A 56,462-nucleotide genomic window follows, 5' to 3' on the forward strand; every position below is an offset into this window, starting at 1 on the left:
AAGTCATGCCGGCCCCGGAGGCCGGAAGCTCCGTTGCGGAGCCAACGAAAACGGTAATAGGGGGAGGGGGCCCCGGCCCCCGCCCGTACGCTGGAGCCGTGACGGACGAAGCTGCCGGCGGTACGACTGCCCGGAACGAGGACCCGCTGACCACCCCTGCTTCTGGGGGCGAGCCGGGCGCGCCGTTGGGCGGGGACGCCGGGGGCGGTACGGCGCAAGGGGGAACGCCGGCTGAGGGTGAGCGGCCCGAGGCTCGGCTCGAGCGGGCGGTGCGGGCGGCCGAACAGGCGCTGATCGAGTTCGAGATCGCGGTGGAGACCTTCCGGGTCGAGGTGGAGAACTTCTCCCGGCTGCACCATCAGAAGCTCGGCCCGATGTATGCCCGGCTCGATGAGCTGGACGCGCAGATCGCCGAGGCCAGGGCCGTACAGAGCGGTGATCCCGAGGACCTCCGCAAGGCGCGGGAGGCGCGGGCGGCGGTCATGCCCATGCCGGGGGTCGACGAACTGTTCCACGACTGGATGGACTCCGACGGCATCTCCCCCGAGGCCGCCTCGATGCTCACCGGCCAGCCGGTGCGGCCGCCCAAGCGGGTCCGGCCGAGCGAGGAGGTGCGCAGGCTGTATCGCGAGCTGGCCCGCAAGGCGCACCCGGATCTGGCTCAGGACGAGGCCGAGCGGGAGCGGCGGGACGAGTTCATCGCCCGGGTCAATGCCGCGTACGGGCGTGGTGACGAGGCGCTGCTGCGGGAGCTGGCCGAGGAGTGGGCGGCAGGTCCGGTGCCGGCCGAGGTGCGGCCCAGCGAGAGCGAGGAGCTGTACGCGCGTCTTGAGTGGCTGAGCCGGCGCAAGGAGTTGCTCGCGCTGCTGGCCCGGGAGCTGGAGGACAGCGCGATCGGTTCGATGCTGCGGATGGCGCCGGACGATCCGGACCGGCTCCTCGAGGAGATCGCCGAGCAGCTGCTGGCCGAGGTGGCCGGTCGTGAGGCTGAGCTCGCGAAGCTGGTGCAGTAGCGTTCGGGGGACCTGCCGGGTTCGTACGAGAGAAGGCATGACCCATGAATTTCGCCCAGCTGCCCTCCGTGGACGTCGCCGAGGTGCCGGCCGACGCCCTGGTGCTCGATGTCCGGGAGGACGACGAATGGGCGGCGGGGCATGCCGAGGGCGCGCTGCATGTGCCGATGAGTGACTTCGTGGCCCGCTTCGGCGAGGTGACCGAGGCGGTCGCGGACGGGCGCCGGGCGTATGTGATGTGCCGGGTCGGTGGCCGGTCGGCGCAGGTCACGCAGTATCTCGTGCAGCAGGGGATCGACGCGGTGAACGTCGACGGCGGCATGCAGGTGTGGGAGGCCTCCGGCCGCAAGGTCGTCGACAACCAGGGCGCGCCGGGCACGGTCATCTAGCCCGCTGGCCCGCCGACCTCTGGGGCGCGCCCCGGGACGCGGTTGCTTTACGCGCTCTGGCTGAGCGGGTGCGCGGCGAGGAGGTCGCCGAGGGCTTCCTCGTGGGCGGCGGCCGGGCCGAGCGCGAGTTCCAGTTGCTTGGCCCAGGCGTGGTAGCGGTGCAGGGCGTAGTCGGTGTCGGCGCCGAAGCCGCCGTGCAGGTGCTGGGCGGTCTGGACGACGCGGCGTACGCCTTCGGAGGCCCAGATCTTGGCGACCGAGACGTCTCCGGCGACGGGCAGTGCGCCCTGTGCGCCGGTGCTGATGCGCCAGGCCGCCTGCCACAGGGTCGCTTCCATGGCGCGCAGGTCGATGTAGCGGTCGGCGGCCTGGACGGCGACGGCCTGGAACGTGGCGACCGGGTGCCCGAACTGCTCGCGTTTTCCGGTGTATTGGCTGGTCATGGTGAGGACGGCTTCGCCGAGCCCCAGGGCAAGCGCGCAGGTTCCGGTGGCGAGCAGGTTGCGCAGCCATTCCCAGGCGCCGGCCGCGTCGATGACCGTGGATGTGTCGGCGCGTACGGCTTCGAGGTGGAGCTCGCCGAAGCGTTCGCCGGTGGTGGAGATCTGCTCGGCGAGGGTGACGCCTGTGTGAGCGCGGGGGACCAGGGCCAGTACGGTGCGGCCGTCGGCGGTGTGGGCGGGTACGGCGATGCGGTCGCAGGTCTGGGCCCAGGGCACGCCGGTCTGGGTGCCGTCGAATACCCAGATGTCGCCGTCTTGGCGTGCGGTGACGGCGAGTTCGGCGCCGTCGTGGCCGGTGCGGCCGTTGGCGGCGACGGTCAGGACGAGTTCCCCCCGTCCGATCGTAGGCAGCAGTTCCCGCCTCAACTCGGCCCGGCCGTAGCGCTGTACGGCCATGGCGACCGCGCTCGTCTCCAGGAGCGGCAGCCGGGCGAGGACCTTGGCCGATTCGCGCAGGACCAGGCACAGGGCGATCGGGTCGAGGCCCGCGCCGCCGTATTCGGCGTCCAGGACCAGGCCCAGCAGGTCCGAGGCGGCGAGTTTCGCCCACAGCGGGCGGTCGAAGTCGTCGGCGACGGCGCCCGCCGTGAGGGCGGGGCTCGGTACCGCGTCGGGTGCGACGCCGGAGAAGACCGCCTTGGCCGCCTCGACGGCTGCCTGCTGCTCCTCGGTGAAGGTGAAGTCCACGGCCTTGTCCTCCCGCACGCACCGGCTCTGTCCGGACCGGGGCGTCGCGAGCTGAACCGCGCGCTGCCCGACCGGATCTGACGGATCGTCAAGATAGAACAGGTTCTACGGGATGGGAATGGGCGCGCGGCCGACAGGAGCGGAAGGAGCGTGCACGGACCGCCGGACCGCCCCTGGCTCGGCGCGGGGTTCCTTCAAAGTCCCCCAGGGAAGCCCACGGGAAGGCCATCCAGGGAGAGCCGCGCAAGGCAGAGTCGCCCAGGGGAAGCCACCCGGGCCCGGCCCGCCTTCGCCCCCACATCCCCGGCGGCCTCACCACCTCACCGGTCGAAGTCCAGCTCCACCTCTCCCGTCGCGGGATGCGACTGGCAGGCCAGGACGTAGCCCGCCTCCGTCTCCTCCGGTTCCAGCGCGAAGTTGCGCTCCATCCGTACCTCGCCCTTGACCAGGAACGCCCGGCACGTCCCGCACACCCCGCCCTTGCAGGCGTACGGGGCGTCCGCGCGGGCGCGCAGCACCGTCTCCAGGAGGGTTTCGCCCTCCTGGACCGGCCAGTTGCCCGAGCGGCCGTCCAGGGTCGCGGTGAGCGTGGCGTGCGCCGGTGCGGCGACGGTGGACAGGGGCGCCGGTGCCGCGTCGACGTGGAAGATCTCCTGGTGGATGCGGTTGCGGTCGACGCCGAGCCCGCGCAGGGCCCGCTCGGCGCCCTCGACCAGGCCGAAGGGGCCGCACAGGAACCAGCCGTCGATGTCCGCCACCGGGAGCAGCGCGGGCAGCAGCCCGGCCAGCCGCTCACGGTCGAGCCGGCCCGAGGGCAGGCCGGACTGCTGTTCCTCCCGGGACAGCACGGTGACCAGCTGGAACCGCTCGGGGTAGCGGTCCTTCAGGTCGGCCGTCTCCTCGAGGAACATCGCGGAGGCTGCGCTGCGGTCGCTGCGGATCAGGCAGAACCGCGCCTCGGGCTCGCGGGCGAGCAGGGTCGCCGCGATCGACAGGACCGGCGTGATGCCGCTGCCGCCGACGATCGCCGCGAAGTGCCCGGGACGCGGGTCCAGGACGAAGCGGCCCATCGGCTCCATGACGTCGACGGTGTCGCCGACGGCCAGTTCCTTGAAGGCGTACGTCGAGAAGCTGCCGCCCTCCACCAGGCGGATGCCGACCCGCAGGACGGGCTCGCCCGGCGCCTCGACGGCGGGCGCGCAGATCGAGTACGTACGGCGGATCTCCTCGCCCCCCACGCTGCGGCGCAGGGCGAGATGCTGGCCGGGGAGGTGCCGGTAGGCCTCGCGGAGCTCGGGCGGCACGGCGAAGGTGACGGCCACCGAGTCGTCCGTGAGCTGCTCGACCTCGCTGACCCGGAGCGGATGGAACATCTACAACTCCTTGAAGTGGTCGAACGGTTCGCGGCACGAGACGCAGCGGCGCAGCGCCTTGCACGCGGTGGAGGAGAACCGGCTGAGCAGTTCGGTGTCGGTGGACCCGCAGTGCGGGCAGCGGACCGACAGGGTGAGCGCGACCGGGCCCTCGGCGGTGTGCGGGCGCGGCGGAGCTATGCCGAACTCGGCGAGTTTGCGGCGGCCTTCCGCGCTGATGTCCTCGGTCGACCAGGCGGGGGACAGTACCCGTACGACCGAGACGTGCGGTATCCCGTGGTCGTGGAGCACGCGCTCGATGTCCGAGGACATGGCTTCCACGGCGGGGCAGCCGGTGTAGGTGGGGGTGAGCTCGACGCGTACCCGGCCCGGGGCTTCGACGTGCACATCGCGCAGCACGCCGAGCTCTTCGAGGGTGAGGACGGGCAGCTCGGGGTCGGGGACGGAGCCGGCGAGGCGGCGGAGCTCGGTCTCCAGGGGCGTGGGTGCGGTGTCGGTCACCATGACGCCCCCGGGTGGCTGCGGTGCAGGTGCTGCATTTCGGCGAGCATCCGCCCGAAGGATTCGGTGTGCAGGCCCTGCCGGCCCGCACCCGCCGCCCAGGCGCCGGTGCGGGGGCCTTCGGGGACGGTCAGGGTGGCCCGGTCCAGGACCGAGGTCACCGACGTCGTCCACCGTGCTTCGAGGTCGGTCCAGTTGAGCTCGAGGCCCGGGACCGGCTGGAACATCTCGCCGGTGAAGCGCCACAGCGCCTCGCAGGCTCGCTGCATCCGGCCGTGGCTCTCCTCGGTGCCGTCGCCGAGCCGCAGGGTCCACTGCTCGGCGTGGTCACGGTGGTATTCGACCTCCTTGACCGCCTTCGCCGCGAGTGCCGTGAACTCGCCTCCTCCTGCTGCCAGTTCGCCGTACAGCAGGTGCTGGTACGTCGAGAAGTACAGCTGGCGGGCGATGGTGTGGGCGAAGTCGCCATTGGGCTGTTCGACGAGCTGGAGGTTGCGGAAGGCCCGTTCCTCGCGGAGGTAGGCGAGCTCGTCCTCGTCGCCCACCTGCGAGAGCAGCACCCGGGCCTGGCCGAGCAGGTCGAGGGCGATGTTCGCCAGGGCGACCTCCTCTTCGAGGACCGGGGCGTGGCCCGCCCACTCCCCCAGCCGGTGCGACAGCACCAGGGCGTCGTCGCCGAGGGCGAGGGCGGCTTCGGCCGAGACGGTGGCGGTCACAGGTGCTTCACTCCTTCCGGGATCTCGTAGAACGTCGGGTGTCGGTAGGGCTTGTCGGCGGCCGGGTCGAAGAAGGAGTCCTTCTCGTCGGGCGAGGACGCGCTGATCGCCGCGGACGGCACGACCCAGATCGAGATGCCCTCCGACCTGCGGGTGTACAGGTCCCGGGCGTTGCGCAGCGCCATCTCGGCGTCCGGCGCGTGCAGGCTTCCCGCGTGGGTGTGGGAGAGTCCGCGGCGCGAGCGCACGAACACCTCCCAGAGCGGCCAGTCGTGCGTGCTCATGCCGTTGCCTCTCCGTTCGGGTGCTGCGCGGCGGCGGCCGTCGCCTGCTGGGCGGGCTGCGTCTGCTGTGTCGCCTGGTGTGTCGTCTGCTGCTTCGTGGCGTAGGCGGCGGCCGCGTCCCGTACCCAGGCGCCCTCTTCGTGAGCCCGGCGGCGCTGGGTGATCCGCTGCTCGTTGCAGGGGCCGTTGCCCTTGAGGACCTCCCAGAACTCCGTCCAGTCGATCTCGCCGAAGTCGTGGTGGCCGCGCTCCTCGTTCCAGCGCAGCTCGGGGTCGGGCAGGGTGAGGCCGAGGCCTTCGGCCTGGCCGACCGCTATGTCCACGAAGCGCTGGCGCAGCTCGTCGTTGGAGTGCCGCTTGATCTTCCAGGTCATCGACTGTGCGGAGTGCGCCGACTCGTCGTCGGGCGGGCCGAACATCATCAGCGAGGGCCACCACCAGCGGTTCACCGCGTCCTGCGCCATCGCGTGCTGCTCGGGCGTCCCCTTGGACAGGGTCAGCAGCAGCTCGTACCCCTGGCGCTGGTGGAAGGACTCCTCCTTGCAGATGCGGACCATCGCCCGCGCGTACGGGCCGTAGGAGCAGCGGCACAGGGGGACCTGGTTGGTGATCGCCGCGCCGTCCACCAGCCAGCCGATCGCGCCGACGTCGGCCCAGGTCAGGGTCGGGTAGTTGAAGATCGACGAGTACTTCTGGCGGCCCGAGTGCAGTTTGTCGAGGAGCTCGTCGCGGCCGGTGCCGAGCGTTTCGGCCGCGCTGTAGAGGTAGAGGCCGTGGCCCGCTTCGTCCTGGACCTTGGCCATCAGGATGGCCTTGCGGCGCAGGGACGGGGCGCGGGTGATCCAGTTCGCCTCCGGCTGCATGCCGATGATCTCGGAATGGGCGTGCTGGGCCATCTGGCGGACCAGCGAGGAGCGGTAAGCCTCGGGCATCCAGTCGCGTGGCTCGATCCGCTCGTCCGCGGCGACGGCCGCGTCGAACACCGCCAGGGACGAGGCGTCCGTCCCTGCGGCTGCCGTGGCTGTCGCGGTCACTCCGGTCATTCCGGCCCCCTGCCGAGCTGCTGTGCGGCTGTCCACCAACCGACCGATCGTTCGGTTCAATGACTTCAATGGTGAGTCGACGGCCCGTAGGGTGTCAACCCTGTGGATAACTCAGCGGGTGCCGATCGGGGCGGGATGGATTCGTACAAGGACGGGACCGGAGCCGGGGGCAAGGCCGACGGAGCGGGATCTGAGCAGGTCAGAGCTGCTTCGGCGGGGGCTGGCGACCTTGCCGCGAGCGCTCCGGAGGCTTCGGCCGGACGGGGTACGGCCCCGGAAATCGGCACTGCTTCCGGCCCGGGGGATGACGCCATTTTCGATTCTTCGGCGGCCCCGGACCGAAATTCCGCCACGCGGGCGGCAGCGGGTCCGGCCCGGGATTCCGCCCCGCACCTTCCCGTTGTCGCCCCGGACCCCCTTTCCGTCCCGGACCCCGTTTCCGGCCCCGCAGACGGCTCCGGTCCCACAGCCGGCGCTGGTCCCGCCCAGGGATCCGAGCCCGCCGACGGACCGGACTTGGCCGACTCCGGCCGCGCCGACGGACCCGGCCCCATGGGCCACGGCGGCGCAAACGCGGCCTCCCGCGGGATCGCCGGCCTGCCCTTCCGGTTCCAGGTCGTGGCCGCCCTCGCGCTCGCGGTGATCGGCGTGATCGCCTGCGTGCAGATCGGGATGGTCTTCCTGCATGTCGCACCGTCCAACACGGTCAGCAAGGAGTACGGGAAGGCCGTCGACGACTGGATCTACCCCGAGTTCGAGCAGAACTGGAAGCTCTTCGCGCCCAATCCGCTGCAGCAGAACATCAATGTCCAGGCGCGCGCCGAGATCAAGATGCCCGGCGGCACGGTCAGGACGACCGACTGGATCGACTTCTCGGCCCAGGACGGCGCCGCGATCCAGCACAACCCGCTGCCCAGCCACACCGAGCAGAACGAACTGCGCCGCGGCTGGGACTTCTTCGTCGGTTCGCACACCGACGACAACAAGCCGAACGGCCTGCGCGGTGAGCTCTCCGAGCAGTACCTGCGCCGCATCGTGATGCTCCGGCTCGGCGCGCACCGCGACGGCGGCACGGTCGACCGGATCCAGGTCAGGTCCATGACCACATCCGTCAAGGGCCCCTCGTGGAGCGACGAGAAGACCGACACCCGGCCGTCCTACCGGGAGGTGCCGTGGTGGACGGTGACCCCGGCCGACCTGCCCGGGGGCGCCGGTGACGCACGTACGGAGGCGAAGCGGTGAGCACGTACGACCATGACGGCCCGACCGGCCGCCCGGCGGAGAGCCCCGCCGCCCGCACGGCGAACGGCCGGCACCCCGTGGCAGCGGCCGACGCCCTGCCCGATGCCTCCAAGGCCTCCGACAGGACCCCCCAAGCCCCCCGCGCGGCCGAGGCCGCAGCCGAGACCCGGGCCGCGCGCGCCGTGCGCCTCGTCTCGGCCGCTGCTCTCGGCCCGTACCAGAGCGCCGTCGTCCGGATCGGGTTCTCCGCGACCTGGCTGTTCTTCCTGCTGCGCGAACTGCCCAACCGCCGCGAGCTGTACGGCCCCGACGGCCCCTGGAGCTGGGACCTCGGCAACCGTCTGGTGTCCGGGAACCACGCGTTCACCGCGCTGCTCTGGACCGACAGCACGGTCTGGTTCGAGATCGTGTACGCGCTGGCCATCGTGTCCAGTGCGCTCCTGATGCTGGGCTGGCGCACGCGCACCATGTCTGTCGTCTTCATGATCGGTGTGCTCTCCCTGCAGAATCGCTCCGTCTTCATGGGGGACGGTGGTGACAACGTCATCCACCTGATGGCGATCTATCTGGTCTTCACGCGGTGCGCGCAGGTCTGGTCCCTCGACGCCCGGCGCGCCGCGCGCGGGGTGCGCCAGGACCGGGTCGGCCCGGTGCTGTGGGCGGTGTGCGGCCTCGGGCTGCTCGTCGGCACCTGGCGTACGTCCGGGTCCGGCGTCTTCGGCGGCGGCGAGTGGTGGCTGTGGGTCGTGTTCTGGGGCATGTGGGCCGTGCAGGGCCTGTGGTGGGTGGTGGGCAGGTTCGCCGACGGCGACTCGCGTGCGCTGCTCGATGTCCTGGGCAACCTGGTCCACAACGCGGCCATGGTCGTGATCATGGCGGAGGTCTGCCTGGTCTACGCGACCGCCGGCTGGTACAAGATCCAGGGAAGCCGCTGGCAGGACGGGACCGCGCTGTTCTACCCGCTGAAGCTCGACTACTTCTCGCCGTGGCCCGAACTCTCCTCCCTGCTTGGCACGAGCGGGGTGATCGTGATGCTGCTCACTTATGGAACGGTCATGGTCCAAGTGGCGTTCCCGTTCACGCTGTTCAATCGGCGGGTCAAGAACGTGCTGCTCGTGGCGATGATGCTGGAGCACGCCGGGATCGCGGTCCTGCTCGGACTGCCGTTCTTCTCGCTGGCGATGATCGCCGCGGACGCCGTGTTCCTGCCGACGTCGTTCCTGCGCAGAGTGGGCGCGTACGCGGGCCGGCTGCGGCCGGGCGCGCGCCTTCCCGAGCAGCGCCGGGAGCGGGCGGAGCAGGCCGAGCGGCCACGTACGCTCGTGGGGTGAGCAGCACCGAACAGCCGGCCCCGGCCGAGGACGCCCCGGCCGGCGACCCCATCCAGGGCGACCCCATCCAGTACGACGAAGGCTTCGGCCCGGCCGAGGTCGGGGTGGGCCCGCACCCGCGGCCCTGGCCCGAGGGCGAGCGCTACGACCCGGAGCTGCTCGCGCACGGCGACCGGCGCAATGTCGTCGACGCCTACCGGTACTGGACGCGCGAGGCGATCGTCGCCGACCTCGACACCCGGCGGCACGACTTCCATGTGGCGGTCGAGAACTGGGGCCACGACTTCAACATCGGCTCCGTGGTGCGGACCGCGAACGCGTTCCTGGCCAAGGAGATCCACATCGTCGGGCGGCGCCGCTGGAACCGGCGCGGGGCCATGGTCACCGACCGCTACCAGCACGTCCGCCACCACCCGGACACCGAGTCGCTGACCGCGTGGGCCCTCGCGGAGGGCGTGCCGATCATCGGCATCGACAACCTGCCCGGCGCGGTGCCCCTTGAGCGGACCGAGCTGCCGCGCCGGTGTGTGCTGCTCTTCGGCCAGGAAGGCCCGGGGCTCACCGAAGAGGCCCGTAAGCACGCCCATATGGTGTGCTCCATCGCGCAGTTCGGCTCCACACGCTCGATCAACGCGGGGGCCGCGGCGGCCATCGCGATGCACTCCTGGGTGCAGAGGCACGCCGTCATTCCCGACTGACGCGCCCCGCTCCCGTAAGGCCTGTCAGGCCTGCCTGCGGACCTCCACCACGCGGAACCGGTTGGCCACGAACGCCCCGTCGCACAGGGCCGCGTTGGCCGCCGGGTTGCCGCCCGAGCCGTGGAAGTCGGAGAAGGCGGCCGTCTGGTTGACGTACACGCCGCCCGTCAGGTTCAGCGACAGCTGGGCCGGCTCGTCCAGGCAGACGTCCTCCACCGCGCGCTCCACCTCCGGGGAGGTGGTGTACGCGCCGACCGTCATCGCGCCCTTGTCGCGGACCGTGCGGCGCAGCAGCTCGACCGCGTCCGCCGTGGAGTCGACGGCGACGGCGAAGGAGACCGGGCCGAAGCACTCCGAGAGGTAGACGGCCTCCGCGTCCGGCTTCGCGCCGTCCAGCTTGACGATCACCGGGGTGCGGACCACCGCGTCCGGGAACTCGGGGTTGGCCACCTCCCGCGAAGGCAGGGCGACTTCACCGAGCCCGGGGGCCGCGTCCAGGCGGGTCTTCACGTCCGGGTTGACCAGGGCGCCGAGCAGCGCGTTGGCCCGGGCGTCGTCGCCGAGCAGGCCGCCGACCGCGCCTGCGAGGTCGCCGACGACCTCGTCGTACGACTTCTTGCCCACGTCCGTGGTGATGCCGTCGCGGGGGATCAGCAGGTTCTGCGGGGTGGTGCACATCTGGCCGCTGTACAGGGACAGCGAGAAGGACAGGTTGGCGAGCATGCCCTTGTAGTTGTCGGTGGAGTCGATGACCACCGTGTTGACGCCGGCCTTCTCCGTGTAGACCTGCGCCTGGCGGGCGTTGGCCTCCAGCCAGTCGCCGAAGGCGGAGGAGCCCGTGTAGTCGATGATCTTGATCTCGGGGCGGACCGCGAGGGTCTTGGCGATGCCCTCGCCGGGCCGCTCGGCCGCGAGCGCCACCAGGTTGGGGTCGAAGCCCGCCTCGGCGAGCACCTCGCGCGCCACCTTCACCGTCATCGCCAGCGGCAGGACCGCGCGCGGGTGCGGCTTGACCAGGACCGGGTTTCCGGTGGCGAGGGAGGCGAACATGCCCGGGTAGCCGTTCCACGTGGGGAACGTGTTGCAGCCGATCAGCAGGGCGATGCCGCGCCCGGCCGGGGTGAACGTCTTGGCGAGCTCCAGGGGCTCGCGCTTGCCCTGCGGCTTGGACCAGGCGGCGCTGCCCGACGGGGTGCGCGTCTGCTCCTGGTAGGCGTACGCGACGGCCTCCAGGCCGCGGTCCTGGGCGTGCGGCCCGCCCGCCTGGAACGCCATCATGAAGGCCTGGCCGCTGGTGTGCATGACCGCGTGCGCGAACTCGTGGGTGCGCGCGCCGATCCGGGCCAGGATCTCGATGCAGACCAGGGCCCGCGTCTCGGGGCCCGCGGCCCGCCAGTCGGCCATGCCGGCGCGCATCGCGGGGAGCAGCACGTCGAGGTCCGGGTGCGGGTACTGGACGCCCAACTCGATTCCGTAGGGCGAGACTTCGGCGCCCGTCCAGTCGTCGGTGCCCGGCTGGTCGAGGTCGAAGCGACGGTTCAGGAGCGCGTCGAAGGCGGCCTTGCCGTCCTCCGCGCCGGTCTCTCCGTAGGCCTTGGGGTGCTCCGGATGCGGCGACCAGTACGCACGCGTGCGGATCGCCTCCAGGGCCCCGTCCAGGGTGGGCCTGTGCTTCTCGGTCAGCTGCATGGCGAGCAACTCCTCGTCGAGTCTTCGAGCTGGGCAGGGAGAGCCGGACACCGCTAGAGTAACCGAACGATCGGTCGGGACAAGAGGGTCCGCGGAAACCTGTGGACAACTACCGGCCACGCCCGCCGCGGCCCCGCTCGTGCGGCCCGGAAGGGGGCCTGCCGGGCCCGTGGGCAAGCCGTAGGGGAGGATCGTGTTCATGACCGAAACCGCCAGCGCCTCAGCGATCGCGCCGAGCCGTACCGTCGCCGTCGTCGGCACCGGAACCATGGGGCAGGGCATCGCCCAGGTGGCCCTCGTCGCCGGACACCCCGTACGGCTCTACGACGCCGTGCCGGGCCGCGCGCGGGAGGCCGCCGACGCTCTGGCCGGACGACTGGACCGGCTGGTCGAGAAGGGCCGCCTGGACGCCGAAGGGCGCGATGCGGCTCTGGCCCGCCTGTACCCGGCCGAGGAGCTCGCCGAGCTCGCGGACTCCGCGCTCGTCGTCGAGGCCGTCCTGGAACAACTCCCCCTCAAACAGGAGTTGTTCGGCGCCCTGGAACGCGTGGTCGACGAGGACTGCCTGCTCGCCACCAACACCTCATCGCTGTCGGTGACCGCGATCGCGGGGGCGCTGCGCCGCCCCGGCCGCTTCGTCGGCCTGCACTTCTTCAACCCGGCGCCGCTGCTCCCGCTGGTGGAGGTGGTCAGCGGTTTCGCCACCGACGAGGCGGCCGCGACCAGGGCGTACGAGACGGCGAAGGCCTGGGGCAAGACGCCGGTGCGCTGCACCGACACCCCCGGCTTCATCGTCAACCGCATCGCCCGCCCCTTCTACGCCGAAGCCTTCGCGGTGTACGAGGAGCGCGGCGCCGACCCGGCCACCATCGACGCGGTGCTGCGCGAGTGCGGCGGGTTCCGGATGGGCCCGTTCGAGCTGACCGACCTCATCGGGCAGGACGTCAACGAGGCGGTGACGCGCTCGGTCTGGGAGTCCTTCTTCCGGAGTCCCAGGTTCACGCCGTCCCTGGCCCAGCGCCGCCTGGTCGAGTCCGGCCTGCACGGCCGCAAGAGCGGACGCGGCTGGTACGCCTACGAGACGCCCGGTGCGCCCTCCAAGGAGGTCGTGCGTCCCGAGCCGCACACCGCGCCGCCCGCCAAGGCCCCGGCGGCCGTCACCGTGGTCGGCGACCTGGGCCCGGCCCGCGAACTCGTGGCGATGATGACGGAGGCCGGCATCGACGTGACGACCGTCAACGAGGGCGGTCCCTACATCGAGCTTCCGGGGGATGGACAGCTCGTTCCGGCCGACGGCAAGACGTCCGTCGAGTTCGCGGACGTCGTCTACTTCGATCTCGCCCTCGACTATCGGGGCGCCACCCGCATCGCGCTCTCCGCGAGCCAGGACACCTCCGAGCGCGCTGTCACCGAGGCCGTCGGCCTGTTCCAGAAGCTCGGCAAGGAGGTCAGCGTCATCGGCGACGTGCCGGGCATGATCGTCGCCCGGACCGTCGCGATGCTCGTCGACTTCGCCGCCGACGCCGTCGCCAAGGGCGTCGCCTCGCCCGAGGACATCGACACCGCGATGCGGCTCGGCGTCAACTACCCGCTGGGGCCCGTCGAATGGAACCGGCGCCTGGGCCAGGACTGGGCGTACGACCTGCTCTCGGCGCTGCACGAGCGCTGCCCCACCGGCCGCTACGCACCCTCGCTCGCGCTCTACCGGCAGGCGTACGCGGGCGACGAGGAGACCGGCTCATGACGACCCCCAAGCGCGACACCTACACGCCCGAGACGCTCCTCACGGTCGCCGTGCGGGTCTTCAACGAGCGCGGCTACGACGGCACGTCGATGGAGCACCTGTCCAAGGCGGCCGGGATCTCCAAGTCGTCGATCTACCACCATGTCGCCGGCAAGGAGGAGCTCCTGCACCGGGCGGTGAGCCGCGCCATAGACGGCCTCTTCGGCGTCCTGGACGAGCCGGGCGCCCAGCGCGGCCGTTCGATTGAGCGGGTCGAGTACGTCACTCGACGTACCGTCGAAGTCCTCATGGCCGAACTTCCCTACGTCACCCTGCTGTTGCGCGTCCGCGGCAACACCAAGACGGAACGCTGGGCGATGGAGCGCCGCAGGGAGTTCGACCAGCGGGTCTCCGATCTCCTGAAGGCGGCCGTCGCGGACGGCGATCTCCGCGCCGACCTGGACATTCGCCTGGCGACCCGGCTGCTCTTCGGCATGGTCAACTCGCTGGTCGAGTGGTACCGGCCGCAGCGCGAGGGCGAGGCGGACGGCGACCAGGTGGCCGACACCGTGGTCAGGATGGCCTTCGAGGGGTTGCGGACCGGCCATTGAGCCGCGGGGCCGTTGACTGAGGCACCGAAGCGGATCAGCATCCACGGTCATGGCTGCCCTGCGAACTCCTGCGCCCTTTGTGTCCGTCTGTGCCACGGTGCTGCTCGTGGGCCTGACGCTGGCCGGGTGCAGCGGTGAGGGCGGCAGAAACGATTCGGCGGCCAAGTCGCCGGACGCGAGAGCCGCGGTCAAGAAGGCCGAGACCCAGCCCGCCGCACCGGCGCCGCCCGTCGAGGGCGACGAATTCGGCTGTCTGACACCCGAGCAGGCCAAGGCGGGCTCGATCGTCTTCAAGAGCGCGGCGGGATCGCCCACTGGCGGCTTTCTGACCGGAAGTGGCAATACCGGGATCGTTCTCGCCCACCAGTCGGACGGGAATGTCTGCCAGTGGAAGGACAAGGCCGTCGAGCTCGGCAAGGCGGGCTTCCGCGTGCTCGCGGTCAACAACACGACCGGTGACGCGGCCGACGAGATCGAGGGAGCGGCCACCGTGCTGCGCACCGAGGGAGCCTGGAAGCTGCTCCTGATGGGCGCGTCCAAGGGCGGCACCGCGAGCCTGGAGGCGGCCGCCCACATGCCGCTGAAGCCGGACGCGGTGGTCGCGCTGTCGGCCCCCACGGCGTACGGCCCGATGGACGCGCTGGCCGCCGCCAAGAACATCACCGTGCCGGTGCTCTACATGGCCGGCGACCAGGACGGCACGTTCGCCACGGCCGCGCGGGAGCTGAGCGCGGCGAGCACCAAGGCCCCGGAGGACCGGCTGGTCCCCGTCAAGGGATCGGCCTCCCACGGAGTGGCCCTGCTCGCCGCCCCCGGCAACTGGGAGACCGTCCTCGCCTTCCTGAAGAAGTACTGCACCTGAGCGGTAAGTACGGCGCGCGGGCCGGGCCCCTACGCGGGGTCCAGGTCCGTCTCCTCGAACACCAGCAGGGTGCGCGTCGACAGGACCTCCGGGATGGACTGGATCCGGGTCAGGACCAGCTCGCGCAGCGCCCTGTTGTCGGGCGTGTGCACCAGGAGCAGGACGTCGAAATCCCCGCTCACCAGGGCGATGTGGGCGGCTCCGGGCAGTTCCTTGAGCTGTGCGCGGACCGTGCGCCACGAGTTCTGCACGATCTTGAGCGTGATGTACGCGGCCGCGCCCTGGCCCGCCCTCTCGTGGTCCACGCGCGCGGTGAAGCCCTGGATCACGTTGTCCTCGACGAGCCGGTTGATCCGCGCGTAGGCGTTGGCGCGCGAGACGTGCACCCGCTCGGCCACGGAGCGTATCGAGGCCCGGCCGTCCGTCTGCAGGATCCGCAGGATGGCGTGATCGATCTCGTCCAGCGGGCGCGGCGGCACCGGCCGGATCTCGCCGGTGGCCATTTGTTCAGCTGCCATGTCCCCCCGCCTTCCTGTTGTGGACGACCTGTTCCCATCCCAGGCTGTGGAGAACCGTTTGTCCACAGGCTGAAGGTGGCTGTAGCCAAAATGCGTCCACGACCGAACAATCGGTAGGTGAGGGGCGTCACACTCACGCCCCTCCCACGGATGTCCGCTCCCCACAAGGAGGTGCATTGGCATGACGGTCCAAGAGCTCCCCGGTGCCGCCGCATACCGGCCGACCCCTCCGCCCGCCTGGCGGCCGCGCACCGACCCCGCGCCGCTCCTCCCGGACCCCGAGCCCCACCGGGTCCTGGGGACCGGCGCCGAGCTCGACCGCGCGCTGATGCTGAAGCTGTACGCGGAGCTGGTGCGCGGCCGCCGCTTCAACGCGCAGGCCACCGCCCTCACCAAGCAGGGCCGCCTCGCCGTGTACCCGTCCTCGACCGGCCAGGAGGCTTGCGAGGTCGCTGCCGCCCTCGCCCTAGAGGAGCGCGACTGGCTGTTCCCGAGCTACCGCGACACCCTTGCAGCCGTCGCCCGGGGCCTCGACCCGGTACAGGCCCTGACGCTGCTCCGCGGCGACTGGCACACCGGCTACGACCCGCGCGAGCACCGCATCGCGCCGCTGTGCACCCCCCTCGCCACCCAGCTCCCGCACGCCGTGGGCCTCGCCCACGCGGCCCGTCTCAAGGGCGACGACGTGGTGGCGCTCGCCCTGGTCGGCGACGGCGGAACCAGCGAGGGCGACTTCCACGAGGCGCTGAACTTCGCGGCCGTCTGGCAGGCCCCGGTGGTCTTCCTGGTCCAGAACAACGGCTTCGCGATCTCCGTGCCGCTCGCCAAGCAGACCGCAGCGCCTTCCCTCGCCCACAAAGCCGTCGGGTACGGAATGCCGGGCCGCCTGGTCGACGGCAACGACGCGCCCGCCGTGCACCAGGTGCTGTCCGAGGCCGTCGCCCGGGCCAGGCGCGGCGGCGGCCCCACCCTGATCGAGGCCGTCACGTATCGCATGGAGGCGCACACCAACGCCGACGACGCGACGCGCTACCGGGGCTCCGCCGAGGTCGACGCCTGGCGCGACCATGACCCGATCCGGATCCTGGAGGGCGAGCTGACCGCCCGCGGCATCCTCGACGAGGACGGCATACGCGCCGCCGCCGAGGCCGCCGAGACCATGGCCGCGGCGCTGCGCGACCAGATGAACGCCGACCCGGTCCTGGACCCCATGGACCTGTTCGCCGAGGTCTACGCCGAGAAGAACGGCCAACTGCGCGAGCAGGCGGCCCAGTTGCGCGCCGAGCTGGAAGCCGAGGCCCGCTGATGGCCACCGCCACCGACAAGAAGCCCGCCACCATGGCGCAGGCCTTGCAGCGCGCGATGCGCGACGCCATGGCCGAGGACCCCACCGTGCACGTCCTCGGTGAGGACGTCGGCACCCTGGGCGGCGTGTTCCGGGTCACCGACGGGCTCGCCAAGGAGTTCGGCGAGGACCGCTGCACCGACACCCCGCTCGCCGAGGCCGGCATCCTCGGCACGGCCGTCGGCATGGCGATGTACGGCCTTCGTCCGGTTGTCGAGATGCAGTTCGACGCCTTCGCCTACCCGGCGTTCGAGCAGCTCATCAGCCATGTCGCCAAGATGCGCAACCGCACCCGCGGCGCCATGGCGATGCCCATCGTGGTGCGCGTGCCCTACGGCGGCGGCATCGGCGGCGTCGAGCACCACAGCGATTCCAGCGAGGCCTACTACATGGCGACGCCCGGCCTCCAGGTCGTCACCCCGGCCACCGTGGAGGACGCGTACGGCCTGCTCAGGGCCGCCATCGCCTCCGACGACCCGGTCGTCTTCCTGGAGCCCAAGCGGCTGTACTGGTCGAAGTCCGACTGGTCGCCCGAGGCCCCCGCAGCCGTGGAGCCCATCGGCAAGGCCGTCGTGCGGCGCTCCGGGCGCAGTGCCACGCTCATCACCTACGGGCCGTCCGTGCCGGTGTGCATGGAGGCGGCCGAGGCGGCCCGCGAGGAGGGCTGGGACCTCGAAGTCGTCGACCTGCGCTCGCTGGTGCCGTTCGACGACGAGACGGTGTGCGCGTCGGTGCGCCGCACCGGGCGGGCCGTGGTCGTCCACGAGTCGGCCGGATTCGGCGGCCCCGGCGGCGAGATGGCGGCGCGCATCACCGAGCGCTGCTTCCACCACCTGGAGGCGCCCGTGCTGCGGGTCGCCGGCTTCGACATCCCCTACCCGCCGCCGATGCTGGAGAAGCACCATCTGCCGGGTGTGGACCGGGTCCTTGACGCGGTGGCGCGGCTGCAGTGGGAGGCGGAGCACTGATGCCGAAGGTCCTTGAGTTCAAGCTGCCCGACCTCGGCGAGGGGCTCACCGAGGCGGAGATCGTGCGCTGGCTCGTCGCGGTCGGCGACGTGGTGGCCGTGGACCAGCCGGTGGTCGAGGTGGAGACCGCCAAGGCGATGGTCGAGGTGCCCTGCCCCTACGGCGGCGTGGTCACCGCCCGCTTCGGTGACGAGGGCACCGAATTGCCGGTCGGCGCACCCCTGTTGACTGTCGCCGTCGGCCCCGTGGACGAGGAGGACGCCGTCGAGGAGGTGGAGTCCTCCGAGTACTCGGGCAACGTCCTGGTCGGCTACGGGACGGCCGCGGCCACCAGCCGCCGCCGCTCCCGTGTGCGGCCCATGACCCCGGCCGCCGTCCCGGCCGCGCCCCCCGCCCCGGCCAAGGCGGCCGGACCCGTGCCGGTCATCTCCCCGCTGGTGCGCAGGCTGGCCCGTGAACACGGCCTCGATCTACGGGAGTTGCGTGGTAGCGGGCCCGAGGGCCTGATCCTGCGCGCCGACGTGGAGTCGGCCATGCGGACACCGGCGCCGGTTCCCGCACCCGTCGTGCCCGCGACCCCGGCTCCCGCCCGTGCCGGTGAGCGCATCGCCCTGAAGGGCATCCGGGGCGCGGTCGCCGACAAGCTCAGCCGCAGCCGTACCGAAATCCCCGACGCCACCTGCTGGGTGGACGCCGACGCCACCGAGCTGATGGCGGCCCGCGCCGCCATGAACGCCGCGGGCGGCCCCAAGGTGTCCGTCCTCGCGCTGCTCGCCCGCATCTGCACGGCGGCCCTCGCCCGCTTCCCCGAGCTCAACTCGACGGTCGACATGGCGGCCCGCGAGATCGTGCGGCTGCCCGAGGTGCACCTGGGCTTCGCGGCCCAGACCGAGCGCGGCCTGGTCGTCCCGGTCGTCCGCGACGCCCACACCCGCAACGTCGACTCGCTCGGCGCCGAGCTCGCCCGGCTCACCGAGGCGGCCCGCACGGGCACGCTGACCCCGGCCCAGCTGACCGGCGGCACCTTCACCCTCAACAACTACGGGGTGTTCGGCGTCGACGGTTCCACGCCGATCATCAACCACCCCGAGGCGGCGATGCTGGGAGTCGGCCGCATCATCCCCAAGCCGTGGGTGCACGAGGGCGAGCTCGCGGTGCGCCAGGTGGTCCAGCTGTCCCTCACCTTCGACCACCGGGTGTGCGACGGCGGCACCGCGGGCGGCTTCCTGCGCTACGTCGCGGACTGCGTGGAGCACCCGGCGGTTCTGCTGCGCACGCTGTGACGAACGGCCCCGCGAGCTCGGGACGTTCGCGGGGGTGGCGGTGATCGTCCGGCGGCCCATACTCGGGGGATGACCGCGTATGACGCCGCAGCACCCGCGTATGGCGCCGCAGGATCCGCACCGTACGACGCCGTGGTACTCGCCGGAGGCGCCGCCAAGCGGCTGGGCGGCGCCGACAAACCCGGGCTCAGCGTGGGCGGCCGGCCCCTGCTCGACCGGGTGCTCACCGCCTGCGCGGGCGCCGCGACCACCGTGGTGGTGGGCGGGCGGCGGCCCACCGCACGGCCCGTGGAGTGGACGCGGGAGGAACCGGCCGGCGGCGGACCGCTGGCCGCTCTGGACGCCGGGCTGCGCCGTACCTCGGCCGAGAGCGTGCTCGTGCTCTCGGCCGATCTGCCGTTCCTGGCCGCGCCGACCGTCGACGCCCTCCTCGGCGAGCTGCGGCGCACCGGCCGCGAAGGCGCGCTCTGCACCGACGCCGACGGCCGCGACCAGCCGCTGGTCGCCGCCTACCGTGCCGAACCACTGCGCCGCGAGCTCGCCCTGCTCGCCACCGAGCACGGCTCGCTCGCCGGGCTCCCACTGCGGCTGCTGACCCGCGAACTCGACCTCGCCCGCATCACCGCGGACCCGCTCGCATCCTTCGACTGCGACACCTGGGAGGACCTCGCCGCCGCCCGGGCCCGGATCAGGGACCATGGGGGCGTGCTGGACGAATGGATCACCGCAGTCAAGGACGAACTCGGCATCGAGCTGGACGTCGACACCGGCGTCCTCCTGGACCTCGCCAGGGACGCTGCCCACGGCGTCGCCCGGCCCGCCGCCCCGCTCACCACCTTCCTGGTCGGCTACGCCGCCGCGAAGGCGGGCGGCGAGGGCAAGGACGTGGCGGAGGCGGCCCGTAAGGCTGCCGCGCTCGCCAACCGCTGGGCGGCCGAGGCCGAGGCAGCCGACGGCCCGAAGAACGACGCCGGATGACCGCCTCCAGCCCGGCGGCGGACGACGGATCCGACGAGGCCCTCGCCCTGCTGCGCGACGCCCTGCCGGCGCCGGGCCCGGCCGGGGAGAGCCGGCCGCAGGGCCCGGACCGAGCCGAGCCCGCCGCCCGTCCGGCCCCGCGCCACCGGGTGTCCGCCTGGGCCGATGCCCGCAACGTGGCCGCCCGGGCAGGCCGGGCCGCACCGGCCCGCTCCCACCGGGTGCCGCTGGAGCAGGCCCTGGGGGAGATCCTCACCGAGCGACTCACCGCGCTCACCGACCTGCCGTCCTTCGACACCTCCGCCATGGACGGCTGGGCCGTGGCCGGGCCCGGCCCCTGGGAGGTGCAGGATGGCGGCGTCCTCGCCGGACACGCAGCCCCCGGCCCCCTCGCCGACGGCGAAGCCGTACGCATCGCCACCGGGGCCCGCATCCCCGCCGGAGCCACCGCGGTGATCCGCAGCGAGCACGCCCGCACCGACGAGGCCCGCACCCAGCTCCAGGCCGACCGCGTGGTGCTGCACGGCCAGGACATCCGCCCGCGCGGCCAGGAGTGCCGCTCGGGCGACGTACTGCTGCCCGCGACCGCACTGGTCACCCCGGCCGTGCTCGGCCTCGCCGCGGCCGCCGGATACGACGAACTCGCCACCGTTCCCCGGCCCCGCGTCGAGATCCTGGTGCTCGGCGACGAACTGCTCACCCGGGGACTCCCCCACGACGGGCTGATCCGGGACGCGCTCGGCCCGATGCTCGGGTTCTGGCTGCGCGCGCTCGGCGCCGAGGTCATCGGGACCCGGCGGCTCAAGGACGACGCGGGGGCGCTGCTCGCCGCCGTCACCGGATCCTCGGCCGACCTCGTGATCACGACGGGCGGCACGGCGGCCGGACCCGTCGACCACGTCCACCCGGTGCTGCACAAGGCCGGCGCCGAGCTCCTGGTCGACGGGGTCGCCGTTCGGCCCGGCCACCCCATGCTGCTTGCGCAGATCGGCGCCGGAAAGCACCTGGTCGGCCTGCCCGGCAATCCGCTCGCCGCGGTGTCCGGGCTGCTCACCCTGGCCGAGCCGCTGCTGCGTGAACTCGCCGGCCGGGCACGGGCGGTGACGTACACCGCGCCGCTGCGCAACGAGGTGCAGGGGCATCCGCACGACACCCGGCTCGTGCCGGTGGTGCACCGCGCGGAGTGGGTCGTGCCGCTGCACTACAACGGGCCGGCGATGCTGCGCGGGATCGCCGCCGCCGACGGCCTCGCGGTGGTGCCGCCCGGCGGGGCGCGGGCGGGCCAGGAGGTCGAGATCCTCGATCTGCCGTGGGCTCAAGCAGGCTCGGGGGAAGGGTGTTTCACGTGAAACAGCGTGCTCGCATCCTCAACTCCTGCCTGCATGAAGGGTGTTTCACGTGAAACTGCCCGGCCATGACGCCATGGCACGCCAGGCGGGCGAGAATCTGATCACCCGGCGGGTGAAGCTGCCCCGCCAGGTCGTCGACCGGCCGTTGCGCCAGGTCGCCAAGCGACTCCTCATGGCGCTCGCCGTGCTGATACTGACGACCCTCATCGTCTGGATCGACCGCGACGGCTATCACGACAACGCCAACGGCAAGGTCGATTTCCTCGACGCCGTCTACTACGCCACCGTCACGCTCTCCACGACGGGCTACGGCGACATCGTCCCCTACAGCGACAGCGCCCGGCTCACCAACATCTTGCTGGTCACACCGCTGCGCGTGCTGTTCCTGATCATCCTCGTCGGAACCACTCTCGAAGTCCTCACCGAACGGACCCGCGAAGAGTGGCGGCTCAACCGCTGGAAGGCTCAATTGCGAGAGCACACCGTCATCGTGGGCTTCGGGACGAAGGGCCGGTCGGCGATCCAGACCCTGTGCGCGACGGGCCTGAAGAAGGACCAGGTCGTGATCGTCGACCCGAGCGCGAAGGTGATCGAGACCGCCAACGCGGAGGGCTTCGTCGGCGTCATCGGCGACGCCACCCGCAGCGATGTGCTGCTGCGCGCCGAACTGCAAAAGGCCCGCCAGGTCGTCATCGCCACCCAGCGCGACGACACCGCGGTCCTGGTGACGCTGACGGCCCGCCAGCTCAACCGGGGCGCGAAGATCGTCGCCGCGGTGCGGGAGGAGGAGAACGCGCCGCTGCTGCGCCAGTCCGGCGCGGACGCCGTCATCACCAGCGCCAGCGCGGCCGGCCGGCTGCTCGGCCTCTCCGTGCTCAGCCCGAGCGCGGGCACGGTGATGGAGGACCTGATCCAGCAGGGCAGCGGGCTCGACATGGTGGAGCGGCCCGTGAAGAAGAGCGAGGTGGGCCGCGGGGTGCGGGAGACCGAGGACCTGGTGGTGAGCGTGCTGCGCGGCCATCGGCTGCTCGCGTACGACGACGCCAAGGCGAGCCCGCTCCAGCTCACCGACCGGCTCATCACGATCGTACGAGCCGGTGGCACGCCGGTCGGGGGTCAGCCGGAGTAGCGTCGCCCGCATGTATGCGATCACGATTCCTGAGCCGGGCGGTCCCGAGGCGCTGGTCTGGGCCGAGGTACCCGATCCCGTACCGGGCGAGGGCGAGGTCCTCGTCGAGGTGGCCGCGGCCGCCGTCAACCGTGCCGATGTGCTCCAGCGCCAGGGCTTCTACAACCCGCCGCCCGGGGCGTCCCCGTACCCGGGCCTGGAGTGTTCCGGGCGGATCGCCGCGCTGGGGCCCGGGGTGTCCGGGTGGAGTGTCGGCGACGAGGTGTGCGCGCTGCTGAGCGGCGGCGGCTACGCCGAGAAGGTGGCCGTGCCGAGCGGCCAGCTGCTTCCCGTGCCCGACGGCGTGGACCTGGCACGGGCAGCCGCCCTGCCCGAGGTCGTCTGCACCGTGTGGTCCAACGTGTTCATGGTGTCCCACCTGCGGCCCGGCGAGACGCTTCTGGTGCACGGCGGGGCGAGCGGCATCGGCACGATGGCGATCCAGCTCGGCAAGGCGATCGGCGCCAGGGTCGCGGTCACGGCCGGCGGCCCCGACAAGCTGGCGCGCTGCTCCGAGCTGGGCGCGGACATCCTCGTCGACTACCGCGAACAGGACTTCGTGGACGAGGTGTTGAAGGCCACGGACGGCGTCGGCGCCGACGTCATCCTCGACATCATGGGCGCCAAGTACCTGGAGCGGAACGTGCGGGCGCTCGCCGTCAACGGGCGGCTCGCGGTGATCGGCCTCCAGGGCGGCGCCAAGGGCGAGCTGAACCTGGGCGCGCTGCTCACCAAGCGGGCCGCGGTCACCGCGACGTCGCTGCGGGGGCGGCCCGCCGCCGAGAAGGCGGCGATCGTGGCGGCCGTGCGCGAGCACGTGTGGCCGCTGATCGCCGACGGCCGGGTGCGGCCCGTGGTGGACCGGACGCTGCCGCTGTCGGATGCTGCCGAGGGTCACCGGGTGCTCGAAGCCTCCACCCATGTGGGCAAGGTGCTGCTGACGGCCTGACGGCCGGGTGAACGCGGAGAGGGGGCGCCGGGAAGGCGCCCCCTCTCACTGCTCCGTGCGACGGGCCGGTGAGCCCGGCGGGGGCTGGTTACAGGTACGGGCCCGAGCGGGCGCCCGTGCGCGGGCCGTCGTCGTCCTCGTCGTCGTGCGAGACACCGGGCGGCAGAGCGCGGCGCATCTGCTCCAGCTGGGCGCGGGCCGCCATCTGCTGGGCGAACAGGGCCGTCTGGATCCCGTGGAAGAGACCTTCGAGCCAGCCGACCAACTGGGCCTGCGCGATGCGGAGTTCGGCCTCCGAGGGGATCGCCTCGTCGGTGAACGGCAGGGAGAGCCGCTCCAGTTCCTCGACCAGCTCCGGCGCCAGGCCGTCTTCCAGTTCCTTCACGGACGAGGCGTGGATGTCCTTGAGGCGTACTCGGCTCGCCTCGTCGAGAGGAGCCGCGCGGACTTCCTCAAGGAGCTGCTTGATCATGCTGCCGATACGCATGACCTTTGCCGGCTGTTCGACCATCTCCGTCACCGGGACCTCGCGGGACTCGTCGTCTCCACCGCCGATCGCCATACCGTCCTGGCCTACGACCAGGATGTGGGGGCTGTCCGGCGACTTATCGTTCCTCGGCATCTCCATGCCGCCCATTCTCTCGCACACGTGCCTCACATCACGTTGTGCCCCCGGGAAGAGGTGATCCACCGCCCGCCGGGCGACGATTCCCGCCGGACGAGCGTGGTTTCACGTGAAACAGCCGACCGCTTTCCCGGTGCCCCTTTCCCGGCGCCTCTTTCATGGCCGCCGGAGCCGCAGTGCCAGGAATCCGAGTCCCAGGCCGGTCAGCGCCAGGCCCGCCCCCAGCGAGAGGACGTGGACGCGCAGGTCGTCATCGGTGGACACGGCCTGCGGCGCCTGATGGTGCCGGGCCGGCGGCAGGACACCGCCGGTCGTGGGGGTGGGCGTGAGCGAGGGGGGCGCCGCAGGCTCCGAGGGCGGAACCTGCTTCGGGGACTGCGGTGCCACCCCGACCTGGGCCGGTGCCACCTCGTCGGGGTCCGCCGTGTCGGGTGCGTACGGCAGGAAGTGGTCCGCCGGATCCACCCGGCCCGGCCGGGTACGGCCCTCGCCCGCCCGGCTGCCCGCCAGGTGCTGGTCCTCGGAGACGGCCTGGGAGGCGGTGGTACGGGGTGAGGCCCGCGAGGGTTCGCCGTGGGGCGAGGCCTGCGCCGTGCCGGAGGGAGTCGCGGTCGGGGGCAGGCCGGGTGACGGGGTGGCGGCGGCGAGGGCGTACGGCAGGGGCGTCAGGAGCAGCGCCCCCGTCAGCGATGCGGCCGCGGCGAGCGACCGGATCCCTGGAGCCATGACAGGGCCCCTTCCCGAAGGGACGTGCAGGATCGCCTGGGGTGACCGAATCAGCGTCACACGGGGCGAGTTGTGCGGCATCCCGGGAGCTGCCCGCCTGCGCCGAATGGGACGGGCGGCGCCGGCCGCCGCACCCCCGGGGTACGCGCGAAGGCCCGGCACCAGGGGTGCCGGGCCTTGTCCGAACGAACGGCGCGCGGTTACTGCGCGGGCGCGTTGCCCGACGAGATCTGGAGCGTGATCTGCGCGTTCTTCTTGTCCACGTCCACGCCGGCGGCGGGGAACTGGCTGATCACCACGTCCTGGCCCCACTGGCCGTTGTCGACGGTCTCGGTGTTGACCTTCCAGCCCGCGGCCTGGATGCAGGACTTCACCGACAGGATGTCCTTGTAGGTGAAGTCCGGCGCCTGGACCTTGCCCGGGTCCACCGTGGAGGTCTGCGGCGAGGTGCACTTCTCGGTGTCCATCGTGCGGTCGCGCTCGGGGCCCTTGTGGCCCGCGGCCGACGAGCTGCTGGCCTTGGCAGCGCCGCCGGTGCCGCCCGAGTCGCCCTTGTTCATGGCGATCGCGGTGACCAGGCCGCCGACCGCGAGCAGGGCCACGGCGATCGCGCCCACGATCACCGGGGTGTTCCGCTTCGATGCGCCGGAGGCGGCCGGGGAGGCCTGCGGGGAGATCGTGTACGGCGGCGGCGTCTGGGCCGCCATCGGGGCGGGCTGCTGCGCCTGCTGCGGGTACCCGTACGAGGGCTGGGGCTGCGGGGCCGGGGTCGGGGGACCGTAGGGGCCCGGCTGGTACGGCGTCTGCACGTTGCCCTGGAGGCCGGGCGCGGCCTGCGAGTCGAGCGGCGGGAAGACCGTCGCGCCGACACCCGCGCCGCTGACGGGCGGGGCGCCGCCGGTGATGACCGGGGCCGCGCCCATCTGGCCCGCGTTGGCGATCCGCAGGATCTCGTCGTGCATGGCCTGGGCGCTCGGGAAGCGCTCGTTCGGGTTCTTCTTCAGTGCGCGGGCCACCAGCGCGTCCACGGCCGGGGTGATCGACCGGTTCACCGAGGAGGGCGCGACCGGCTCCTCCTGGACGTGCGCGTACGCGATCGCCAGCGGCGAGTCCGCGTCGAAGGGGATGCGCCCGGTCAGCAGCTGGAAGAGCATGATGCCGACCGAGTACAGGTCGGAGCGGGCGTCCACGCCGCGGCCGAGGGCCTGCTCGGGCGACAGGTACTGGGGGGTGCCGACGACCATGCCGGTCTGCGTCATGGAGGTGACGCCGGACTGCATGGCGCGGGCGATGCCGAAGTCCATGACCTTGACGACGCCGCGCTTGGTCATCATGACGTTGCCCGGCTTGATGTCCCGGTGGACCAGGCCCATCTCGTGGCTGACCTCCAGGGCGGCCAGGACGTCGGCGGTCACCTTGAGGGCCTTGTCGGCGGGCATCGCACCGTACTGCTGGATGTCGCGGTGCAGCGTCGAGCCGAGCGGCTCGCCCTCCACGTACTCCATGACGATGTACGGCATCAGCGCACCACCGAGTTCGTCCTCGCCGGTGTCGAAGACGGAGACGATGTTGGTGTGCTGGAGCTTGGCGACGGCCTGGGCCTCGCGGCGGAACCGCTCGCGGAAGGACTGTTCCCGGCCGAGCTCGGTGTGCAGCGTCTTGATGGCGACCTGGCGGTCCAGAGCGGAGTCGTACGCGAGGTACACGGAGGCCATGCCGCCCTCGCCGAGGAGGTCGCGCAGCTGGTAGCGCCCGCCCGCGATGGATCCGCCCGCATAGCGGCCGTGTGCGCCGTCCTGGCTCATGACTGTGCATCCCCCTTGGCGCGGTGGCCCGTGCTGATCCTCGTTTTTTCAGGCCAAGTCTGCCCGAGGGGACATCCACGTCAAGCCGGGTGCCCGTTCCGTGACCGTACGCACTGGAAGAGTCTCGCAAGCGTTACAGGACCGGCATCGAAAACGTACGGGATTTGCATGGGTACACACGGAACCGATTGGATGGCCGGTCCATCCCGGACCGGTGCCCCGTGTTGACGCTGTAGCGTGCACTACTGCACAACCAGCGGAAGAGCACGACGGAAGACCGTAAGGAAGACCGCGGACGCGGCCAGATACGACGGCGAGGACTGATGGCACCCGAACCCGACGGAAACGGCGCCGGGATGGCCGATGCGCCGGACCATGAGTCGTGGGTCGGCGGACTCGTCGGCGACGGCCGTTACCGCCTCACTCACCGGCTGGGACGCGGCGGCATGGCGGAGGTGTTCGCCGCCGAGGACGTGCGCCTGGGCCGTACCGTCGCCGTGAAGCTGCTCCGCGCCGATCTCGCCGAGGACCCGGTGTCCAAGGCGCGCTTCACGCGTGAGGCACAGTCGGTGGCCGGACTCAACCACCACGCGGTGGTGGCGGTGTACGACTCCGGTGAGGACTTCGTGGGCGGCCAGACCGTCCCGTACATCGTGATGGAGCTCGTCGAGGGCCGCACCATCCGCGACCTCCTGGTGGACGCGGACGCCCCGCCGCCGGAGCAGGCGCTGATCATCGTCTCGGGCGTGCTCGAAGCGCTCGCGTACTCGCACCAGCACGGCATCGTGCACCGTGACATCAAGCCCGCCAACGTGATCATCACGGACACGGGCGCGGTCAAGGTGATGGACTTCGGCATCGCGCGGGCGCTGCACGGCGCCCAGTCGACGATGACCCAGACCGGCATGGTCATGGGCACCCCGCAGTACCTCTCGCCCGAGCAGGCGCTCGGCAAGGCCGTCGACCACCGCTCCGACCTGTATGCGACCGGCTGCCTGCTGTACGAACTCCTCGCGCTGCGGCCCCCGTTCATCGGTGAGACGCCTTTGAGCGTGGTCTACCAGCACGTCCAGGACATGCCGGTGCCGCCGTCGCAGGTGACCCATGTCGCGCCGCCGGAACTCGACGGCCTCGTCATGCGTTCTCTCGCCAAGGACCCGGACGACCGTTTCCAGTCCGCCGAGGAGATGCGCGGCCTGGTCCAGTACGGCCTGCAGATGCTCCAGGCACAGGGCGGCCACACCGGCACCTGGAACACCGGCCCGGTCGAGCTGATGCACGAGGGCGCCCACACCCCGGCGATGGGCACCACCGGCGCCACCACCGCCATGGGCCACCCCATGCACGGCGAGACCTCGCAGTTCGGCGGGCCGATCCTGCCGCCGATGAACCCGGACGACGGCGGTTACGACGGCTACGGACACGGCGGCCACAAGCAGGGCGGCGGCCGCGGCGGCAAGATGGTGCTGTTCGTGGTGCTCGCGATCGTCGCGATCGCGGTGGGTGTCGCCTTCGCGCTGAAGGCCGCGAACAGCTCGGGCGGTGGCGGTGGCGGCGGGGGCACCACCTCGCAGACGCCGAAGAACTCGCCGTCGGTCTCCCAGTCGGACACCCCGTCGACGCAGGACACCCCGGGCACCAGCCAGGGCCAGTCGTACAGCAGCAGCTCGAACGGCAACGGGGAGTCGCCCTCCACGCACCGCTCGCGCTCCTCCTCGCCGACGCCGAGCAAGTCGCGCTCCTCGCACTCGCCGGGCACGGACCAGGGCACGACGTCGGGCACGAGCGAGGGCACGGACACGCAGGGTACGACGTCCGGAAACTCGGGCACCACCGCCGGGAACTCTGGTACTTCCAGCGGCAACACGGGGACGTCGTCCGGGAACACGGGCACCACCGACGGCACCAGCTCCGGGAACACGGGCACCTCCAGCGGCAACACGGGGACGTCGTCCGGGAACACGGGCACCACCCATGGCACCACCGCCGGGAACACGGGCACCTCCAGCGGCCCCGGTGGCACCAAGCCGACTCCCTGACCGGAGCCGGGGCTCAGCCCGCGAAGGCCTCGCACACCGCCTCGTACTCGCGGGTCCACCAGACCGCCAGGGCCGACGCCGCAGGAAACTGCGGGTCGGCCCTTCGGTCGTGCAGCTGGTAGCGCCAGCGCAGGATCCAGAAGTCGTTGAGCCGCTCCCACCACACCCGGTGCACCGCGGCCGCGAGCTCCTCGGCATCGGCCCCGGCGGCCCGCCGATAGGCCCGCGCGTACGCCCGCACCTTCGCCAGCTCCAGCTCGCCCGAGGGGCGTACGAAGAAGATCGCGGCGGCCCGGACCGCCTCCTCGGCGCGCGGCTGGACGCCGAGCCGGTCCCAGTCGACGATCGCGGCGGGCTCGGCCGAGCGGCCCTCGCCGCGGTACAGCAGGTTCAGCGGATGGAAGTCGCCGTGCACCCAGGTGCCGGTGACGGGAGCGGCCGGGCGGCGGTGGGCGTGCTGGCCGAGCAGCACCCGCCGCTCCAGGAGCCGGTGTTCGGCGAGTTCGTCGAAGGCGTCCCGGGGCCGGTGCCCGCGGGCCCGCGCCACCAGGTCGTCGATCAGCGCGAAGGTGTCCGCGGGGTCGGCGCTGAGGTGCTCGGCCTGCGGCACGTCGGGCTCCATGACCTGGGCCAGGCACGTGTGCACGAGCCCGAGCAGCGCCCCGAGCCGGCGGGATTCCACGGCGCACAGCTGGGCGCCGTCGCGGTGGCGGCCGTGCACCCAGGGGTGCAGGGCGTAGCAGTGGCCGCCGATCACCGCGACGGTGTCGCCATCGGCGTCCGGTACGGGCGGGGCGACGGGCACGCCGAGTGCCTGGAGGCGTTCGGTGGCCCGGTGCTGGCGGGCGATGGCCTCGTGGTCGCCGTCCAGGTGGTGCTTGAGGAAGTAGTCGCCGCGGGTGGTGGCGAGCCGGTAGCCGCGGTTCAGCAGGCCCTGGGCGACCCGTTCGCAGGAGAGCGGCTCACCGGCGGACTCGTAGCGGCGCAGGAGGTCGCCCACGGGTGGAGTTGCAGATGAGCGCGGCACTCTTCAGATGTTAGATCACGCCACGTACTTGAGTTGTCGCTCTTTGGAGTAGTCCAGCGAATGGACGGTCACGAACTGAGGTTCGATTCGCATGTACACGGGATCGAAGGGCTCCCCGTCGACCGCTCGGGGGTCGTCGCCGAACAGCGCCAGCTCCCCTGCGGTCGGCTCGAAGGCCTCGGCGGTGCCGGTGAACTGCACCGACCACACGTCGACTTCGCCCGAGCCGAGGTTGTCCGCGCCGTACGCGACCACGCTGCCCAGGCATGCGTGGTGGTAGCCGAGCCCGGCGTGCAGGCGCAGCAGGACGCGGCCGTCGATCACGATGTGGCGGGCCGGGGCCACGAACGGCAGGGCTCGCATGCTGGTCGCGACGCGGCCGTACGGAACGCGGCCGAGCAGCTCGATGGCGCGGGCTTCCTCGCAGGACATGCCCCCACCTTTGCGGCCCGCGGCGGCCCGTGAAAGAGCCCGGGGCCCCGCGCATCCGGGCCCTAGGTCCCGAATGACCGGCCCGGGCCCCGTCGGTGAGAGGTGCTCAGTGGTTCTTCTCGGCCTGGATCCGGGCCACGTACGCGGCGGCCTGGGAGCGGCGCTCCATGCCGAGCTTGGACAGCAGCGAGGAGACGTAGTTCTTGATCGTCTTCTCCGCGAGGTGCAGGCGCTCGCCGATCACACGGTTGGTGAGGCCCTCGCCGATCAGGTCGAGGATCTTGCGTTCCTGCTCGGTGAGGTTGGCCAGGCGGTCGTCGCCCTTGCTCTTGCCGCCGTCGCGCAGCCGCTCCAGGACGCGGGCGGTGGCCACGGGGTCGAGCAGCGACTTGCCGGCCGCCACGTCGCGTACGGCCGTCAGGAGTTCGCTTCCGCGGATCGCCTTGAGGACGTATCCGGAGGCTCCGGCCATGATCGCGTCGAAGAGGGCCTCGTCGTCCGCGAACGAGGTGAGCATCAGGCATTTGATGTCCTCGTTCTGCGAACGGATCTCGCGGCAGACCTCGACTCCGCTGCCGTCCGGGAGGCGGACGTCAAGGACGGCGACGTCGGGGCGGGTGGCGGGAATCCGGACCAGGGCGTCGGCGGCGGTGCCGGCCTCGCCGACCACTTCGATGTCGTCCTCGACGGAAAGCATTTCGTGGACGCCGCGACGGACCACCTCGTGGTCATCGAGCAGGAATACGGTGATTTTGCCTGTTTCGCGCACGGAATCAGTCTCACACATTCATCCGAAGGACGCCGGAGAGTGCCATAAGTGACCCCTTCCCGAACACGCGTGACCGGGATAACGTGCCGTTGTTCCGGCGGCCTGCAAGGCTGTGACCAGCGACTGTTCCCCACTTTCTCGATTTACTTGGAAATCCAAGCAAAAACGCAGGTCAAGTGGGGTTTCGCAGTAATGCGCAGCACTGGGTAACGTGCCTTTGACAGGGCGCTCGCCGGGGCACCTGTCACGCCTGATCCCCGGCCGAGCGCGCACACCCCCGTGCACTTGAGACGGACAGGCGAGCCTCCCCCAAGCTCTGGACGAGCCGGGGGGACCCCCAGGCTCACCGGCGAACCCGGGAGCCGGACAGACGGAGGAGCACGCACGTGACCGTGGAGAGCACTGCCGCGCGCAAACCGCGACGCAGCAGCAAGCGCACCGCCGGCGCCGGCGCAAGGAAGACGGCCGCCGAGCCCGAGCTCGTACAGCTGCTGACGCCCGAGGGCGAGCGGGTCGAGCACCCTGACTATGACGTCGACCTGAGCCCCGAAGAGCTGCGCGGCCTCTACCGCGACATGGTGCTGACCCGGCGCTTCGACGCCGAGGCCACGTCCCTGCAGCGCCAGGGCGAGTTGGGCCTGTGGGCCTCGCTGCTGGGCCAGGAGGCCGCCCAGATCGGCTCCGGGCGTGCGCTGCGGGACGACGACTACGTCTTCCCGACGTACCGCGAGCACGGCGTCGCCTGGTGTCGCGGCGTCGACCCGACGAACCTGCTCGGCATGTTCCGTGGCGTCAACCACGGTGGCTGGGACCCCAACACCAACAATTTCCACCTGTACACGATCGTCATCGGCTCGCAGACGCTGCACGCGACCGGTTACGCGATGGGCATCACCAAGGACGGCGCGGACAGCGCCGTGGTCGCCTACTTCGGCGACGGTGCCTCCAGCCAGGGCGATGTCGCGGAGGCCTTCACCTTCTCCGCCGTCTACAACGCCCCGGTCGTGTTCTTCTGCCAGAACAACCAGTGGGCGATCTCCGAGCCCACCGAGAAGCAGATGCGCGTGCCGCTCTACCAGCGCGCCCAGGGCTTCGGCTTCCCCGGTGTCCGGGTCGACGGCAACGACGTGCTGGCCTGCCTGGCCGTGACCAAGTCCGCCCTGGAGCGGGCCCGCCGGGGTGAGGGCCCCACCCTGGTCGAGGCGTTCACCTACCGGATGGGCGCGCACACCACCTCCGACGACCCGACGAAGTACCGGGCCGACGAGGAGCGCGAGGCGTGGGAGGCCAAGGACCCGATCCTGCGCCTTCGCACCTACCTGGAGAACGCGGGCCACGCGGACGCCGCGTTCTTCGAGGAGCTGGAGAGCGAGTCGGAGACGCTGGGCAAGCGGGTGCGCGAGGCGGTCCGTGCCATGCCCGACCCCGAGCCCATGGCGATCTTCGAGAACATCTACGCCGACGGCCACGCGCTGGTCGACGAGGAGCGGGCCCAGTTCGCCGCCTACCAGGCCTCGTTCGCGGACGGAGAGGGCAACTAGCCATGACCGTACAGAAGTTGCCGATCGCCAAGGCGATCAACGAGTCGCTGCGCAAGGCGATGGAGACCGACCCCAAGGTCCTGGTCATGGGCGAGGACGTCGGCAAGCTCGGCGGTGTCTTCCGGGTCACCGACGGCCTGTTCAAGGACTTCGGCGAGGACCGGGTGATCGACACCCCGCTCGCCGAGTCCGGCATCGTCGGCACCGCGATCGGCCTGGCCCTGCGCGGTTACCGGCCCGTCGTGGAGATCCAGTTCGACGGCTTCGTCTTCCCGGCGTACGACCAGATCGTCACCCAGCTCGCGAAGATGCACGCCCGCGCGCTCGGCAAGATCAAGCTGCCGGTCGTCGTCCGCATTCCCTACGGCGGCGGCATCGGCGCGGTCGAGCACCACAGCGAGTCGCCCGAGGCGCTGTTCGCGCACGTGGCGGGCCTGAAGGTGGTCAGCCCCTCGAACGCGTCGGACGCGTACTGGATGATGCAGCAGGCCATCCAGTCCGACGACCCGGTGATCTTCTTCGAGCCCAAGCGCCGCTACTGGGACAAGGGCGAGGTCGACACGGAGGCCATCCCGGCCCCGCTGCACAAGGCCCGTACGGTACGCGCCGGTTCGGACCTCACGCTGGTCGCCTACGGCCCGATGGTGAAGGTCTGCCTCGAAGCGGCCGCCGCCGCTCAGGAAGAGGGCAAGTCGATCGAGGTCGTGGACCTGCGCTCGATGTCCCCGATCGACTTCGACGCCGTCCAGGCCTCGGTCGAGCGGACCGGCCGCCTGGTCGTCGTCCACGAGGCGCCGGTCTTCTACGGCGCCGGAGCGGAGATCGCCGCGCGGATCACCGAGCGGTGCTTCTACCACCTGGAGGCCCCGGTGCTCCGGGTCGGCGGCTACCACGCCCCGTACCCGCCGGCGCGCCTGGAGGAGGATTACCTGCCGGGTCTCGACCGGGTGCTCGACGCCGTCGACCGCTCGCTGGCGTACTGAGGTGACGACAATGACTGAGAACGCTGCCCGCTACCGCGAGTTCAAGATGCCGGACGTCGGCGAGGGGCTCACCGAGGCGGAGATCCTCAAGTGGTACGTCAAGCCCGGTGACACCGTCACCGACGGCCAGGTGGTGTGTGAGGTCGAGACCGCGAAGGCGGCCGTCGAACTCCCCATCCCCTACGACGGTGTGGTGCAGAAGCTGCACTTCGAAGAGGGCGTGACGGTGGACGTCGGCACGGCCATCATCACCGTCGACGTGGCCCCCGACAGCGGGTACGCCCCGTTCGCCGAGGCCGCGGAAGCGGCCGAGGCCGCCTCGGCCGCCCCTGCCGAGCCCGCGGAGGACGAGGCGCCCAAGGGCCGCCAGCCCGTGCTGGTCGGCTACGGCGTCTCCGAGGCCTCGACCAAGCGCCGCCCGCGCAAGGGGGTTTCGGTCCCCGAGCAGGCCCCGGCCGACGCCCTGCGTGCCGTGCAGACCGAGCTGAACGGCCAGGCTCCGGCCCCGGCCCGCCCGCTCGCCAAGCCTCCGGTCCGCAAGCTCGCCAAGGACCTCGGCATCGACCTCGCGACCGTCGTGCCGACCGGCCCCGACGGCATCGTCACCCGCGAGGACGTGCACGCGGCTGCCGCGCCGGTGGCCGAGCCCGCGCCCGTTTCACGTGAAACAACTCCCGCCCCGGCAGCGGCTGTTCAGGCCTCCGACGCTCGCGAGACGCGGATTCCCGTCAAGGGCGTACGCAAGGCGACCGCTCAGGCCATGGTCGGCTCGGCGTTCACCGCGCCGCACGTCACGGAGTTCGTGACGGTCGACGTGACGCGGACGATGAAGCTGGTCGAGGAGCTGAAGTCCGACAAGGACATGGCGGGCCTCAGGGTCAACCCGCTGCTCCTGATCGCCAAGGCGCTCCTGGTCGCGATCAAGCGCAACCCGGACGTCAACGCCTCCTGGGACGAGGTGAACCAGGAGATCGTGCTCAAGCACTACGTGAACCTGGGCATCGCGGCGGCGACCCCGCGCGGTCTGATCGTCCCGAACATCAAGGACGCCCACACCAAGACCCTGCCGCAACTGGCCGAGTCGCTGGGCGAGTTGGTGTCGACGGCCCGCGAGGGCAAGACGTCTCCGGCGGCGATGTCGGGCGGCACGGTGACCATCACCAACGTCGGCGTGTTCGGCGTGGACACCGGCACCCCGATTCTCAACCCGGGCGAGTCCGCGATCCTCGCGGTCGGTGCGATCAAGCTCCAGCCGTGGGTCCACAAGGGCAAGGTCAAGCCCCGCCAGGTCACCACGCTGGCGCTCTCCTTCGACCACCGCCTGGTCGACGGCGAGCTCGGCTCCAAGGTCCTCGCCGATGTGGCGGCGGTCCTGGAACAGCCGAAGCGGCTCATCACCTGGGGCTGATGCGCCCCGCTCGGCCCCCGGCGCGCATCCGTACGCCGGGGGCCGAGGCATGTCCGGGTGGACACGGCTGCGGGCAGGGCGGAAGGTGAGGGGAAGGGCGGCCCCGGCCGTCCGCACCGCGCCCCGGCCACTCTGCCGTGACCGGGCGCCACGTGGTGACCTGGGCAGACGGGGCTGAGGGGAGTCATTCATGCGGATGCACACCCGCGCCGCGCTCGCCGCCGCGATCGCCGCGGCGGCCCTCACCGGAGCACTGCTCGCCTCCACGGCCGCCGCCCCGGAGGACCGGGCCCCGGCCGTCTTCGCCACCGCTGCGGGCAGGGCCCCGGTCTCCAAGGCCTGCATCGCCTCCCTGGAGGCCGACATCGGCGCCGGCACCACCGCGCTCATGACCCTGAGCACGAGCGGCCCGACGGTCACCTTCAAGAACGGCCCCGGCCATCCGGTCCCGAGCCTCGGCAAGCTCGACCGCAAGCACCCCAAGCTGCCCGCCTCGGCCGGCATCTACGCCGAGATCCTCAAGCCGTACGGCACCGCCCCGCAGCTCAGGACCAAGGTCGAGGGCGGCCCCCGGGCTCAGTACCAGGTGCAGGACTTCCCCAAGCTGCCCAAGGGCTGCAAGGTGACCGGCACCAAGTAGGCGCCCAAGTGGCGCACATCGCCACCCGTGCGCGACCCCGTAGGAAGTCCCGTCCCGCGATCCGGACGCAACTTTCTGATGCACTCCTGTTGTATCTATCCTGTGCGCATGTCTCCCGCCCCGGCCCCCGCCACCAAGCAGCCCCCCGCCGCCGACCGTGTGTACATGCACGTCAAGCAGGCGGTACTCGACCGCCGCTACGAGGGCGGCACGCTGCTCACCGAGGGCGAGCTGGCCGAGGCGGTCGGGGTTTCGCGGACGCCCGTGCGCGAAGCGCTGCTCAAGCTCGAAGTCGAAGGGCTGCTCAAGCTCTACCCGAAGAAGGGCGCGCTCGTGCTCGCCGTCTCCGCGCAGGAGACCGCCGATGTGGTCGAAACCCGGCTGCTCGTGGAGGAGTTCGCGGTGCGCAGAGCCGTACCCGCGCCGGAGCACCTGATCGTGCGGCTCCAGGAACTCCTGGCCGAGCAGAAGGCGCACGCCGCCGCCGGGGACCTGGCGGCCGTCGCCGTCAGCGACCGCTGCTTCCACGCCGAGATCGTGCGCAACGCCGGGAACGAGATCCTGGCCCGGCTCTACGACCAGATGCGGGACCGCCAGCTGCGCATGGGGGTGGCCGTCATGCACGCCCAGCCCGACCGCATCGCCAAGAACATCGCCGAGCACCAGGAGATGCTCGACGCCATCAGGGACGGCGACGGCGAGCGGGCCGCGCACTGTGTGCGCCAGCACCTCAGCTGGGTCAAGGTCCTGGTCAGGGGGGACGATCGATGAGTTCGGCCACACTGCCCGCACCACAGCCGCTGGGCGGGCGCCGGGCCGCGTTCGTGTGGGGCATAGGCGTCGGCGTCTACTTCGTCGCCGTCATCTTCCGCACCTCGCTCGGCGTCGCCGGCCTGGACGCCGCCGACCGCTTCCACGTCAACGCCTCGGCCCTTTCCACCTTCTCCATACTCCAGCTGCTTGTGTACGCGGGGATGCAGATACCCGTCGGCCTCATGGTCGACCGGCTCGGCACCAAGAAGGTCCTGGTCCTCGGGACCGTCCTGTTCACCGTCGGCCAGCTCGGCTTCGCCCTGTCGCCCTCGTACGCCACCGCGCTGGGCTCCCGCGCGCTGCTCGGCTGCGGCGACGCGATGACCTTCATCAGTGTGCTGCGGCTCGGCTCGCGCTGGTTCCCCGCCAAGCACGGGCCCATGATCGGGCAGGTCGCCGCGCTGTTCGGAATGGCCGGCAACCTGGTGTCCACCCTCGTCATCGCCCGCGCGCTGCACGGCGTCGGCTGGACGGGGACCTTCGTCGGCAGCTCGCTCGCCGGAGTCGCCGTCCTCGTCCTGCTGCTGCTCTTCCTGCGCGACCACCCCGAAGGCCACGAGCCGCCGCCCGCGCACCACGCCGGAGCCGCGTTCGTGCGCCGCCAGATCGCCGAGTCGTGGCGCGAGCCCGGCACCCGGCTCGGGATGTGGGTGCACTTCACGACGCAGTTCCCCGCGATGGTGTTCCTGCTGCTGTGGGGGATGCCCTTCCTCGTCGAGGCGCAGGGCCTCGACCGGGGCACGGCGGGCGGACTGCTGACCCTTGTGGTGCTCTCCAATATGGTCGTCGGCCTCGTGTATGGGCAGCTCATCGCCCGCCACCACGCTGCCCGGCTGCCGCTGGCGCTCGGCACCATAGGGGCGACCGCCCTCATGTGGGCCGCCACCATTGCCTATCCTGCGCCGCACGCGCCGATGTGGCTGCTCGTCACCCTGTGCCTCGTGCTCGGTGCGTGCGGACCGGCCTCGATGATCGGCTTCGACTTCTCGCGCCCCGCGAACCCGCCGGAGCGCCAGGGCACCGCGTCCGGCATCACCAACATGGGCGGTTTCATCGCCTCCATGACGACGCTGCTCGCGGTGGGCGTGCTGCTCGACACGACCGGTGACAACTACCGGATCGCGTTCTCGTCGGTGTTCTTCCTGGAGGCGCTGGGCCTGGTCCAGATCCTGCGTCTTCGCGCGCGGGCGCAGCGCCGCGAACGGGAACACCTGGTGGCGAGCAGGGTGGAGGCGGTGCACGTCCCGGTGTAGCCGGAACCCTGGTTCCCGGCGTGGCCGGGCCCTCCTCGGGCTTCCCGGCGAAGCCGGAACCCCCAGCGTTACGGGGTGACCGCGAACTCCCGCAGGATCGCGTCCGCCAGCGCCTGGTCGCCCTCCGTCTTCACCCGGTCGGCGACGGCGTGCGGACGGACGCGGCCGCAGGCGAGCCGCAGGAACGTCTCCCAGTCCATGGCCAGGGTGACCAGCGGGCCCAGCGAGGGCGCGCCGTCGATCGTGCCGTGCCCGTCCGCGTCGACCCGTACCGTGCGCAGGAATTCCACCGGCCCGTGGATGTCGAAGACGACCGCCGAGTTGGGCGGTGCGCCGGCGTCCTTCGCGACGACCCGGGGCAGCGTGTGCAGCAGGATGTCGCGGGCCACGTACGCGCCCGGGGAGTCCAGGTTCCCCGGCTTGTTGAGGGCCCAGCGCAGGTCCTGCTCGTGCACCCACACATCGAACGCGCGCATCCGCAGCGCGAGTTCCAGGGTCTGCTCGGCGCCGAGCGGGGCGCGCACCTTGGTGTCGGGATCCCGGTTCTCGTTGCGCAGCTGGCGCGCCCGGCGAATGATCGTGTACTCCAGCTCGGAGGTCATCTCCGGCGCCGTATGGTGCCGGCGCACATCGACCTGCATCTCCATATAGCGAGCGAGGTCGGTCTGTACGTGGAAGATGTCGCGCGGCAGGGTGTGGATCGGCCTCGGATCGCCCAGCTGCTCGCACTCCATGCCGATGATGTGCGACACGATGTCCCGTACCGACCAGTTGGGGCACGGCGTCGCACGGTTCCACTCGCCCTCGACGAGCGGCTGCACCAGCTCCGATATCGCCTCGATGGAGTGGGTCCAGGCATCGGCGTAGGTCTGAAGGCTGGGATGGACGGTCACGGGACCCCTCGGCGGTTCTTTTGTAGCGGGCTGGACTGCGGGACTGTGTGGGAGGCTTGGTCGCTTGGGGGGTCCGGGGGTCTCCCCCGGAAGGTCACAGTACGCTGCCGGGCAGCACCCCGGCAGTGCTTTCGTATGACGATCGTAGGCTGTTTCCCCCAGTGCTGACGGCTCGACAGCCAGGACGGTGGTACCGTGCGCGCCTCGCTCATTCAGATCGATGTAGACCCGTATGAATCCGTCAATTCCCGCCGCGAGCGGGTGGGTTCGCTGATCCGGGAGCTGCGGAGCAGCGACCTGGTCGTGCTCCCCGAGCTGTGGACGGTCGGGGCGTTCGCGTACGAACTCTTCGCGGACGAGGCGGAGACGCTGCGCGGCACCACGGCCCGGGCGATGTCCGAGGCGGCCCGGGACGCCGGGATCTGGCTGCACGCCGGGTCGATTCCGGAGCGGGGCGAGGACGGCGCGCTCTACAACACCTCCCTCGTCTTCTCGCCCGACGGCGAACTCGCGCACAGCTACCGGAAGATCCACCGCTTCGGCTTCGACAAGGGCGAGGCCGTGCTGATGGGGGCGGGCTCGGATCTGGTCACCGTTCCCCTGCCGGACCTCACGCTGGGCCTCGCCACCTGCTATGACCTCCGCTTCCCCGAACTGTTCCGGGGCCTCGTCGACGCCGGCGCCCACGCCTTCGTCGTCCCGGCCGGCTGGCCCGAGCGCCGCCGCGCCCACTGGACCCTTCTCGCCCGGGCCCGGGCGGTCGAGGACCAGGCGTACGTGCTGGCCTGCGGCACTGCGGGGACCCATGCGGGGGTGCCCCAGGCGGGGCACAGCATCGTGGTGGACCCCTGGGGCGAGGTCCTCGCCGAGGCCGGCTCCGGTGAGGAGACCCTGACCGTGGATCTCGACCCGGCGAAGGTCTTCGACACCCGCGAGGCGTTTCCGGCCCTGAAGGACAGGGTGCTGGGTCTGGACACGCCCAAGCGCTAGCGGAGAGCGGGCGGGGTCAGTCCTCGTGGCCTCGCTCCTTCTCGTCCATGCGGATCACGCAGATCACCACCGCGAGCAGCAGCGCCGCGTCCGCGTCCTCCCGTACCACGTTCACCGCGTACGTCTCGCGGATGTGGAACCACTTGCGCGAGACGTGGGCCAGCAGCTCCCCGTCGTACTCGACGGTGAACTCGCGGTCCAGGATCTTGCCCGTCACGTCGAGCTCCGTGCCCTCGATCAGGCTGACCCGGTAGTGGTTGCGGAGCAGGGAGAGGCGCTTGCGGCGGACCTTCGCGAGGATCTGGTCGTCCCGCTCGATGGTCATCGCGTCCCGCAGGCTGAACATCTTCTCCCGCAGCGTGATCAGCACCCGCCCTGACGGGTCCTTCAGCTCCAGGGTGTCGCGCAGCCGCAGCGCCTTGCCGTCGGCGAGGAACGCGTGCCGGCCGTCCTCGGTCTCGATCCAGTAGTCGTCGCCGATGGCGAAGATCTTGTCCCGCACGAGGTATTTCATGGCTACACCCCTGCCCGTGCCGGGGCCCCGCCGAACGGCGACACAGGGTGTTCATACCGGGATGGCAAGCTTGAACCATGAACGATGCCGCCCCGGCGCCCACCCCCGCGCCCGCCCCCCGCCGTGCCCGCGTCCGTGCCCCCGAGCTGATCGGCAGGGGTGGCTGGCTGAATACGGGCGGGAAGGAACTCACGCTCTCCGGCCTCCGCGGCCGCATCGTGATTCTCGATTTCTGGACCTTCTGCTGCATCAACTGCCTCCACGTCCTCGACGAGCTCCGCGAGCTGGAGGAGAAGCACCGGGACACCGTCGTGATCGTCGGGGTGCACTCGCCGAAGTTCGTGCACGAGGCCGAGCACCAGGCCGTTGTCGATGCGGTCGAGCGGTACGGGGTGGAGCACCCCGTGCTCGACGATCCCGAGCTGGCGACCTGGAAGCAGTACGCCGTGCGGGCCTGGCCCACGCTCGTGGTGATCGATCCCGAGGGGTACATCGTCGCCCAGCACGCCGGCGAGGGCCATGCTCATGCCATTGAGCGGCTCGTCGAGGAGCTGGAGGCCGAGCACGGGGCGAAGGGGACGCTGCGGCGCGGTGACGGGCCGTACGTGCCGCCGGAGCCCGTCGCCACCGACCTGCGCTTCCCCGGCAAGGCGATCGTGCTGCCCAGCGGGAACTTCCTGGTGTCCGACACCACCCGCCACCAGCTCGTCGAGCTCGGCCCGGACGGGGAGAGCGTCGTGCGGCGGATCGGCGGAGACGGGCAGTTCAAGGAGCCCCAGGGGCTCGCGCTGCTCCCGGACGGGAGGGTCGTCGTCGCCGACACCGTGCATCACGCGCTGCGGGCCTTCGACCCCGTCAGCGGCGAGATCGAGCTGCTTGCCGGGACCGGACGGCAGTGGTGGCAGGGGCAGCCGACCTCCGGGCCCGCGCTCGGCATCGATCTGTCCTCGCCGTGGGACGTCGCCTGGTGGCGGGGCAAGGTCTGGATCGCCATGGCCGGTGTGCACCAGCTGTGGACGTACGACCCGCAGACCGCGACCGTCGAGGTCGCGGCGGGCACTACCAACGAGGGGCTCGTCGACGGGCCCGGCGCCGAGGCCTGGTTCGCGCAGCCGTCCGGGCTCGCGGCCACCGAGGACCGGCTCTGGGTCGCCGACTCGGAGACCTCCGCGTTGCGCTACGTCGATGCCGAGGGCGCGGTTCATACCGCCGTGGGGACCGGGCTCTTCGACTTCGGGCACCGGGACGGGGACGCCGCGCAGGCGCTGCTCCAGCACCCGCTCGGCGTCACCGCGCTGCCGGACGGCTCGGTCGCCGTCGCGGACACGTACAACCACGCGCTGCGCCGCTACGACCCGGCCAGTGGTGAAGTGACCACGCTGGCAACGGACGTGAGGGAGCCGAGCGATGCGGTCCTCGCCGGGGACGACATCGTCGTCGTCGAGTCGGCGCGGCACCGGCTGACCCGGCTGCGGCTGCCCGAGGAGGCCGTACGGGTCGAGGCGGTGGCGCACCGCACCCAGCGTTCGGCGACCGAAGTGGCCCCGGGCAAACTCCAGTTGGACGTCGTGTTCCAGGCGCCCGCCGGGCAGAAGCTGGACACCCGGTACGGTCCCTCGACCCGGCTGCTCGTCTCCTCGACCCCGCCCGAGCTGCTGCTCGCGGGCGAGGGCACCGGCACCGACCTCGCGCGCGAGCTCGGCCTGAACCCGGAGGTCGCCGAGGGCGTGCTGCACGTGTCGGCGATGGCGGCCTCGTGCGACGACACTGCGTCAAATAGCGGCTCCGCCGCGGGCGCGAACGAGTACCCGGCCTGTCACATGCACCAGCAGGACTGGGGCGTCCCCGTACGCCTCGTCGAGGGCGGCGCGAGCAGGCTGCCGCTGGTGCTCGCCGGGATGGACGAGGCAGGGGCCCAGTAGCCGAAGGCGGTACCGGCCGAAGCCCGGCTGTGGCCGAGCCCGGCCCTACCCGAAGCCCGGCTTGAACGGGCCGGTGCGCGGGGCCGGGCCGCACAGGGGCAGTGCGGCCGGGCGGCCGTGGCTGTCCAGGACCGGCAGGGTGTTCACCGTGTCGGAGCCGGGCAGCGTCACGCGCACCGTCGAGCCCCGGGCCGGGCAGCCGCCGAGCGGGGTGTAGTGCACCCTGGCGACCCCGTTCGCCCCGGGGTGCAGGGCGAAGGGCTTCGCGAACGGCTTGGCCGGGGTCGAGACGAGAGGTGCGGCCCGGCCGCTGTCGTCCAGGACGGCCAGCGTCGGGGCGCCGTACAGGACGCAGGTGTGGCCGGAGGTGTTGCGGACCAGCAGGACCGCGTCGCTCCCGCCCCGCACGTCCGCGCCGGGCCGGGAGCCGCCACCGCCGCGGCTGTCGCCCCCGATGCGGAAGGTGAGGGACAGCGCGCTGGGCGAGCAGAAGACGCGGGCGTCCTCACCGCCGTCCTCGAACGGGCCCGTGCGGCTGTCCGTGCCGGGGACGGACGGCGGCGGGCCGCCCGGGGGCGGGACGGCCGGGGTCGCGGAACCGGCGCCGGGCTGCGGGCTCTGCGCGGCCGTGCCGCGGCCGGTCGCGGGGAGGGACGGGCCGGGCGGCTGCTCCTGCGGGGTGCCGGACCGGGGCGCGCCGGAACCGTTCGACACCGTTGTCGTACCGGTGCCGGGAGCGGCGGCCGGCACGCGGTCCGTGCAGGCCGTCAGCGCGCCGAGCAGCACGGTGAGGCCGACTATGACAGCCCCCCTGCCCCGGGCCCTGCGCATCGCGTCCCCCACTCCGAATCCAGCAACCAGGCAAGCCATTCAGAACATGTGCCGCGCCAGCCTCGCGGGCGTCTCCATCGTTTGGCCAACGCGCCCGTGAAGGCAAGACGTTCGGCACGAGGCGGCGCGTCGTTGTGAGGCGTGCGCATCGAAACGATATGAGGTGGCGCGTCATTATGACGCGAGCCGGTCAAGGCTGTGCGCGCGGCAGGGCCTCCGGGCCGGCCGGGGCGGCCAGGTTCGCCAGGCAAGCGCGGGCCGCCGCCGCGCCCTCCTCGTAGCCGTGGTCGTCGGCCTCGCGGGCCGCGATCGTGAGCTCGCGGCTTGCTTCTTCCGTACGGCCGAGGCCGGCCAGGGCCTCGCCGTAGCTGGTGCGCAGGAGCACCCGGCGCGGGATCGCCTCCGGAGAGGGCCCGAGTTCGAGGCCGCGCTGGGCGTGCTCCGCGGCGAGGCCGTAGGCGCGGGCGGTGAGGAAGTGCCGGGCCAGGTGCTGGTGGGCGAGCATCTCGGTGGACCGGTCGCGGGCCCGGCCCGCCAGGGTCAGAGCGTGCCCGAGCAGGTCGCCGGCGCGATCGACCTCGCCGTACTGGGTGAGGATGAGGGCCAGGTTCATGCGGGCGATGGCCTCGCTGGTGACGTCGCCCGCCTGGCGGGCCAGGTCGGGGGCCTTCTCCAGCTGGGCGAGGGCCTCGTCGTAACGGCCCTCTTCGTGCAGGACCCAGCCGAGCAGGGCGCGGGTGCGGGACTGCGCGTCGAGCTCCTGCTCCCACTCGGCTGATTCCAGGGCCTGTTCGAGGAGCGGGACCCAGCCGTCGCGGACCCGCCACAGGATGAGCGGCCACTGGAGGAGGACGAGCCGCCAGGCGCGGTCGTGCATCCCGGCGGCGACGGCGGCTGCGACTGCTCCGCGCAGGGTGGCCCGTTCGGCCTCGTACCAGGCGAGTGCGGCCTGGCGGTCCTCGAATTCGCGCACCGCGGCGGGGCGCCGGGCCCCGGGCGGCGGGGTGAAGCAGGGCTGGCTGCCGGGCTCGGCGGTGGCGGTGGCCACGAGGCCGGTGTGCAGATAGTGGTCCAGGAGGCGGGCGAGGCCGTCGGGGTCGGCCTCGGGGGCGAGCGCGCGGGCGTAGAGGCGTACAAGGTCGTGGAGGGTGTACGAGTCCGGCCGGGTGCGCGGGTCGGGGCCGTGCGGGCCCGATTCGACCACGAGGTGGGCGGCGGCGAGCCGGTCCAGGGCGGCGGCGGCCTGGTCGGGGGTGCATCCCGCGAGGGCTGCGGCGGTGTAGCGGTCGAGTTCGGAGCCGGTGTGCAGGCCGAGCGCGCGGAACATCCGGCGGGCCTGCTCGGGGAGTTGCTGCACGGTCAGGCGCAGGGCGGCGGCGACCCCGGTGTCCTCGACGCGAAGGAGGCCGAGGCGGCGCTGTTCGTCGGCGAGTTCGCGGGCCAGGGCGGCCAGCGTCCACTGGGGGCGGGCGGCGAGGCGGGCGGCGGTGACGCGCAGGGCGAGCGGGAGGCCGTCGCAGAGCGCGGCCAGGTGGGCGGCCGCTTCGGGTTCGGCGGCGACCCGGTCCTCGCCGAGCACGGCGGCGAGCAGAGCGGTGCAGTCGGGGGCGGGCAGTTCGTCGAGGCGGACGGGGCGCGCCGCGTCGGAGGCGACGAGGCCCCCCAGCCGGTCACGGCTGGTGACCAGGGTGACGCAGTGGTCGCCGCCCGGCAGCAGCGGGCGGACCTGCTCGGAGTCGCGGGCGTTGTCGAGTACGACCAGCATCCGGCGGTCGGCGGTCAGCGAGCGGTACAGCGCCCCCATGCCGGACTCGGTCTCGGGTATGCGGTGCACGGGCACGCCGAGCGCGAGCAGGAACTCCCGCAGGACGACGGTGACTTGGCGGGCAGGGGTGTCGCTGTAGCCGCACAGGTCGGCGAAGAGGCGGCCGTCGGGGAAGTCGCCCTGGCGCTCGTGCGCCCAGTGCACGGCGAGCGCGGTCTTGCCGACGCCGGCGCCGCCGGTGACCAGGGCGATGGCGCCGTACTCCCCGGCGGCGGCCAGGCCGAGTGCGGTGAACTCGGCGTGCCGGCCGGTGAAGCCGCGGGGTCGGCGCGGCAGCAACTCCGGTACGGCGACGGCCGGTTCGGGCTCGTCGTCGGCCGGTGTGGACGGGGTGACGGGGGTGCCGGTGCGCAGGATCTCGGCGTACGCCTCGCAGAGGGCGGGGCCCGGGTCCACGCCGAGCTCGTCGGCGAGCAGGCGGCGGGTGCGGTGGAACCATTCGAGGGCGTCCGACTGGCGGCCCGAGCGGCTCAGGGCCAGCATCAGCGCGGCCGAGATGGGCTCGCGCAGGGGGTGGGCGACGGCTTCGGTGCGCAGCACGGCGGCGGCCCGGCCGTGCTCGCCGAGCTCCCCGTACGCCTCGGCGAGTGCCTCCACCGAGGCGAGCCGGAGCTCTTCGAGGGTGTGGGACGCGGCTTGCAGGGGCGGGCTGGTGACGGTGCCGGTGAGGGCGGGGCCCTGCCACAGGGCGAGCGCCTCGCGCAGCATGAGCACCGCGTCGCCGGGGCGGCGCTGGTCGCGGGCGAGGGTGACGAGTTCCTCGAAGCGGTGCGCGTCGATGAGGGTCTCGGGGAGCCTGAGGACGTACGCCGGTCCCTGCGTGGCCAGTTCGATGCCGTACGCCTCGGCGCCGTGCTCGGCGAGCAGGGCGCGCAGCCGTGAGACGTGGCCCTGCAGGACGGTGCGGTAGTGCAGGGGCGGCTCTTCGTCCCACAGGGCCTCGGTGAGGCGGTCCACGGGTACGGCGATGTTGGGCTGGAGCAGGAGCATGGCCAGCAGGCTGCGGCGCTTGGCGGGGCCGAGCGCGAGGAACGCGCCGTCCTCGCTCGCCACGGCCACCGTTCCCAGGACGCGGAACTCCACGGTGGCGCTACCCCCTTGCTCCCCGTTCCCGGCTTCCCCCGGACCTGGTCAGGGCCCGGACAGTCGAGGATACGCGGGGCCGAAGGGGGTGGCCCCACCTCCCGGGGCGCAGGTGGCGCGGCTCACGTGAGGCGGTCGACGCAGCTGCCCGTAGGGGTCAGGTCAGGTGGTCGCGGTGCTCCTCCTCGACGATGGTGGCGCCGGGTACGACGCGCCGCCGGCGCAGCACGCTGGTGAAGACGGCCACGCCGATGATGCCGACGGCCATCAGGATCAGGCCCACGACATCCAGGTTCACACCCTTGGCGTGCCAGTCCGTCGCGAACGTGAGGATCGCCCCCACCGCGATGAGGATGATGCAGCCGCCCAAACCCATGAATCTCGCCTCCGTAGAAGGGGATTGGCCGTCCGGGTACCCGGGTCCGGGACGGTCAATCCCCGTCTGCGGTGCGGTGGTTCAGCCCGCCAGGAACGCGGTGAGGGCGTTCGCGAGCAGGTGCGGGTCGTCGGCGCCGCACAGTTCGCGGGCGCTGTGCATCGACAGGATGGCCACGCCGATGTCGACGGTCTGGATGCCGTGCCGGGCCGCGGTGATCGGGCCGATCGTGGTGCCGCAGGGCATCGCGTTGTTGGAGACGAAGGTCTGCCACGGGACCCCGGCGCGCTCGCAGGCGGCCGCGAACACGGCGCGTCCGGCGCCGTCGGTGGCGTACCGGGCGTTCACGTTGACCTTGAGGATGGGGCCGCCGTTGGCGCGCGGGTGGTGCGTGGGGTCGTGCCGCTCGGCGTAGTTGGGGTGCACGGCGTGGCCGGTGTCGGAGGACAGACAGATCGTTCCTGCGAAGGCGCGGGCGCGGTCCTCGTAGGTGCCGCCGCGGGCGAACACCGAGCGCTCCATGACGTTGCCGAGCAGCGGGCCGTCCGCGCCGGTGTCGGCCTGCGAGCCGTCCTCCTCGTGGTCGAAGGCGGCGAACACGGGGATGAAGGGGAGGTCTTCGGAGCCGGACACCGCGGCGAGAGCGGCCGCCCCGGCGTGCACGGAGAGCAGGTTGTCCATGCGGGGCCCGGCGACCAGCTCCCGGTCGCGGCCGAGGTAGGCGGGCGCCTCGACGGAGTGCAGCATCAGGTCCCAGCCGGCCACCTCGCCCTCGTCGAGCTCGGCCTCCTGTTCCAGGAAGCGGATCAGGTCGCCTTCCTGTACGTCGTCGCCGAGGCCCCAGATCGGCTGGAGGTGGCGCTGGCGGTCGAGCTTGAGCCCGTCGGTGTTGACCGAGCGGTCCAGGTGCACGGCCAGCTGCGGAACGCGAAGCAGCGGGCGGTCCACGTTGACCAGGCGGTGGCTGCCGTCCCTGAGGGTGAGGCGGCCCGCGATGCCGAGGTCGCGGTCGAGCCAGGTGTTGAGCAGCGTCCCGCCGTAGATCTCGACGGCGACCTGCCGCCAGCCGTACGCCCCCGAGTCCGGCTGCGGCTTCACGCGCAGGTTCGGGGAGTCGGTGTGGGCGCCGACGATCCGGTACGGGGTGTGGGGCTGGGCGTCCTCGGGGACGTACCAGGCCACGATGGCGCCGCCGCGCAGCACGTACTTTCCGCCATGCGTGCCGTCCCAGGCGTCCGTCTCCTGGACCTGCCGGAACCCGGCCTTCTCCAGGCGTGCGGCCGCGTTGGCCACGGCGTGGTACTGCGACGGGCTCGCCGCGAGGAAGGTCATCAGGTCGTCGGTGTGGCCGCGGTCGAAGCGGGGCGGTGTGCTCATGCGGCCACCCTAGCGGCGCCGCACCCCCGCTCCCCGGGGCTCCGCCCCGGACCCCGGGATGCCCCTCCCCGCCCCTTCCCGAAACCCGCCGGGGGTGAGTGGGTCGGCTGCGGACCGTGCGTGGTTGCTCGCGCAGTTCCCCGCGCCCCTGGCGGCATGCGGTACGGGCATCTTCAGCCTGTCCGGCGTTTGAGGACGAGCGCCCTCAAGGCGCGAACGGGGTCTGGGGCGGAGCCCCAGGAAACCCGGCTTCCCCCCTTCCCAACCCCCGGAGGGTTTCGGGAAGGGGTGGGGTGGGGGAAGCCGGTCCGGCAGCCGGCCTGCCAGAGGGGTCCGGGGGCGCACCCTTGCCTCCCCGTACGGAGAACGCTGCTCCCCCGCACACGCGGAACGAGGGCTTCCGCGCACGCGGAACAAGGGCTTCAGGGCACGCGAAAGGGGCCCGGGGTCCGACCACCCCGAGCCCCCGGTTCCGCGGGGGACCTGAAGGGCTAGAACGCCGCCTCGTCCAGGTCCATCAGGGAGCCGTCCACCGCTTCGGCCAGCGCACGCGCCGTGCCGACGCCCGGCAGGACGTTCGCGGCGAAGAACTTCGCGGCCGCGATCTTGCCCGTGTAGAACGGCACGTCCTTCGCCGACGCCGACGACAGCTTCTCGGCGGCGACCGCGGCACCCTTCAGAAGCAGGTAGCCGACCACGACGTCGCCCGAAGCCATCAGCAGGCGGGTCGTGTTGAGGCCCACCTTGTAGATGTTCTTGACGTCCTCACCGGTCGCCGTCAGGTCGGTGATCATCGTCCCGACGATCGCCTCCAGGTCGACGGCCGCCGTGGCGAGCGAGTCGAGCGCACCGCCCAGCGCCTCGTTGCCGTTCTGCTCGGCGAGGAACTTCTTGATCTCCTCGGAGAGGGCGTTCAGGGACGCGCCCTGGTCCCGGACGATCTTCCGGAAGAAGAAGTCCTGGCCCTGGATCGCGGTCGTGCCCTCGTACAGCGTGTCGATCTTGGCGTCACGGATGTACTGCTCGATCGGGTACTCCTGGAGGTACCCGGAGCCGCCGAAGGTCTGCAGCGACTCGGCCGACAGCTTCTCGTACGACTTCTCCGAGCCGTAGCCCTTCACGATGGGCAGCAGGAGGTCGTTCAGGCCGATGAGCGCCTTGGCGTCCTCGCCCGCCGCCTCCTTGACCTGGATCGCGTCCTGGATGGAGGCGGTGTAGAGGACGAGCGAGCGCATGCCCTCGGCGTACGCCTTCTGCGTCATCAACGAGCGCCGCACGTCCGGGTGGTGAGTGATCGTCACCTTCGGCGCGGTCTTGTCCATGAACTGCGAGAGGTCGCTGCCCTGGACGCGCTCCTTGGCGTACTCAAGGGCGTTCAGGTAACCCGTCGACAGCGTCGCGATCGCCTTCGTGCCGACCATCATGCGGGCGAACTCGATGATCATGAACATCTGGCGGATGCCGTCGTGCTTGTCGCCGATCAGCCAGCCCTTGGCGGGGTGCTGGTCGCCGAACGTCATCTCGCACGTGTTGGAGGCCTTCAGGCCCATCTTGTGCTCGACGTTCGTCGCGTACACGCCGTTGCGCTCGCCCAGCTCGCCGGTCTCCCAGTCGAAGTGGAACTTCGGGACGAGGAAGAGGGACAGGCCCTTGGTGCCGGGGCCGTGGCCCTCGGGGCGGGCGAGGACGTAGTGGAGGATGTTCTCCTCCATGTCGTGCTCACCGGAGGTGATGAAGCGCTTCACGCCCTCGATGTGCCAGGAGCCGTCGTCCTGCTGGACGGCCTTGGTGCGGCCGGCGCCGACGTCGGAACCCGCGTCCGGCTCGGTCAGGACCATCGTGGAGCCCCAGCGCTTGTCGACCGCTATCTCGGCGACCTTCTTCTGCGCCTCGTTGCCCTCGGCGAAGAGGATGCCGGCGAACGCCGGGCCCGAGGAGTACATCCAGATCGCCGGGTTCGAGCCCAGGAGCAGCTCGGCGTACGCCCAGATCAGGGAGCGCGGCGAAACGGTGCCGCCGATCTCCTCGGGCAGGCCGAGCCGCCAGTACTCGGAGTCCATGAACGCCTTGTACGAGCTCTTGAAGGACTCCGGGACCGGAGCGGTGTTCGTCGCGGGGTCGAAGACCGGCGGGTTGCGGTCGGCGTCCGCGAAGGAGTCGGCCAGCTCGTTCTCGGCGAGACGGGCGATCTCCTCCAGGATCGACTTGGCGGTGTCGACGTCCATCTCCCCGAACGGGCCGGTGCCGTACAGCTTGTCGCGTCCGAGTACCTCGAAGAGGTTGAACTCGATGTCGCGGAGATTCGACTTGTAGTGCCCCATGGCGACCGCTCCGTAAGCAGGGTGTCGGTTACATCTACCAGCAAGTAGGTCAGTAGCTCCGATGATGCTACCCGTCGGTAATAACGCGCAACCTTTGGCCGAGAACTGTGACGTGTCAGGCAGTGGAACTCTGCTGAGCCGGGCGGTCCCGCTGGGGCGAGCCCCCCAGTGCCGCCGCGAGCGCCCGCGCGGTGGCCGTATTGCAGTGCCCGAGGATGACGAGCGGGGGCGCACCGAAGTCCCGCCCGAGCGAGGGCAGCGTGATGCCGTGCTCGGCGAGGGCGGCTCGCAGCTCCATGACGACCTTGTACGTGTCGTCGCGGCGCGGCGCGAGGGGGGCGGGCTTGCTCATGGGGGTGCCTCCTGTGAGTGCGGTGTGTGACGAAGCCCTCACAGAGTGGTGCCGGGTCCATTACCTTCGGAAGGGGTTCACGTTGCGCTCGACAACTGGCAAACGGTGGTGGTGAGTTGTGCCCTCTCGTAAGGAACCTGACGCGTCGGCGAACGTCCCGTCCTTCTATGGTGCGGAGCTGCGCTACAAGAGGGAGGCCGCAGGTCTCACGCTCGAACAGTTGGCGGACGGCAGCTTCAGAGGCATCCCGTTCCTGAGCCAGATCGAGCGCGGCGAACGCCGGATGCCCCTCGACTTGGCCCAGCACGTGGACGAGAAGCTGGGGACGGACGGCTTTTTCGAGCGGCGCTGTGAAGACGCGCGCAAGGCGAAGCAGTCGGGGCATGCGGAGTACTTCGTGGATGTCGCGGAGATGGAGCGGCATGCAGAGTCGATTGAGGACTGGGCGCCCACGCTCATCCCAGGCCTGCTGCAGACGGAGGCGTACGTCCGGAAGGTCATTCAGAGCGGGGCTCCATGGCTGCGTCCAGCAGATGTCGAGAAGCAGGTGCAGGCCCGGCTGGAGCGCGCAAAACTCTGGGAGTGCGAGGACCGCCCAGCGTTCTGGGGCGTCCTGCACGAGTCGCTGATCCGCAACCCACTGCTGCCGCCCGGGGAGATGGCGGAGCAGTCGGACCACATCGCCCACGTGGTCCGCTCCACACAAAGCGTTCTGCAGATCCTTCCGGAAACCGCCGGTGCCCACCCGCTGATGATGGGCGTCATCAAGGTTATGACCTTTCCTGACGCTCCACCGGTGATCTACATCGAGAGTCAGCACAGCGGCCAACTGATCGACTATCCGGCCCTCGTGAAGGACTACCGCAGGTCGTACGATCTGCTCAGGGCCGCGGCGCTACCGCCGGAGACGTCCCTGGCCATGATCGAGCAAGCGGCGAAGGGCTACCGAAATGGCAAGCACAGAGCTTGACTTGAGCACCGCCCTGTGGCGCAAGAGCAGCTACAGCAACGCGACCGGTGGCGACTGCGTCGAGGTCGCCGAGGGTTTCCTCGGGGCGGCGCGCTGGCGCACGAGCAGCTACAGCAACGCGACCGGCGGCGAATGCGTAGAGGTCGCCGACAACCTCCCCGGGGTCGTTCCCGTCCGGGACTCCAAGGTGCTGGGCGGACCGGCGATCGTCATCGGGGCCGGGGCCTGGGCGCCCTTTGTCGCCGGGGTGAAGGCAAGCTCCCTCGGGGGCTGAGACGAGGTGTCCGCCGCCACGCCGCGTCGGTAGGCTGTGGCCCCATGTACGGCTACGACCAGAATCCGGGCGCACAGCAGCAGTACGCCCCGCCCCAGCAGCAGATGCCGGGCGGGTACGGGGAGCAGCCGCTGTACCCCGAGCCGTCGCCGCCCTCGCTCGCGGACGCGGTGCGGGCCTTCACCACCGGGTCGCTCTCGGCCGAGGACTTCCAGCAGATCTTCGCGGGGGCCCGGGTGTACTGCCCGCGCGGTGACAACCCCGGGTTCCTGGCGCTGCACAACACCCAGCAGCCGGTCATCCCGATGTTCACCTCGCTCAAGGAACTGCGCCGGTACGCGGGCAAGGAGTCCAAGTACTTCGTGATCACCGGCGCCGAGGTCATCGACCTGCTGCCCACCGGGTACGGCTTCGTGCTCGACATGGAGGGCGACCACCGGATGGTCTTCGACGCGAAGGCCGTGGAGCAGATGGTCGACTTCGCGATGCGGCGGATGTACGGGTAGCCGTGGTTCCGACGTCCTGAACGGCCTCGCATTCGGGCCCGTATCCCTTGGGGTACGGGCCCGAAGTGCGTCCGGGGCCGGGCGGGAATGGGACCGCCTTGCAGGATGTTCACCATTCAACTACTTTGGATGCAGAGCATCCCGCAAGGAGGGCCGTCCCATGCCTGCTGCCGGAGGGCGCCTCGGCGCGGCCGGGTCACGTACCTGATCGACGGCACCTTCGTGCACCAGGACTCCAACGGGGGCGGCGGCACCATCACCGACGGCGACACCCAGTGGATGACGGCGGGCTCCGGGCTGCTGCACATCGAGGCGCCGCCGGAGTCGCTCGTCATGTCCGGCGGGCTCTTCCACGGGCTCCAGCTGTGGGTCAACCTGCCGGCCGCCGACAAGATGAAGGACCCGCGCTACCAGGACATCCGGGGCGGCCAGGTCCAGCTGCTCACCTCCGCCGACGGCGGCGCGCTGCTCCGGGTCATCGCGGGCTCGCTCGACGGGCACGAGGGGCCGGGCATCACGCACACCCCGATCACGATGGTGCACGCCACGCTGCGGCCGGGCGCGTCCGTCACGCTGCCGTGGCGCCCCGACTTCAACGGGCTCGCGTACGTGCTGGCCGGGCGCGGCTCGGTCGGGGCCGAGGGAAGGCCCGTTCACATGGGCCAGACCGCGGTGTTCGGGGACGGCGGCTCGCTGACCGTCCGGGCCGACGAGCGCCAGGACTCGCACGCGCCCGACCTGGAGGTCGTGCTGCTCGGGGGCCGCCCGATCCGCGAGCCGATGGCCCACTACGGGCCGTTCGTCATGAACACGCGGGCCGAGCTGGAGCAGGCCTTCGAGGACTTCCAGAAGGGACGCCTCGGCACGATCCCGGCGGTCCACGGCATGTGAGTTCCCCGGACCCCGGGCTCCGGGTGCCCGCCGGGGTAGGGGCGTGGCGTGCCGTCAGTCGTCGCGGGAGGCGCGGCCGTTGTAGTGGTCGCGCCCTGCCTGGTACACCCGGGTGTTCCCCGACGCGTGCGCTTCGAGCCGTACGGACGGAGCCGGGGGGCGCTCCTCGGGCGGCAGCGAGGCCCGGGAGGAGTCAACTCTCCCTCCACAAGGCCCTCCTGGCGGTTTCGCGGTACGCGAGGGCGGTTGTCGGCCGGCCACGAGCGACCCGGCGGTACCTGACGGCCAGTCACCCATGTGGACCGCAGCTGAGGCGGACGCGGGCGCGCCGTGGTCCGCTGACAGGGTGGACCCACGCCCCCTGCTCCCCGAACCCGCCCGGCGGATCGGGGCGTGGTGCGTGGTCGTGCTGCTCGTCACCGGGGTCGTGGGCGTCGGTGCCTGGCTCTGCGTCGTGTTCAAGACCGCCGTCACTCCCGTGCTGCTCGCCCTGCTCGGGACCGCGCTGCTCGGGCCCGTACACCGATGGCTGATCCGGATGAGGCTCAGGCGGTCGCTCGCCGCCGCGCTCACCTGTGTCGCGCTCGTCGGGGTGGTCGGCGGGGCCGGGTACGTCGTCGTCAGTGCGCTCATCGACACCGGGGACCAGATCGTCGCCTCGCTCAAGCAGGCCGGGCAGTGGGTGGCCGATCACTTCGGGGTGGCCGGCGGGGACGGCGTCACCAACCTCGCCGACAACGCCAAAAAGCTGCTCTCCAAGTTCGGGGCGGGCGCCGCCAGCGGGGTGCTCGAAGGGCTCAGCCTGCTCGGCTCGCTGCTCGCCACCAGCGTCCTCGCGCTGCTGCTCACCTTCTTCTTCCTCAAGGACTCCGACCGGGCCGTCGGCCTCGCCCACTCCCTCGCCCCGCGCGGCGCCGGCGACACCGTCGAGGCCATGGCCCGCCGCGCCTTCGAGGCGGTCGAAGGGTTCATGCGGGGGACCACTCTCATCGCCTTCATCGATGCCATCTGCATCACCGTCGGGCTGCTCGTCCTTCGCGTGCCCGGGGCCATCGGGCTCGGCGCGCTCGTCTTCATCGGGGCGTACATCCCCTACCTCGGCGCCTTCGTCTCCGGGGCGGTCGCCGTGCTCGTCGCGCTCGCCGACCGCGGGTTCGGCATCGCGCTGTGGACCCTCGGGATCGTCCTCGCCGTGCAGCAGCTCGAAGGGCACATCCTGCAACCGGTGATCCAGAGCCGTACCGTCCAGATGCACCCCGCGATGATCATGATCGCGCTGACCGCGGGCGCCAGTGTCGCGGGCCTGATCGGCATGCTGCTCGCGGTGCCGGTCGCGGCGGCCGCCTTCGCCGTGCTGGGGGAGCTGCGGAAGCGCTACTCCGACGGCGACGGGCCCGCATCGGACGTACCCGGCGCACCCGTCCCACCCGACTCGTAGAGCTCGAACCAGATCGACTTCCCGTCGCCCCTCGGGTCCACCCCCCACGCGTCCGCCAGCATCTCCATCAGGATCAGGCCGCGGCCGCTGGAGGCCATTTCGCCGGGGCGGCGGCGGTGCGGGAGTTCGTCGCTGGCGTCGGCCACCTCGACGCGCAGGCGGCGGGTGCCGAGTTCGCCCCGCGCCTCGGCCACGAGCAGCGCGTCGCCGTCCGTGTGGACCAGGACGTTGGTGATCATCTCGGAGATCATCAGGACCGCCGAGTCGACCTGCTCCTCGTCCGCCCAGTCGTGCAGGAGTTCGCGCAGCTGGCGGCGGGCGCCCGCGATGCGCTCGGGTTCGGCCTGGGCGATGGTCAGCGCGGTGCGGCGGACCGCGGCGGGCGGGGCCGTCCCCGCGCCGCCGGCGACGTTGCGGCGGAGCAGCAGCAGCGCGATGTCGTCCTCGCGGCGGTCCACCAGCGGGCCCGTGGTGTGGTGCGAGGACGGGCCGTGCACGGCCTGGACGAGTTCGTCGGCGAGCTGCTCCAGGCTTTCGCCGGTGTGCTTCTCCAGGACCGGGCGCAGCCGCGTCCAGCCGCTGGCCATGTCGTGGCCGCCGGTCTCGATCAGGCCGTCCGTGCAGATCATGATCGTCTCGGCGGGGTCCAGGACGAGCCGGGTCGTCGGGTAGTCGGAGTCCGCCTCGATGCCGAGCGGCAGGCCGCCCGCGGTGGCGCGGATCAGGGCGGTGCCGTCGGCGGTGCGGATCACCGGGTCGGGGTGGCCGGCCCGGGCGATGTCGAGGGTGCCGGTGGCCGGGTCGACCTCGATGTACAGGCAGGTCGCGAAGCGCGGCGCGTAGTCCTCGTACCCGTCGCCGTAGGGGTCGGGCACCCCGTACGACTCGGCGATCCCGTACAGGAAGCGGGAGGCGCGCGAGAGGACCGCGTCGGGGCTGTGGCCCTCGCTCGCGTACGCCCTGAGCGCGATGCGCAGCTGGCCCATGAGGCCGGCGGCCCGCACGTCGTGGCCCTGTACGTCACCGATGACCAGCGCGAACCTGCCGCCGCCGGCCCCCGTACGGGAGCCGGGCAGCGGGATCATGTCGTACCAGTCGCCGCCGACCTGGAGGCCGCCGCCGGTCGGGACGTAGCGGGCGGCGACCGTCATGCCGGGGATCTCCGGGCCGAGCGTCGGCATCATCGCGCGCTGCAGGCCGAGCGAGAGCTCGCGCTCGCTCTCCGCCTCGCCCGCGCGGGCCAGGGCCTGCGCGAGCATGCGGGCCACCGTGGTGAGGACCGACCGCTCGTCGGGGGTGAAGGCGACGGGGTGCTTGAACGCGGCCATCCAGGCGCCGATGGTGCGCCCCGCGACGATCAGCGGGACGAACGCCCAGGACTGGCGGTCGAAACGCTGGGCGAGCGGCCAGGTGGCGGGGAAGCGGCGCCGGTACTCCTGCGGCGTCGGCAGGTAGATGGCCCGTCCGTGGCGTACGACGTCGGCGGCCGGATAGTCCATGTCGAGCGCCATGTCCGCGAACGGGCCGTCGTCCCCGGGGTTGTGTCCGTGGTGGCCGATGATCGTGAGGCGGTCGCCGGCCACCCCGAACACCGCGAGGCCGTCCGGCGAGAAGCCCGGCATGGACAGCGAGGCGGCGACCCGCAGGACCTCGGAGGTGGAGCGGGCCTCGGCGAGCGCGCGGCCGGCGTCCAGGAGGAAGGCCTCGCGCGAGCGGCGCCAGTCGCCGGTGATGGAGGGGTGGGCGGCGGTGGTGCCGGGCTGCGGCTCGGCGACCTCCTGGATGGTGCCGATCAGGAGGTAGCTCTCGCCGTTGGCGATGGGCTTGGAGCGGCTGCGTACGGTGCGCAGGACCCGGCCGTTCTCGTCCATGATCCGCAGCCGGACCTCGGCGAGGGTGCCCTCGGCGACGGCGAGGTTCACGATGCCGTCGACCTCGTTCCAGTCGACGGGGTGGAAGCGGGAGCGTACGGCGGCCTCGCTCAGGGTGGCCGGCTGTGCGGGCAGACCGAGGAGCCGGGCGGCCTCTGCGTCGAGGGTGACCGTCCCGGATGCGTTGTCCCAGCGCCACAGGCCAGTCGCGATCGCGGCCAGGACGTCCTCTGTGCGCATTGCCCCTATTTAAGAAGATCCCGGGACCGGCCGCCACCGAGCGTGGCCGACCGGGGGCGCCCGCCGCCGAGACCGCGCCCGCAGGACCGGGCGGTAACCTGGACTGGTTGATTCCCGCCTGTCTCGCGAAGAATCTCGCGAAGATCGCGGCCACGGTTCGCGAAGAATTGGATGAATGATGCACCGGTACCGGTCCCACACCTGCGGCGAGCTCCGCGCCTCCGACGTCGGCAGCGACGTCCGGCTGAGCGGCTGGCTGCACAATCGCCGAGACCTGGGCGGCATTCTCTTCATCGACCTGCGGGACCACTACGGCATCACGCAGCTGGTCGCCCGGCCCGGCACGGCCGGCGCGGAGGCCCTGGACAAGCTGTCCAAGGAGACCGTCGTACGCGTCGACGGCAAGGTCGTCTCGCGCGGCGCCGAGAACGTGAACGGTGAGCTGGCGACCGGCGAGATCGAGATCGAGGTCGGCGAGGTCGAGGTGCTCGGCGCCGCCGCGCC

The 56,462-nt window shown here is 71.7% G+C and carries 52 protein-coding genes and 1 pseudogene (1 of these 53 running past the window's edge); 30 read left to right on the forward strand and 23 right to left on the reverse strand.

The window, feature by feature from the left end; translation table 11 throughout:
- Positions 1-98: 98 nt before the first annotated feature.
- Both IE206_RS29375 and IE206_RS29380 read left to right on the forward strand, forming a co-directional pair.
- Positions 99-1,013, forward strand: coding sequence for a J domain-containing protein (locus IE206_RS29375; protein ID WP_189967340.1), 915 nt, complete (start codon positions 99-101; stop codon positions 1,011-1,013).
- Between the two features lie 44 nt (positions 1,014-1,057).
- On the forward strand, positions 1,058-1,402 hold the full coding sequence (locus tag IE206_RS29380) for a rhodanese-like domain-containing protein (RefSeq protein ID WP_189967342.1): 345 nt from the start codon (positions 1,058-1,060) through the stop codon (positions 1,400-1,402).
- A 47-nt stretch (positions 1,403-1,449) separates the two neighbouring features.
- On the opposite strand, the gene IE206_RS29385 is transcribed toward IE206_RS29380, so the two are convergent.
- From IE206_RS29385 to paaA, 6 genes are all read right to left on the reverse strand, one after another.
- Complete coding sequence (locus IE206_RS29385) at positions 1,450-2,592, reverse strand: acyl-CoA dehydrogenase family protein (protein WP_189967580.1); 1,143 nt, start codon at positions 2,590-2,592, stop codon at positions 1,450-1,452.
- Between the two features lie 320 nt (positions 2,593-2,912).
- Positions 2,913-3,965 carry a 2Fe-2S iron-sulfur cluster-binding protein gene (locus IE206_RS29390; protein ID WP_189967344.1) on the reverse strand — a complete coding sequence of 351 codons (1,053 nt, stop codon included), beginning with the start codon at positions 3,963-3,965 and terminating at the stop codon, positions 2,913-2,915.
- Positions 3,966-4,469, reverse strand: a complete 504-nt coding sequence (gene paaD, locus IE206_RS29395; protein ID WP_189967346.1) for a 1,2-phenylacetyl-CoA epoxidase subunit PaaD — start codon at positions 4,467-4,469, stop codon at positions 3,966-3,968. It lies immediately after the preceding gene.
- Entirely contained in the window at positions 4,463-5,182 is a 720-nt protein-coding gene (paaC, locus tag IE206_RS29400; protein WP_189967348.1) for a 1,2-phenylacetyl-CoA epoxidase subunit PaaC, read from the reverse strand. Before paaC ends, paaD begins: the two co-directional genes overlap by 7 nt.
- Positions 5,179-5,466 (reverse strand): 1,2-phenylacetyl-CoA epoxidase subunit PaaB, encoded by a 288-nt coding sequence (gene paaB, locus IE206_RS29405; RefSeq protein ID WP_053729227.1) that lies wholly within the window; start codon positions 5,464-5,466, stop codon positions 5,179-5,181. Before paaB ends, paaC begins: the two co-directional genes overlap by 4 nt.
- Entirely contained in the window at positions 5,463-6,509 is a 1,047-nt protein-coding gene (gene paaA, locus IE206_RS29410) for a 1,2-phenylacetyl-CoA epoxidase subunit PaaA (RefSeq protein ID WP_189967350.1), read from the reverse strand. Before paaA ends, paaB begins: the two co-directional genes overlap by 4 nt.
- Positions 6,510-7,025: 516 nt before the next feature.
- On the opposite strand from paaA, the gene IE206_RS29415 reads away from it, so the two are divergent.
- Genes IE206_RS29415 through IE206_RS29425 form a run of 3 tightly spaced genes read left to right on the forward strand, consistent with a single transcriptional unit; the run spans position 7,026 to position 9,780 of the window.
- Positions 7,026-7,751, forward strand: coding sequence for a DUF5819 family protein (locus IE206_RS29415; RefSeq protein ID WP_308433959.1), 726 nt, complete (start codon positions 7,026-7,028; stop codon positions 7,749-7,751).
- Positions 7,748-9,082, forward strand: a complete 1,335-nt coding sequence (locus IE206_RS29420) for an HTTM domain-containing protein (RefSeq protein WP_373301000.1) — start codon at positions 7,748-7,750, stop codon at positions 9,080-9,082. Before IE206_RS29415 ends, IE206_RS29420 begins: the two co-directional genes overlap by 4 nt.
- On the forward strand, positions 9,079-9,780 hold the full coding sequence (locus tag IE206_RS29425) for a TrmH family RNA methyltransferase (protein WP_373301001.1): 702 nt from the start codon (positions 9,079-9,081) through the stop codon (positions 9,778-9,780). Before IE206_RS29420 ends, IE206_RS29425 begins: the two co-directional genes overlap by 4 nt.
- A 24-nt stretch (positions 9,781-9,804) precedes the next feature.
- Here IE206_RS29425 and paaN read toward each other — a convergent pair whose 3' ends face one another.
- On the reverse strand, positions 9,805-11,469 hold the full coding sequence (gene paaN, locus IE206_RS29430) for a phenylacetic acid degradation protein PaaN (protein WP_189967354.1): 1,665 nt from the start codon (positions 11,467-11,469) through the stop codon (positions 9,805-9,807).
- 199 nt (positions 11,470-11,668) lie between these two features.
- Between paaN and IE206_RS29435 the strand changes: the two genes are divergently transcribed.
- The 3 genes from IE206_RS29435 to IE206_RS29445 are packed head-to-tail and all read left to right on the forward strand — an operon-like array spanning position 11,669 to position 14,665.
- Positions 11,669-13,213 carry a 3-hydroxyacyl-CoA dehydrogenase gene (locus IE206_RS29435; protein WP_189967356.1) on the forward strand — a complete coding sequence of 515 codons (1,545 nt, stop codon included), beginning with the start codon at positions 11,669-11,671 and terminating at the stop codon, positions 13,211-13,213.
- A complete protein-coding gene (locus IE206_RS29440) occupies positions 13,210-13,803 on the forward strand; it encodes a TetR/AcrR family transcriptional regulator (RefSeq protein WP_189967358.1) in 594 nt (197 codons plus the stop codon). Before IE206_RS29435 ends, IE206_RS29440 begins: the two co-directional genes overlap by 4 nt.
- Before the next feature lie 49 nt (positions 13,804-13,852).
- Positions 13,853-14,665 (forward strand): alpha/beta hydrolase family protein, encoded by an 813-nt coding sequence (locus tag IE206_RS29445; protein ID WP_189967360.1) that lies wholly within the window; start codon positions 13,853-13,855, stop codon positions 14,663-14,665.
- Positions 14,666-14,694: 29 nt separating this feature from the next.
- Here the strand turns inward: IE206_RS29445 and IE206_RS29450 are convergent, their stop codons facing one another.
- Positions 14,695-15,183 (reverse strand): Lrp/AsnC family transcriptional regulator, encoded by a 489-nt coding sequence (locus IE206_RS29450; RefSeq protein WP_189967362.1) that lies wholly within the window; start codon positions 15,181-15,183, stop codon positions 14,695-14,697.
- A 181-nt stretch (positions 15,184-15,364) separates the two neighbouring features.
- Here IE206_RS29450 and pdhA (IE206_RS29455) point away from each other — a divergent pair, with 181 nt between their 5' ends.
- The 7 genes from pdhA (IE206_RS29455) to IE206_RS29485 all read left to right on the forward strand — a co-directional run bounded on the left by pdhA (IE206_RS29455) (position 15,365) and on the right by IE206_RS29485 (position 23,223).
- On the forward strand, positions 15,365-16,489 hold the full coding sequence (gene pdhA, locus IE206_RS29455; RefSeq protein ID WP_189967364.1) for a pyruvate dehydrogenase (acetyl-transferring) E1 component subunit alpha: 1,125 nt from the start codon (positions 15,365-15,367) through the stop codon (positions 16,487-16,489).
- Positions 16,489-17,496: an alpha-ketoacid dehydrogenase subunit beta gene (locus IE206_RS29460; protein WP_189967366.1), complete on the forward strand. Its 1,008-nt coding sequence runs from the start codon at positions 16,489-16,491 to the stop codon at positions 17,494-17,496. Before pdhA (IE206_RS29455) ends, IE206_RS29460 begins: the two co-directional genes overlap by 1 nt.
- Positions 17,496-18,779: a dihydrolipoamide acetyltransferase family protein gene (locus IE206_RS29465; protein ID WP_189967368.1), complete on the forward strand. Its 1,284-nt coding sequence runs from the start codon at positions 17,496-17,498 to the stop codon at positions 18,777-18,779. The genes IE206_RS29460 and IE206_RS29465 overlap by 1 nt, the downstream gene beginning before the upstream one ends.
- Before the next feature lie 69 nt (positions 18,780-18,848).
- Positions 18,849-19,757, forward strand: coding sequence for an NTP transferase domain-containing protein (locus IE206_RS29470; protein WP_189967370.1), 909 nt, complete (start codon positions 18,849-18,851; stop codon positions 19,755-19,757).
- On the forward strand, positions 19,754-21,106 hold the full coding sequence (locus IE206_RS29475) for a molybdopterin molybdotransferase MoeA (protein WP_189967372.1): 1,353 nt from the start codon (positions 19,754-19,756) through the stop codon (positions 21,104-21,106). The genes IE206_RS29470 and IE206_RS29475 overlap by 4 nt, the downstream gene beginning before the upstream one ends.
- 49 nt (positions 21,107-21,155) lie before the next feature.
- Positions 21,156-22,235: a potassium channel family protein gene (locus tag IE206_RS29480; RefSeq protein WP_226598915.1), complete on the forward strand. Its 1,080-nt coding sequence runs from the start codon at positions 21,156-21,158 to the stop codon at positions 22,233-22,235.
- A 10-nt stretch (positions 22,236-22,245) separates the two neighbouring features.
- A complete protein-coding gene (locus IE206_RS29485) occupies positions 22,246-23,223 on the forward strand; it encodes an NAD(P)H-quinone oxidoreductase (protein ID WP_189967374.1) in 978 nt (325 codons plus the stop codon).
- An 88-nt stretch (positions 23,224-23,311) separates the two neighbouring features.
- Here IE206_RS29485 and IE206_RS29490 read toward each other — a convergent pair whose 3' ends face one another.
- The 3 genes from IE206_RS29490 to IE206_RS29500 form a co-directional block, all read right to left on the reverse strand.
- Positions 23,312-23,851 carry a bacterial proteasome activator family protein gene (locus tag IE206_RS29490; protein ID WP_189967376.1) on the reverse strand — a complete coding sequence of 180 codons (540 nt, stop codon included), beginning with the start codon at positions 23,849-23,851 and terminating at the stop codon, positions 23,312-23,314.
- Positions 23,852-24,004: 153 nt separating this feature from the next.
- Entirely contained in the window at positions 24,005-24,574 is a 570-nt protein-coding gene (locus IE206_RS29495) for a hypothetical protein (RefSeq protein WP_189967378.1), read from the reverse strand.
- 200 nt (positions 24,575-24,774) lie between these two features.
- Positions 24,775-26,379 (reverse strand): protein kinase domain-containing protein, encoded by a 1,605-nt coding sequence (locus IE206_RS29500; RefSeq protein ID WP_189967379.1) that lies wholly within the window; start codon positions 26,377-26,379, stop codon positions 24,775-24,777.
- 323 nt (positions 26,380-26,702) lie between these two features.
- On the opposite strand from IE206_RS29500, the gene IE206_RS29505 reads away from it, so the two are divergent.
- Positions 26,703-28,418: a protein kinase domain-containing protein gene (locus IE206_RS29505; protein WP_189967382.1), complete on the forward strand. Its 1,716-nt coding sequence runs from the start codon at positions 26,703-26,705 to the stop codon at positions 28,416-28,418.
- 13 nt (positions 28,419-28,431) lie between these two features.
- On the opposite strand, the gene IE206_RS29510 is transcribed toward IE206_RS29505, so the two are convergent.
- The 3 genes from IE206_RS29510 to IE206_RS29520 form a co-directional block, all read right to left on the reverse strand.
- A complete protein-coding gene (locus tag IE206_RS29510) occupies positions 28,432-29,445 on the reverse strand; it encodes a phosphotransferase (protein ID WP_189967384.1) in 1,014 nt (337 codons plus the stop codon).
- 15 nt (positions 29,446-29,460) lie between these two features.
- Positions 29,461-29,877, reverse strand: coding sequence for a pyridoxamine 5'-phosphate oxidase family protein (locus IE206_RS29515; protein ID WP_189967386.1), 417 nt, complete (start codon positions 29,875-29,877; stop codon positions 29,461-29,463).
- A gap of 106 nt (positions 29,878-29,983) precedes the next feature.
- Complete coding sequence (locus tag IE206_RS29520; RefSeq protein ID WP_100575501.1) at positions 29,984-30,646, reverse strand: response regulator; 663 nt, start codon at positions 30,644-30,646, stop codon at positions 29,984-29,986.
- Positions 30,647-31,032: 386 nt separating this feature from the next.
- Between IE206_RS29520 and pdhA (IE206_RS29525) the strand changes: the two genes are divergently transcribed.
- The 6 genes from pdhA (IE206_RS29525) (at position 31,033) to IE206_RS29550 (ending at position 37,284) form a co-directional block, all read left to right on the forward strand.
- On the forward strand, positions 31,033-32,187 hold the full coding sequence (pdhA, locus tag IE206_RS29525) for a pyruvate dehydrogenase (acetyl-transferring) E1 component subunit alpha (protein ID WP_189967388.1): 1,155 nt from the start codon (positions 31,033-31,035) through the stop codon (positions 32,185-32,187).
- A gap of 2 nt (positions 32,188-32,189) precedes the next feature.
- On the forward strand, positions 32,190-33,170 hold the full coding sequence (locus IE206_RS29530) for an alpha-ketoacid dehydrogenase subunit beta (RefSeq protein ID WP_189967390.1): 981 nt from the start codon (positions 32,190-32,192) through the stop codon (positions 33,168-33,170).
- A gap of 1 nt (position 33,171) precedes the next feature.
- Positions 33,172-34,578: a dihydrolipoamide acetyltransferase family protein gene (locus IE206_RS29535; protein ID WP_189967392.1), complete on the forward strand. Its 1,407-nt coding sequence runs from the start codon at positions 33,172-33,174 to the stop codon at positions 34,576-34,578.
- A gap of 190 nt (positions 34,579-34,768) precedes the next feature.
- Positions 34,769-35,218: a hypothetical protein gene (locus tag IE206_RS29540; RefSeq protein WP_189967394.1), complete on the forward strand. Its 450-nt coding sequence runs from the start codon at positions 34,769-34,771 to the stop codon at positions 35,216-35,218.
- Between the two features lie 108 nt (positions 35,219-35,326).
- Entirely contained in the window at positions 35,327-35,989 is a 663-nt protein-coding gene (locus tag IE206_RS29545) for a GntR family transcriptional regulator (protein WP_226598914.1), read from the forward strand.
- On the forward strand, positions 35,986-37,284 hold the full coding sequence (locus IE206_RS29550) for an MFS transporter (protein WP_189967397.1): 1,299 nt from the start codon (positions 35,986-35,988) through the stop codon (positions 37,282-37,284). The genes IE206_RS29545 and IE206_RS29550 overlap by 4 nt, the downstream gene beginning before the upstream one ends.
- Before the next feature lie 68 nt (positions 37,285-37,352).
- Here the strand turns inward: IE206_RS29550 and IE206_RS29555 are convergent, their stop codons facing one another.
- Positions 37,353-38,177: a maleylpyruvate isomerase family mycothiol-dependent enzyme gene (locus IE206_RS29555; RefSeq protein ID WP_189967398.1), complete on the reverse strand. Its 825-nt coding sequence runs from the start codon at positions 38,175-38,177 to the stop codon at positions 37,353-37,355.
- Positions 38,178-38,372: 195 nt separating this feature from the next.
- Between IE206_RS29555 and IE206_RS29560 the strand changes: the two genes are divergently transcribed.
- A complete protein-coding gene (locus tag IE206_RS29560; RefSeq protein WP_189967400.1) occupies positions 38,373-39,167 on the forward strand; it encodes a carbon-nitrogen family hydrolase in 795 nt (264 codons plus the stop codon).
- A 16-nt stretch (positions 39,168-39,183) separates the two neighbouring features.
- On the opposite strand, the gene IE206_RS29565 is transcribed toward IE206_RS29560, so the two are convergent.
- Positions 39,184-39,681: an LURP-one-related/scramblase family protein gene (locus tag IE206_RS29565; protein WP_189967402.1), complete on the reverse strand. Its 498-nt coding sequence runs from the start codon at positions 39,679-39,681 to the stop codon at positions 39,184-39,186.
- A 77-nt stretch (positions 39,682-39,758) separates the two neighbouring features.
- On the opposite strand from IE206_RS29565, the gene IE206_RS29570 reads away from it, so the two are divergent.
- Positions 39,759-41,603, forward strand: a complete 1,845-nt coding sequence (locus IE206_RS29570; RefSeq protein WP_189967404.1) for an NHL domain-containing thioredoxin family protein — start codon at positions 39,759-39,761, stop codon at positions 41,601-41,603.
- Positions 41,604-41,648: 45 nt separating this feature from the next.
- Here IE206_RS29570 and IE206_RS29575 read toward each other — a convergent pair whose 3' ends face one another.
- The 6 genes from IE206_RS29575 to IE206_RS29600 form a co-directional block, all read right to left on the reverse strand.
- Complete coding sequence (locus IE206_RS29575; protein WP_189967406.1) at positions 41,649-42,434, reverse strand: DUF4232 domain-containing protein; 786 nt, start codon at positions 42,432-42,434, stop codon at positions 41,649-41,651.
- Between the two features lie 190 nt (positions 42,435-42,624).
- On the reverse strand, positions 42,625-45,342 hold the full coding sequence (locus IE206_RS29580) for an AfsR/SARP family transcriptional regulator (RefSeq protein ID WP_189967408.1): 2,718 nt from the start codon (positions 45,340-45,342) through the stop codon (positions 42,625-42,627).
- Positions 45,343-45,499: 157 nt separating this feature from the next.
- Positions 45,500-45,718, reverse strand: a complete 219-nt coding sequence (locus IE206_RS29585) for a DUF6458 family protein (protein WP_189967410.1) — start codon at positions 45,716-45,718, stop codon at positions 45,500-45,502.
- An 81-nt stretch (positions 45,719-45,799) separates the two neighbouring features.
- Complete coding sequence (locus IE206_RS29590) at positions 45,800-47,095, reverse strand: M18 family aminopeptidase (protein WP_189967412.1); 1,296 nt, start codon at positions 47,093-47,095, stop codon at positions 45,800-45,802.
- A 491-nt stretch (positions 47,096-47,586) separates the two neighbouring features.
- Positions 47,587-49,416 carry an acyl-CoA dehydrogenase gene (locus IE206_RS29595; RefSeq protein WP_189967414.1) on the reverse strand — a complete coding sequence of 610 codons (1,830 nt, stop codon included), beginning with the start codon at positions 49,414-49,416 and terminating at the stop codon, positions 47,587-47,589.
- A gap of 115 nt (positions 49,417-49,531) precedes the next feature.
- Positions 49,532-49,768 (reverse strand): hypothetical protein, encoded by a 237-nt coding sequence (locus IE206_RS29600; protein WP_189967417.1) that lies wholly within the window; start codon positions 49,766-49,768, stop codon positions 49,532-49,534.
- Between the two features lie 118 nt (positions 49,769-49,886).
- Here IE206_RS29600 and IE206_RS29605 point away from each other — a divergent pair, with 118 nt between their 5' ends.
- The 5 genes and pseudogenes from IE206_RS29605 (at position 49,887) to IE206_RS29625 (ending at position 53,847) form a co-directional block, all read left to right on the forward strand.
- Entirely contained in the window at positions 49,887-50,738 is an 852-nt protein-coding gene (locus IE206_RS29605) for a helix-turn-helix domain-containing protein (protein WP_189967419.1), read from the forward strand.
- Complete coding sequence (locus IE206_RS29610) at positions 50,719-51,012, forward strand: DUF397 domain-containing protein (RefSeq protein ID WP_189967421.1); 294 nt, start codon at positions 50,719-50,721, stop codon at positions 51,010-51,012. The genes IE206_RS29605 and IE206_RS29610 overlap by 20 nt, the downstream gene beginning before the upstream one ends.
- A 44-nt stretch (positions 51,013-51,056) precedes the next feature.
- A complete protein-coding gene (locus IE206_RS29615) occupies positions 51,057-51,518 on the forward strand; it encodes an SseB family protein (protein ID WP_189967423.1) in 462 nt (153 codons plus the stop codon).
- A gap of 180 nt (positions 51,519-51,698) precedes the next feature.
- Positions 51,699-52,409: pseudogene (locus IE206_RS29620) on the forward strand (pirin family protein); the annotation flags it as partial.
- A 346-nt stretch (positions 52,410-52,755) separates the two neighbouring features.
- A complete protein-coding gene (locus IE206_RS29625) occupies positions 52,756-53,847 on the forward strand; it encodes an AI-2E family transporter (protein ID WP_373301002.1) in 1,092 nt (363 codons plus the stop codon).
- Here the strand turns inward: IE206_RS29625 and IE206_RS29630 are convergent.
- Positions 53,784-55,958: a SpoIIE family protein phosphatase gene (locus IE206_RS29630; RefSeq protein ID WP_189967427.1), complete on the reverse strand. Its 2,175-nt coding sequence runs from the start codon at positions 55,956-55,958 to the stop codon at positions 53,784-53,786. The genes IE206_RS29625 and IE206_RS29630 overlap by 64 nt on opposite strands.
- Positions 55,959-56,136: 178 nt before the next feature.
- Between IE206_RS29630 and aspS the strand changes: the two genes are divergently transcribed.
- Positions 56,137-56,462: the start of an aspartate--tRNA ligase gene (aspS, locus tag IE206_RS29635; RefSeq protein ID WP_189967588.1), read on the forward strand. The gene runs 1,441 nt beyond the window's last position; the window shows 326 of its 1,767 coding nt (coding positions 1-326); its start codon is at positions 56,137-56,139; the stop codon falls past the right edge of the window.

This window comes from Streptomyces violascens, from assembly GCF_014649955.1.
Lineage (GTDB): Bacteria > Actinomycetota > Actinomycetes > Streptomycetales > Streptomycetaceae > Streptomyces > Streptomyces violascens.

Excerpts from the sequence above, each read along its gene's own strand:
- IE206_RS29380 (WP_189967342.1), top strand. The coding sequence starts at position 1,058 with ATGAATTTCGCCCAGCTGCCCTCCGTGGACGTCGCCGAGGTGCCGGCC.
- IE206_RS29390 (WP_189967344.1), bottom strand. The coding sequence starts at position 3,965 with ATGTTCCATCCGCTCCGGGTCAGCGAGGTCGAGCAGCTCACGGACGAC.
- paaD (WP_189967346.1), bottom strand. The coding sequence starts at position 4,469 with ATGGTGACCGACACCGCACCCACGCCCCTGGAGACCGAGCTCCGCCGC.
- paaB (WP_053729227.1), bottom strand. The coding sequence starts at position 5,466 with ATGAGCACGCACGACTGGCCGCTCTGGGAGGTGTTCGTGCGCTCGCGC.
- paaA (WP_189967350.1), bottom strand. The coding sequence starts at position 6,509 with ATGACCGGAGTGACCGCGACAGCCACGGCAGCCGCAGGGACGGACGCC.
- paaN (WP_189967354.1), bottom strand. The coding sequence starts at position 11,469 with ATGCAGCTGACCGAGAAGCACAGGCCCACCCTGGACGGGGCCCTGGAG.
- IE206_RS29435 (WP_189967356.1), top strand. The coding sequence starts at position 11,669 with ATGACCGAAACCGCCAGCGCCTCAGCGATCGCGCCGAGCCGTACCGTC.
- IE206_RS29440 (WP_189967358.1), top strand. The coding sequence starts at position 13,210 with ATGACGACCCCCAAGCGCGACACCTACACGCCCGAGACGCTCCTCACG.
- IE206_RS29445 (WP_189967360.1), top strand. The coding sequence starts at position 13,853 with ATGGCTGCCCTGCGAACTCCTGCGCCCTTTGTGTCCGTCTGTGCCACG.
- IE206_RS29450 (WP_189967362.1), bottom strand. The coding sequence starts at position 15,183 with ATGGCAGCTGAACAAATGGCCACCGGCGAGATCCGGCCGGTGCCGCCG.
- pdhA (WP_189967364.1), top strand. The coding sequence starts at position 15,365 with ATGACGGTCCAAGAGCTCCCCGGTGCCGCCGCATACCGGCCGACCCCT.
- IE206_RS29460 (WP_189967366.1), top strand. The coding sequence starts at position 16,489 with ATGGCCACCGCCACCGACAAGAAGCCCGCCACCATGGCGCAGGCCTTG.
- IE206_RS29465 (WP_189967368.1), top strand. The coding sequence starts at position 17,496 with ATGCCGAAGGTCCTTGAGTTCAAGCTGCCCGACCTCGGCGAGGGGCTC.
- IE206_RS29470 (WP_189967370.1), top strand. The coding sequence starts at position 18,849 with ATGACCGCGTATGACGCCGCAGCACCCGCGTATGGCGCCGCAGGATCC.
- IE206_RS29475 (WP_189967372.1), top strand. The coding sequence starts at position 19,754 with ATGACCGCCTCCAGCCCGGCGGCGGACGACGGATCCGACGAGGCCCTC.
- IE206_RS29485 (WP_189967374.1), top strand. The coding sequence starts at position 22,246 with ATGTATGCGATCACGATTCCTGAGCCGGGCGGTCCCGAGGCGCTGGTC.
- IE206_RS29490 (WP_189967376.1), bottom strand. The coding sequence starts at position 23,851 with ATGGAGATGCCGAGGAACGATAAGTCGCCGGACAGCCCCCACATCCTG.
- IE206_RS29495 (WP_189967378.1), bottom strand. The coding sequence starts at position 24,574 with ATGGCTCCAGGGATCCGGTCGCTCGCCGCGGCCGCATCGCTGACGGGG.
- IE206_RS29500 (WP_189967379.1), bottom strand. The coding sequence starts at position 26,379 with ATGAGCCAGGACGGCGCACACGGCCGCTATGCGGGCGGATCCATCGCG.
- IE206_RS29505 (WP_189967382.1), top strand. The coding sequence starts at position 26,703 with ATGGCACCCGAACCCGACGGAAACGGCGCCGGGATGGCCGATGCGCCG.
- IE206_RS29515 (WP_189967386.1), bottom strand. The coding sequence starts at position 29,877 with ATGTCCTGCGAGGAAGCCCGCGCCATCGAGCTGCTCGGCCGCGTTCCG.
- IE206_RS29530 (WP_189967390.1), top strand. The coding sequence starts at position 32,190 with ATGACCGTACAGAAGTTGCCGATCGCCAAGGCGATCAACGAGTCGCTG.
- IE206_RS29540 (WP_189967394.1), top strand. The coding sequence starts at position 34,769 with ATGCGGATGCACACCCGCGCCGCGCTCGCCGCCGCGATCGCCGCGGCG.
- IE206_RS29545 (WP_226598914.1), top strand. The coding sequence starts at position 35,327 with ATGTCTCCCGCCCCGGCCCCCGCCACCAAGCAGCCCCCCGCCGCCGAC.
- IE206_RS29550 (WP_189967397.1), top strand. The coding sequence starts at position 35,986 with ATGAGTTCGGCCACACTGCCCGCACCACAGCCGCTGGGCGGGCGCCGG.
- IE206_RS29565 (WP_189967402.1), bottom strand. The coding sequence starts at position 39,681 with ATGAAATACCTCGTGCGGGACAAGATCTTCGCCATCGGCGACGACTAC.
- IE206_RS29570 (WP_189967404.1), top strand. The coding sequence starts at position 39,759 with ATGAACGATGCCGCCCCGGCGCCCACCCCCGCGCCCGCCCCCCGCCGT.
- IE206_RS29575 (WP_189967406.1), bottom strand. The coding sequence starts at position 42,434 with ATGCGCAGGGCCCGGGGCAGGGGGGCTGTCATAGTCGGCCTCACCGTG.
- IE206_RS29585 (WP_189967410.1), bottom strand. The coding sequence starts at position 45,718 with ATGGGTTTGGGCGGCTGCATCATCCTCATCGCGGTGGGGGCGATCCTC.
- IE206_RS29590 (WP_189967412.1), bottom strand. The coding sequence starts at position 47,095 with ATGAGCACACCGCCCCGCTTCGACCGCGGCCACACCGACGACCTGATG.
- IE206_RS29595 (WP_189967414.1), bottom strand. The coding sequence starts at position 49,416 with ATGGGGCACTACAAGTCGAATCTCCGCGACATCGAGTTCAACCTCTTC.
- IE206_RS29600 (WP_189967417.1), bottom strand. The coding sequence starts at position 49,768 with ATGAGCAAGCCCGCCCCCCTCGCGCCGCGCCGCGACGACACGTACAAG.
- IE206_RS29610 (WP_189967421.1), top strand. The coding sequence starts at position 50,719 with ATGGCAAGCACAGAGCTTGACTTGAGCACCGCCCTGTGGCGCAAGAGC.
- IE206_RS29615 (WP_189967423.1), top strand. The coding sequence starts at position 51,057 with ATGTACGGCTACGACCAGAATCCGGGCGCACAGCAGCAGTACGCCCCG.
- IE206_RS29630 (WP_189967427.1), bottom strand. The coding sequence starts at position 55,958 with ATGCGCACAGAGGACGTCCTGGCCGCGATCGCGACTGGCCTGTGGCGC.